At 51.2% G+C, this 57,671-nt stretch carries 57 protein-coding genes and 1 pseudogene (1 of these 58 running past the window's edge); 52 read left to right on the top strand and 6 right to left on the bottom strand.

Going from position 1 to position 57,671, the window contains the following annotated elements:
* From ilvA to C0623_12320, 7 genes are all read left to right on the top strand, one after another.
* Nucleotides 1–538, top strand: the end of a protein-coding gene (gene ilvA, locus C0623_12350) for a threonine ammonia-lyase, biosynthetic (GenBank protein PLX98458.1). Its footprint begins 971 nt before the window's first position; only the last 538 of its 1,509 coding nucleotides appear in the window; the start codon falls outside the window, past its left edge; the stop codon is at nt 536–538.
* 11 nt (nt 539–549) lie between these two features.
* Nucleotides 550–2,622, top strand: a complete 2,073-nt coding sequence (locus C0623_12345; protein PLX98457.1) for a hypothetical protein — start codon at nt 550–552, stop codon at nt 2,620–2,622.
* A gap of 196 nt (nt 2,623–2,818) precedes the next feature.
* Nucleotides 2,819–3,520: a serine O-acetyltransferase gene (cysE, locus tag C0623_12340; GenBank protein PLX98456.1), complete on the top strand. Its 702-nt coding sequence runs from the start codon at nt 2,819–2,821 to the stop codon at nt 3,518–3,520.
* Nucleotides 3,521–3,525: 5 nt separating this feature from the next.
* Nucleotides 3,526–3,975 carry a transcriptional regulator gene (locus tag C0623_12335; GenBank protein ID PLX98455.1) on the top strand — a complete coding sequence of 150 codons (450 nt, stop codon included), beginning with the start codon at nt 3,526–3,528 and terminating at the stop codon, nt 3,973–3,975.
* A 24-nt stretch (nt 3,976–3,999) separates the two neighbouring features.
* Nucleotides 4,000–5,211, top strand: a complete 1,212-nt coding sequence (nifS, locus tag C0623_12330; GenBank protein ID PLX98454.1) for a cysteine desulfurase NifS — start codon at nt 4,000–4,002, stop codon at nt 5,209–5,211.
* A 27-nt stretch (nt 5,212–5,238) separates the two neighbouring features.
* On the top strand, nt 5,239–5,607 hold the full coding sequence (gene nifU / locus C0623_12325; GenBank protein PLX98453.1) for a Fe-S cluster assembly scaffold protein NifU: 369 nt from the start codon (nt 5,239–5,241) through the stop codon (nt 5,605–5,607).
* Between the two features lie 74 nt (nt 5,608–5,681).
* Nucleotides 5,682–6,767: a tRNA 2-thiouridine(34) synthase MnmA gene (locus C0623_12320; GenBank protein ID PLX98452.1), complete on the top strand. Its 1,086-nt coding sequence runs from the start codon at nt 5,682–5,684 to the stop codon at nt 6,765–6,767.
* 75 nt (nt 6,768–6,842) lie between these two features.
* Here C0623_12320 and C0623_12315 read toward each other — a convergent pair whose 3' ends face one another.
* Nucleotides 6,843–9,104 (bottom strand): NADP-dependent malic enzyme, encoded by a 2,262-nt coding sequence (locus C0623_12315; protein ID PLX98451.1) that lies wholly within the window; start codon nt 9,102–9,104, stop codon nt 6,843–6,845.
* 414 nt (nt 9,105–9,518) lie between these two features.
* On the opposite strand from C0623_12315, the gene C0623_12310 reads away from it, so the two are divergent.
* From C0623_12310 to C0623_12280, 7 genes are all read left to right on the top strand, one after another.
* The gene (locus C0623_12310) at nt 9,519–10,049 is read left to right on the top strand and encodes a hypothetical protein (GenBank protein ID PLX98450.1); all 531 of its coding nucleotides are present in this window, start codon (nt 9,519–9,521) and stop codon (nt 10,047–10,049) included.
* Nucleotides 10,046–10,552, top strand: coding sequence for an HIT family hydrolase (locus tag C0623_12305; GenBank protein PLX98449.1), 507 nt, complete (start codon nt 10,046–10,048; stop codon nt 10,550–10,552). Before C0623_12310 ends, C0623_12305 begins: the two co-directional genes overlap by 4 nt.
* Complete coding sequence (locus C0623_12300) at nt 10,549–10,974, top strand: hypothetical protein (protein ID PLX98448.1); 426 nt, start codon at nt 10,549–10,551, stop codon at nt 10,972–10,974. Before C0623_12305 ends, C0623_12300 begins: the two co-directional genes overlap by 4 nt.
* Nucleotides 10,975–10,988: 14 nt before the next feature.
* Nucleotides 10,989–11,588: a MotA/TolQ/ExbB proton channel family protein gene (locus tag C0623_12295; GenBank protein PLX98447.1), complete on the top strand. Its 600-nt coding sequence runs from the start codon at nt 10,989–10,991 to the stop codon at nt 11,586–11,588.
* A gap of 2 nt (nt 11,589–11,590) precedes the next feature.
* Entirely contained in the window at nt 11,591–11,998 is a 408-nt protein-coding gene (locus C0623_12290; GenBank protein ID PLX98446.1) for a biopolymer transporter ExbD, read from the top strand.
* Nucleotides 11,999–12,057: 59 nt separating this feature from the next.
* Entirely contained in the window at nt 12,058–13,149 is a 1,092-nt protein-coding gene (locus C0623_12285) for a 6-phosphofructokinase (protein ID PLX98445.1), read from the top strand.
* A gap of 92 nt (nt 13,150–13,241) precedes the next feature.
* Entirely contained in the window at nt 13,242–15,242 is a 2,001-nt protein-coding gene (locus tag C0623_12280) for a chemotaxis protein (protein ID PLX98444.1), read from the top strand.
* 183 nt (nt 15,243–15,425) lie between these two features.
* On the opposite strand, the gene C0623_12275 is transcribed toward C0623_12280, so the two are convergent.
* From C0623_12275 to C0623_12265, 3 genes are all read right to left on the bottom strand, one after another.
* Nucleotides 15,426–15,764, bottom strand: a complete 339-nt coding sequence (locus C0623_12275) for an alkylphosphonate utilization protein (protein PLX98443.1) — start codon at nt 15,762–15,764, stop codon at nt 15,426–15,428.
* Between the two features lie 86 nt (nt 15,765–15,850).
* Nucleotides 15,851–16,777: a cation transporter gene (locus C0623_12270; GenBank protein ID PLX98442.1), complete on the bottom strand. Its 927-nt coding sequence runs from the start codon at nt 16,775–16,777 to the stop codon at nt 15,851–15,853.
* A 5-nt stretch (nt 16,778–16,782) separates the two neighbouring features.
* The gene (locus C0623_12265) at nt 16,783–17,271 is read right to left on the bottom strand and encodes a hypothetical protein (GenBank protein ID PLX98441.1); all 489 of its coding nucleotides are present in this window, start codon (nt 17,269–17,271) and stop codon (nt 16,783–16,785) included.
* Between the two features lie 225 nt (nt 17,272–17,496).
* Here C0623_12265 and C0623_12260 point away from each other — a divergent pair, with 225 nt between their 5' ends.
* The 25 genes and pseudogenes from C0623_12260 (at nt 17,497) to C0623_12140 (ending at nt 43,385) form a co-directional block, all read left to right on the top strand.
* A complete protein-coding gene (locus C0623_12260) occupies nt 17,497–20,106 on the top strand; it encodes a DNA mismatch repair protein MutS (GenBank protein ID PLX98440.1) in 2,610 nt (869 codons plus the stop codon).
* Nucleotides 20,107–20,109: 3 nt separating this feature from the next.
* Complete coding sequence (locus tag C0623_12255) at nt 20,110–21,834, top strand: N-acetylmuramoyl-L-alanine amidase (GenBank protein ID PLX98439.1); 1,725 nt, start codon at nt 20,110–20,112, stop codon at nt 21,832–21,834.
* 8 nt (nt 21,835–21,842) lie between these two features.
* Nucleotides 21,843–24,545, top strand: a pseudogene (gene glnD / locus C0623_12250) ([protein-PII] uridylyltransferase).
* A gap of 14 nt (nt 24,546–24,559) precedes the next feature.
* On the top strand, nt 24,560–25,447 hold the full coding sequence (xerD, locus tag C0623_12245; protein ID PLX98438.1) for a site-specific tyrosine recombinase XerD: 888 nt from the start codon (nt 24,560–24,562) through the stop codon (nt 25,445–25,447).
* Between the two features lie 17 nt (nt 25,448–25,464).
* Entirely contained in the window at nt 25,465–26,667 is a 1,203-nt protein-coding gene (locus tag C0623_12240) for a cofactor-independent phosphoglycerate mutase (protein PLX98437.1), read from the top strand.
* Between the two features lie 15 nt (nt 26,668–26,682).
* Nucleotides 26,683–27,102 carry a DNA polymerase III subunit chi gene (locus C0623_12235; GenBank protein ID PLX98436.1) on the top strand — a complete coding sequence of 140 codons (420 nt, stop codon included), beginning with the start codon at nt 26,683–26,685 and terminating at the stop codon, nt 27,100–27,102.
* Nucleotides 27,026–27,430, top strand: a complete 405-nt coding sequence (locus C0623_12230; GenBank protein ID PLX98435.1) for a hypothetical protein — start codon at nt 27,026–27,028, stop codon at nt 27,428–27,430. Before C0623_12235 ends, C0623_12230 begins: the two co-directional genes overlap by 77 nt.
* 8 nt (nt 27,431–27,438) lie before the next feature.
* Nucleotides 27,439–28,197, top strand: a complete 759-nt coding sequence (locus C0623_12225) for an RNA methyltransferase (protein ID PLX98434.1) — start codon at nt 27,439–27,441, stop codon at nt 28,195–28,197.
* Nucleotides 28,190–28,588: a hypothetical protein gene (locus tag C0623_12220; protein ID PLX98433.1), complete on the top strand. Its 399-nt coding sequence runs from the start codon at nt 28,190–28,192 to the stop codon at nt 28,586–28,588. The genes C0623_12225 and C0623_12220 overlap by 8 nt, the downstream gene beginning before the upstream one ends.
* Complete coding sequence (locus C0623_12215) at nt 28,581–29,870, top strand: RNA methyltransferase (GenBank protein ID PLX98432.1); 1,290 nt, start codon at nt 28,581–28,583, stop codon at nt 29,868–29,870. The genes C0623_12220 and C0623_12215 overlap by 8 nt, the downstream gene beginning before the upstream one ends.
* Nucleotides 29,871–30,047: 177 nt before the next feature.
* Nucleotides 30,048–30,533, top strand: a complete 486-nt coding sequence (locus C0623_12210) for a ribosome maturation factor (GenBank protein PLX98528.1) — start codon at nt 30,048–30,050, stop codon at nt 30,531–30,533.
* A 56-nt stretch (nt 30,534–30,589) separates the two neighbouring features.
* Complete coding sequence (locus C0623_12205; protein PLX98431.1) at nt 30,590–31,891, top strand: transcription termination/antitermination protein NusA; 1,302 nt, start codon at nt 30,590–30,592, stop codon at nt 31,889–31,891.
* Nucleotides 31,888–32,481, top strand: a complete 594-nt coding sequence (locus C0623_12200; GenBank protein ID PLX98430.1) for a hypothetical protein — start codon at nt 31,888–31,890, stop codon at nt 32,479–32,481. Before C0623_12205 ends, C0623_12200 begins: the two co-directional genes overlap by 4 nt.
* Nucleotides 32,481–35,066: a translation initiation factor IF-2 gene (locus C0623_12195; GenBank protein ID PLX98429.1), complete on the top strand. Its 2,586-nt coding sequence runs from the start codon at nt 32,481–32,483 to the stop codon at nt 35,064–35,066. Before C0623_12200 ends, C0623_12195 begins: the two co-directional genes overlap by 1 nt.
* Nucleotides 35,067–35,078: 12 nt before the next feature.
* Nucleotides 35,079–35,366: a DUF503 domain-containing protein gene (locus C0623_12190; GenBank protein PLX98428.1), complete on the top strand. Its 288-nt coding sequence runs from the start codon at nt 35,079–35,081 to the stop codon at nt 35,364–35,366.
* Between the two features lie 13 nt (nt 35,367–35,379).
* Nucleotides 35,380–35,748: a 30S ribosome-binding factor RbfA gene (locus C0623_12185; GenBank protein ID PLX98427.1), complete on the top strand. Its 369-nt coding sequence runs from the start codon at nt 35,380–35,382 to the stop codon at nt 35,746–35,748.
* Entirely contained in the window at nt 35,717–36,673 is a 957-nt protein-coding gene (locus tag C0623_12180; GenBank protein PLX98426.1) for a DHH family phosphoesterase, read from the top strand. The genes C0623_12185 and C0623_12180 overlap by 32 nt, the downstream gene beginning before the upstream one ends.
* An 8-nt stretch (nt 36,674–36,681) precedes the next feature.
* Nucleotides 36,682–37,590, top strand: coding sequence for a tRNA pseudouridine(55) synthase TruB (truB, locus tag C0623_12175; GenBank protein ID PLX98425.1), 909 nt, complete (start codon nt 36,682–36,684; stop codon nt 37,588–37,590).
* 98 nt (nt 37,591–37,688) lie between these two features.
* Nucleotides 37,689–37,955, top strand: coding sequence for a 30S ribosomal protein S15 (locus C0623_12170; protein ID PLX98424.1), 267 nt, complete (start codon nt 37,689–37,691; stop codon nt 37,953–37,955).
* 210 nt (nt 37,956–38,165) lie between these two features.
* Nucleotides 38,166–40,265 (top strand): polyribonucleotide nucleotidyltransferase, encoded by a 2,100-nt coding sequence (pnp, locus tag C0623_12165; GenBank protein ID PLX98423.1) that lies wholly within the window; start codon nt 38,166–38,168, stop codon nt 40,263–40,265.
* A gap of 15 nt (nt 40,266–40,280) precedes the next feature.
* Nucleotides 40,281–41,543 (top strand): peptidase M16, encoded by a 1,263-nt coding sequence (locus C0623_12160; GenBank protein ID PLX98422.1) that lies wholly within the window; start codon nt 40,281–40,283, stop codon nt 41,541–41,543.
* Between the two features lie 17 nt (nt 41,544–41,560).
* Nucleotides 41,561–42,022: a dUTP diphosphatase gene (locus tag C0623_12155; GenBank protein PLX98421.1), complete on the top strand. Its 462-nt coding sequence runs from the start codon at nt 41,561–41,563 to the stop codon at nt 42,020–42,022.
* Entirely contained in the window at nt 42,019–42,291 is a 273-nt protein-coding gene (locus tag C0623_12150) for a hypothetical protein (GenBank protein PLX98420.1), read from the top strand. The genes C0623_12155 and C0623_12150 overlap by 4 nt, the downstream gene beginning before the upstream one ends.
* 97 nt (nt 42,292–42,388) lie before the next feature.
* Nucleotides 42,389–43,003: a threonylcarbamoyl-AMP synthase gene (locus C0623_12145; GenBank protein PLX98419.1), complete on the top strand. Its 615-nt coding sequence runs from the start codon at nt 42,389–42,391 to the stop codon at nt 43,001–43,003.
* 1 nt (nt 43,004) lies between these two features.
* Nucleotides 43,005–43,385, top strand: coding sequence for a hypothetical protein (locus tag C0623_12140; GenBank protein PLX98418.1), 381 nt, complete (start codon nt 43,005–43,007; stop codon nt 43,383–43,385).
* Between the two features lie 16 nt (nt 43,386–43,401).
* On the opposite strand, the gene C0623_12135 is transcribed toward C0623_12140, so the two are convergent.
* The gene (locus C0623_12135; GenBank protein PLX98417.1) at nt 43,402–43,728 is read right to left on the bottom strand and encodes a cytochrome C; all 327 of its coding nucleotides are present in this window, start codon (nt 43,726–43,728) and stop codon (nt 43,402–43,404) included.
* 318 nt (nt 43,729–44,046) lie between these two features.
* Here C0623_12135 and C0623_12130 point away from each other — a divergent pair, with 318 nt between their 5' ends.
* From C0623_12130 to C0623_12110, 5 genes are all read left to right on the top strand, one after another.
* A complete protein-coding gene (locus tag C0623_12130) occupies nt 44,047–44,685 on the top strand; it encodes a hypothetical protein (GenBank protein PLX98416.1) in 639 nt (212 codons plus the stop codon).
* Nucleotides 44,686–44,691: 6 nt separating this feature from the next.
* Nucleotides 44,692–44,940, top strand: a complete 249-nt coding sequence (locus C0623_12125) for a hypothetical protein (GenBank protein PLX98415.1) — start codon at nt 44,692–44,694, stop codon at nt 44,938–44,940.
* A 167-nt stretch (nt 44,941–45,107) separates the two neighbouring features.
* On the top strand, nt 45,108–46,490 hold the full coding sequence (locus C0623_12120) for a Malonyl-CoA decarboxylase (protein PLX98414.1): 1,383 nt from the start codon (nt 45,108–45,110) through the stop codon (nt 46,488–46,490).
* A 55-nt stretch (nt 46,491–46,545) separates the two neighbouring features.
* Entirely contained in the window at nt 46,546–47,079 is a 534-nt protein-coding gene (locus tag C0623_12115) for a hypothetical protein (protein ID PLX98413.1), read from the top strand.
* Between the two features lie 28 nt (nt 47,080–47,107).
* Nucleotides 47,108–47,647 (top strand): hypothetical protein, encoded by a 540-nt coding sequence (locus C0623_12110; GenBank protein ID PLX98412.1) that lies wholly within the window; start codon nt 47,108–47,110, stop codon nt 47,645–47,647.
* A gap of 28 nt (nt 47,648–47,675) precedes the next feature.
* On the opposite strand, the gene C0623_12105 is transcribed toward C0623_12110, so the two are convergent.
* Nucleotides 47,676–48,623 (bottom strand): AEC family transporter, encoded by a 948-nt coding sequence (locus C0623_12105; protein PLX98411.1) that lies wholly within the window; start codon nt 48,621–48,623, stop codon nt 47,676–47,678.
* Nucleotides 48,624–48,856: 233 nt separating this feature from the next.
* Between C0623_12105 and C0623_12100 the strand changes: the two genes are divergently transcribed.
* From C0623_12100 to C0623_12065, 8 genes are all read left to right on the top strand, one after another.
* Nucleotides 48,857–49,882, top strand: coding sequence for a C4-dicarboxylate ABC transporter substrate-binding protein (locus C0623_12100; protein ID PLX98410.1), 1,026 nt, complete (start codon nt 48,857–48,859; stop codon nt 49,880–49,882).
* A 68-nt stretch (nt 49,883–49,950) separates the two neighbouring features.
* On the top strand, nt 49,951–52,053 hold the full coding sequence (locus tag C0623_12095) for a C4-dicarboxylate ABC transporter permease (protein ID PLX98409.1): 2,103 nt from the start codon (nt 49,951–49,953) through the stop codon (nt 52,051–52,053).
* 50 nt (nt 52,054–52,103) lie between these two features.
* Nucleotides 52,104–52,604: a CMP deaminase gene (locus tag C0623_12090; protein PLX98527.1), complete on the top strand. Its 501-nt coding sequence runs from the start codon at nt 52,104–52,106 to the stop codon at nt 52,602–52,604.
* A 541-nt stretch (nt 52,605–53,145) separates the two neighbouring features.
* Complete coding sequence (locus tag C0623_12085; GenBank protein PLX98408.1) at nt 53,146–54,819, top strand: hypothetical protein; 1,674 nt, start codon at nt 53,146–53,148, stop codon at nt 54,817–54,819.
* A 445-nt stretch (nt 54,820–55,264) separates the two neighbouring features.
* Nucleotides 55,265–55,732, top strand: a complete 468-nt coding sequence (locus C0623_12080; protein ID PLX98407.1) for a hypothetical protein — start codon at nt 55,265–55,267, stop codon at nt 55,730–55,732.
* 238 nt (nt 55,733–55,970) lie between these two features.
* Nucleotides 55,971–56,387 (top strand): hypothetical protein, encoded by a 417-nt coding sequence (locus C0623_12075; GenBank protein ID PLX98406.1) that lies wholly within the window; start codon nt 55,971–55,973, stop codon nt 56,385–56,387.
* Between the two features lie 513 nt (nt 56,388–56,900).
* Nucleotides 56,901–57,101, top strand: a complete 201-nt coding sequence (locus tag C0623_12070) for a hypothetical protein (protein ID PLX98405.1) — start codon at nt 56,901–56,903, stop codon at nt 57,099–57,101.
* A 2-nt stretch (nt 57,102–57,103) separates the two neighbouring features.
* Nucleotides 57,104–57,526: a hypothetical protein gene (locus C0623_12065; protein ID PLX98404.1), complete on the top strand. Its 423-nt coding sequence runs from the start codon at nt 57,104–57,106 to the stop codon at nt 57,524–57,526.
* Nucleotides 57,527–57,671 lie beyond the last annotated feature (145 nt).

Genomic DNA, 57,671 nt, shown 5'->3' with positions numbered 1-57,671 from the left:
ATGCCAGGAAGCTCTCTTTGCCGTGACCATCCCGGAGCAACCGGGTGCGCTGCGGCGTTTTTGTTCCGAGGTCGTCGGCGATCGCAATATTACCGAATTCAATTACCGGCTGGCCAAACGGTCACAGGCTCATATTTTTGTCGGAATCACGGTAAAGGATGAACTTGAACGCCCCCTGTTTGCCAAACAGATGACAGAAAACGGCTACATCAACCACGACCTGACTGACAACGAACTCGCCAAAACCCATGTCCGCTACATGGTTGGCGGCCGTTCAGAATCGGCCGGACGCGAATTCATCTATCGTTTCTGGTTTCCGGAACGGCCGGGCGCACTCGGTAAGTTCCTTTCGGCAATGGGCGCCAACTGGAATATCTCGTTGTTTCATTACCGGGCCCAGGGCGGTGACTTTGGTCGTGTTTTGATCGGCCTTGAAATTCCCGAAGGGGATGAGGCGGCGATGCAGAAATTCCTCGATGAACTCGGGTATCGTTATATTGAGGAAACAGGAAATCCCGTCTACCAAATGTTCCTCTGAAGCAGGCCGCTATGAATCATCAATTCAACCACACCAAAACAATCCTCACCATCACCGATGATAATTCTGTTCGACAACTTTTGCAGGAGCAGCTTGAAGGCGGTGGATATGCCGTATTGTCAGCCGGGAACGGAAATGAAGGTCTGGTCGCGGTTTCTGAAAATTCTGTGGCGCTGGTCATTGTCGATCTGCTGCCGGAAACGGGCGGTGTTGAATTTTGTCAGTCCGTCCGTTCCGGAGGTGTCGCCAACGATCTTCCGATTATTGTTTTAATCGACGATGAAAAATCGATGGATGCTGTTAATCCGTTTGCAATCGGGGCTGACGATTATCTCAAGAAACCGATAAATCCATCCGGGCTTGAGGGGCGGGTCGCTCAATGTCTCAGCAGGCGGGAACGCTTTTCGCACCTTGAAAGCAGAATCAGGGATGGTGAAATATTGCTTGAAATTGCAAAGTCGGTGAATTCCACGCTTGATACTGGAGAGATTCTCAAACAGATTGTGCATCGGGTTGCTTCGGTCCTTGATGATATTTTTCGCTGTTCAATACTGTTTGTCCGGAAAAACATGGAGATTGCCAATGTCGTCGCGTCGAGTGACGCGCATGATTTCAAACCAATTTCGATAGAACTTGAAAAGTATCCGGAAATTCAGGAGGCACTGACGACGTCCCGTCCGGTTGTCATTGACGATGTCGCGACTAATCCCCTGCTCGAACCGGTCAGAGGCAGTCTCGATACCGACGTTTTCAATACCAGCATCGTTCTGCCGGTCATCTATAAAAAAGAAATCATCGGGGCGATGATGGTTAAGGCATTGCGGCCGAAGGCCGGAGTTAGGGAAGATGAAGTCAGGTTCTGCGAACTGGTGGCCAATGTCGCAGCCGGGGCATTGCAACATGCCGAGTCTTTCCGGCAGTATCAGGATGAAACCGCGTCCCTGAAACTGAATCAGACCCAGATAGAGCAGGAACTCAGCGTCAAGGCGGTTTATGAATTGCTCTTTGAGAATGCTTCTGACGGTCTAATGGCGATTGACTCTGATCAGCAGATCCTCTTTGTTAACCGGCGTGCCATGGAGATTAGCGGTTACACCCGGGAAGAGCTGCAGAAGCGAACTTTTCTGTCGTTGCTAGAGCCTGACTCCCGGGACAGGTTTGCGGCCAGTCTTGCAGCGCAAAAAACATTAATTACACGAACCCAGCGTTTTGATGCGGTCATCAATAAAGGTGATGGCGGACAATCAGTACTCTCTGTTTCTCTGGGCGAAAAAGCGCACGCCTCTGACCTGCAGGTCCTTTCGTTTCGTGATGTGACCGGCAGGCGGCGGATTGAAAAGCAGTTGGCTGAAACCAGCACCGCGCTTGAAAAGGCGAATCAGCGTTTATTGAATATGGATAAAGCCCGTACCGAATTTTATAATACAGCGGCGCATGAATTGAGAACGCCGGTAGCAGTGGTTAATGGCTATTGCGAACTCCTGTTGCTTTCGGACCGGGACAATCTGAACGAAAAACAGAAAGACTATCTTGACCAGATCGGTCGCAGCGGCGACCGTTTAATTGATCTGATTCATAACCTGCTAGATCTTTCACGATTTGAGGCCGGCAAGATGCCGCTTGATCTGGAAGAGGGTGATCTATCTGATCTGATTCGCGATATCGGCAATGAAGTCCGTTCTCTGGTTGATACAAAAGGATTGACCATTGAAATTCACTCCGGCCCCTTGACCATGCTCCATTACGATCCAATCCTGATCCGACGTCTGTTGATGAATCTGGTCGGCAATGCCGTCAAGTTTACGGCGCAGGGCGGACGTGTCAGCATCGTACTGCAGGAGGATGCGAAGGAAGTCAAGGTTACGGTCAGTGATACCGGTAAGGGCATCTCCGAGAACGACCAGGAACACCTGTTCAAGGAGTTCAGCCAACTATCCAAATCAACCGGTCCGGATGGGACTGGCCTTGGTCTTTCGATCTGTAAGAAAATCGTTGAGGCACATAATGGTGAAATCTGGGTCAAGAGCAAGCCGGGTGAGGGGAGTCAATTTGTTTTTTCCATCCCCAAGTCTCTCGTTGCTTGATCTGATACCAGTCGCATTATCAGCTTCAGAATACTCATTTTCTACTCCTTAAACTCTTATCTAACTTCCTGTTTTTACATTTTTATTTTTTCAATCCAAAATAATTGACAGTTTTTGTCAGGTATGATATCAGTTAAATATATTGGCCGGCAGAAGTCGGCTCTTTTAATATCATCCAGATGGAAAGGAGTGTTCAGTGATTGCCAACTTGAGAGAGGATTTCAAAGCCGTATTTGAACGGGATCCGGCAGTGCGCAGTATATTTGAAATCATATTTTGTTATCCCGGTTTCCACGCACTGCTCTTCTACCGCCTGGCTCACGCCTGTTGGAATTACAAACTTTTTTTCCTCGGTCGTTTTATTTCGCACCTCGGCCGTTTTTTTACCGGAATTGAAATTCACCCCGGAGCCCGGATCGGAAAGGGTTTCTTTATCGATCACGGAATGGGGGTCGTTATCGGTGAAACTGCCGAGATCGGTGACAATGTGACGATTTACCATGGTGTCACCCTCGGCGGCACATCGTGGGCCAAGGAGAAACGTCATCCGACCCTGCGCGATAATGTGGTGATCGGTTCCGGAGCGAAGGTGCTCGGGCCCTTTGAAGTTGGTGAAAATGCCAAGATCGGTTCCAACTCGGTCGTTGTCAAGGAAGTCCCGGCCGACGCGACGGTAGTCGGGATCCCCGGCAAGGTTGTCGTCGCCGGCGACAAAAAAGAGAAACAGGTCAAAGCTGATCTCGAACATGGACGGCTTCCGGACCCACAAGCCAAAGCGATTGAGTGCCTTTTTGACCAGATCAAGTCGCTTGAGAACCAGGTGAAAGAATTGAATGCCGAGCAGCAGGAGTTGCGCGCCCGGCTCGCCGAGACAGAGGTTGTCGCAGAAAGCGCCTGAAAATCATGAGAGTGTCAACAAAAGCCCAGTATGCGGTCAGGGCGATGGTCAGTCTGAACCTGACGGCTGATGGCTCGCCGGTTACAATTCGTGAAATTTCGACCCGTGAGGAGATCTCCCTGCCTTACCTCGAACAACTTTTTGTCAAGTTGCGGCGGGGCAATATTGTTGACTCGGTTCGCGGCCCCGGCGGAGGTTATGTGCTGGCTCGCGACGCAACTTCAATCCGGGTGGATGAGATTATCGACAGCGTTGAGGAGACACTTGTTCCGGTCTCATGTATGGATCAGGACGGGCAGTGTGTTTGTGATACCCAGTGTGTCAGTCATACGGTCTGGCAGGGCCTGGGTGACCGGATTCGTCAATTTCTGTCATCGATAACCCTTGATGACCTGACCCAGGAAGCCCGGCAGTACAGTGGTACGTCGACGACCAAGGCCGGCCATGTTTCCTGATCTCGTTTTAACTGGAGGACTAAAGTGAAAAGGATTTACCTCGATAACAATGCAACAACCCCGGTTCATCCCGAGGTTCTTGAAGCGATGATGCCGTTTTACAAGGAACAATTCGGCAACCCGTCCAGTGTTCATTGGGCCGGCCGTGAGGTCAGCGGCATGGTTGAATCCGCACGCGAACAGGTTGCCGGGCTGCTTAATTGTTCGCCGGCTGAAATCGTTTTTGTCTCCTGTGGCAGCGAAGGGGATAATTTTGCAATCAAGGGGACAGTTGATGCTCTACAGGAGAAGGGGAACCATATTATAACGACTTCGGTCGAGCATCCGGCGGTTCTTGAGACCTGCCAGTATCTTGAAAAACAGGGATGTGATGTTACTTACCTCTCCGTTGATCAGGACGGTATGCTCGATCTCAAAGAGCTCGAAGATGCGATTAATGACAAGACCATCCTGATATCGATCATGTGGGGCAATAACGAAACCGGCAACCTTTTTCCGGTTGAAGAGATCGGCAGGATCGCCAAGAAATACAAAGTCAGGTTTCATACAGATGCCGTTCAGGCAATCGGCAAGGTGCCGGTCGACGTTCATGCCTGTGGCGCCGACCTGCTGGTCCTTTCCGGACATAAAATCGGCGCCCCTAAGGGTGTCGGAGCTATGTATATAAGACGTGGAACCCGTCTGACACCATTGCTGCATGGTGGTCATCAGGAGCGAAATCGTCGGGCCGGAACGCATAATGTTGCCGGCATTGTCGGTCTCGGCAAAGCCTGTGAACTGGCCGGCGAACATCTTGAAGAAAATGCTGCACACATGCGTAGGCTGCGCGACAAACTTGAAAAAGGGGTTCTGGAAAAGATCCCGAATATCAAGCTGAACGGACATCCGGATCCTGACTTCAGGCTACCGAATACCCTGAATGTCAGTTTTGCCTTTATCGAAGGCGAGTCTCTGTTGCTCAACCTTGACATGTATGGTATCGCCGCATCCTCCGGGTCGGCATGTACCTCCGGCTCACTTGAACCGTCGCACGTGATGGGCGCGATGTGTGTCGAGGTGACGTTGGCCCATTCGAGTACCCGGTTCAGTCTCGGTGCCGATACCACAGAAGAAGATATCGATTACGTTCTGGACGTTTTACCGAAAACGGTCCAGCGCTTGCGGGATATGAGCCCGCTTTACAACTGCAACAAAGAAGAAGAATGCGAAGTTTGTGAAACGATCAGACGGATATAGCTCTGGCGTTGAATAAGGAGATTATCGATGTATACCGACAAAGTCATGGATCATTTTACCAACCCCCGGAATGTCGGGGAGATTGAAGATGCCAACGGCGTAGGAGAGGTTGGCAATGCCTCCTGCGGCGATATTATGAAGATATTTCTTAAGGTCGAAGATAATGTTATTACCGACGTTAAATTCAAGACCTTCGGTTGCGGTGCAGCAATTGCCACCTCCTCGATGGTCACCGAAATGGCGATTGGCAAGACCATTGATGAGGCTCTCGAACTTTCAAACCAGGCGGTTGCCGAAGCGCTCGACGGGTTGCCGGCGCAGAAGATGCACTGTTCCAATCTGGCAGCAGACGCCCTGCATGAAGCGATTGAAAACTACAGAAAAGAGAACAGTTAACATCTGTTTCCTGGAAAACGGTTTAAACCTCGAAGGGCTACCGGATTCTGGGCGCCCTTCAGTTGTGTAACGAGATGGAAAAGACTGAAAAGAAAAGAGTCGTTGTCGCCATGAGCGGCGGAGTCGATTCATCGGTTGCGGCTGCTCTGTACAAGGAGCAGGGTCATGAAGTTATCGGCATGACCATGCAGATCTGGGACTATTCGAAATTTGACGCCCCCGATGGTGAGACATTCGGAACCTGTTGTTCGCTCGATGATGTCTACGATGCACGCCGTGTTGCCGAATCCCTTGATATTCCGTTTTATGTCGTCAATTTCGAGGCCCATTTCCAGGAGATGGTGATTGATCCGTTCTGTGACGACTATTTTAATGGCCGCACACCGAATCCTTGTATCCTCTGCAATCAGGTTCTTAAATTCGAAATTCTCCTGCGCCGCGCCCGGGAATTGCAGGCTGACTGGCTGGCCACCGGCCATTATGCGCAAATTATTGAGAATGGCGGATTCTACCAACTCCATAAAGGTATCGATGAGCAGAAGGACCAGAGTTATTTTCTCTTTACCCTGAACCAGGAACAGATGCGGATGATCCGTTTTCCTCTCGGTGGCTTGACCAAGGAGGAGGTTCGGGAACATGCAGTTCGTCTCGGCCTGCGGGTAGCCGAAAAACCGGAGAGTCAGGATATCTGTTTCGTTCCGGACGGCGATTATGTCCGCTTCCTTGAGGAAGAGCGAGGTGGAGGCTCACTCAATGGTGACATCGTTCACGTCTCCGGCCGGATTGTCGGGCAACATCAGGGTATTTACCGATACACCATCGGCCAGCGTAAGGGCCTGGGTATTTCATGGCCGGAACCATTGTTTGTTGTCGGTATTGATGTTGACGGCAAACAAGTGATCGTCGGTGAAAAAAAACATCTCGCTCGCTCCGATTTCACCGTTTATGCAACCAATTGGTCGCGCGGTAAACCGGATGGCGATATGAATTCACATTGTCGGATTCGATACCGGCATCGTGAAGTTCCGGCCCGTGTTGAGCCGCTGCCCGGTAATCGGGCACATGTTTCCCTTGAGCAGCCGCAGGACGGAGTGAGACCTGGACAGGCCGCCGTATTTTATTCGGGGGATGAAGTGGTTGGTGGTGGCTGGATTGAATAGGCCATGTTGATAATTGCAAATAAAAAGGGAGCGAATTGATTCGCTCCCTTTTTATTTGCTAAAGTATGCAGTGGTTTACTGATCAGATTCCTGAACATCAACAACGGCAACAGCGGCCATGTTGACGATGTCGGCAACAGCATCACCGCGCTGCAGTACATGAACCGGTTTGTTCATGCCCATCAGAATCGGACCGATTGCTTCCGCTTCACCCAGCTTGTGAAGCAGCTTGTAGGCGATGTTACCGGACTGCAGATCAGGGAAGATGAAGCAGTTGGCGTCACCCTTGAGCTTGGAAAACTGATATTGAGTCTCGATCAGATCAGGGTCAAGTGCGACATTGGCCTGAATCTCTCCGTCGACAATAAGTTCCGGAGCCCATTCCTTGACCAGGGCAGTTGCTTTTTTCACGTTGTAGGTCAGTGGATGCTCGGCCGAACCGAAGTTGGAGAAGGAGAGCATCGCGACTTTCGGCTCGAAGTCAAATTGATTGGCCTTCTGGGCGGTCAGGATTGCTGTTTCGGCCAGTTCTTCGGCGGTCGGTTCGATATTGACCGTGGTGTCGGCAAAGAAATAAGCATCCTTTTTGGTGACCATCATGTACATGCCGTGAACCTTCGAGAGATCATCTCGTTTGCCGATAATCTCCAGGGCCGGCCGAATGGTTTCAGGATAGTGGTGGTTGATGCCGGAAAGCAGTGAATCGGCATCCCCTTTAAGAACCATCATTGAACCGAAGTGATTACGGCTTTTGCGCATGGTACGGCGCGCTTCGGCCAGAGTGACTCCCTTGCGCTGACGCATCGAGAAAAATTCCTGGGTGTAACTTTCGACCTGTTCACTTTTGGCCGGATCAATAATAACAACGTCTTTCATGTCGACGTTGAGAGCTTTCGCATTACTCAGGATCTCCTCCTCGTCACCGAGCATGATCGGTTTGGCGATGCCTTCATCAACGAGGATCTGGGCGGCCCGCAGGATTTTCTCCTCGTCACCTTCCGGGAAGACAATCCGCTTCGGAGCGGCCTTGGCCTTGTTGATGAGAGTCCGCATAATCTCCTTGGAACGTCCCTGCATCGCTTCAAGACGTTCGAGATATTTATCCATATCGGCGATCGGTCGACGGGCAACGCCGGAATCCATGGCCGCCTGGGCGACGGCCGGGGCGACATGCAGCAGTACACGCGGATCGAACGGTTTCGGAATGAGGTACTCGCGACCGAACTTGATCTCTTCTCCGGCGTAGGCCTTGCGGACGGAATCAGGTACATCCTCCTTGGCCAGTGCGGCCAGTGCATGGACAGCGGCCAGTTTCATTTCGTCATTAATGGCGCTGGCATGGGTGTCGAGAGCGCCCCGGAACAGGAACGGAAAGCAGAGTACGTTGTTAACCTGGTTGTTGTAGTCAGAACGTCCGGTGCCGATAATAACGTCATCCCGAACGGCCTTTGCTTCAGGAGGAGTGATTTCCGGGTCCGGGTTGGCCATTGCGAAAACAATCGGGTCCTTGGCCATGCTTTTCAGCATTTTTCCGGTCAATGCGCCTTTGGCAGATACGCCGAAGAAGATATCGGCATCAACCATGGCGTCTTCAAGAGTACGGGCATCGGTTTTGGCGGCCAGTCGCTCTTTGTAGTCGTTCATTCCTTCGGTGCGGCCTTTGTAGATAACGCCCTTGGTGTCGCAGAGTATGACGTTGTCCTTGTCAATTCCCATGGTGACAGCGAGGTTGGCGCAGGCGATACCGGCTGCGCCGGCACCATTGACAACGATTTTAACTTTTTTGATATCCTTGCCGATTATTTCGAGGGCATTGACCATGCCGGCAGCAGAAATAATGGCAGTGCCGTGCTGGTCATCGTGAAAGACCGGAATGTTCATGATCTTCTGTAACTCTTCCTCGATATAGAAGCATTCCGGACCCTTGATGTCCTCGAGGTTGATGCCGCCGAAAGTCGGCTCGAGCAGTTTGACGGTTCGAATCAGTTCGTCGGAATCCTTGGTGTTGAGTTCAATGTCGAAAACGTCAACGTCAGCGAAACTTTTGAACAGAACCCCTTTACCCTCCATTACCGGCTTGCCGGCCAGGGCGCCGATGTCACCGAGACCAAGAACCGCGGTGCCGTTGGAGACGACAGCCACGAGATTACCCTTGGCCGTGTATTCGTAGGCGTTGTTCGGATCTTTTTCGATCTCGAGACACGGTTCGGCGACACCCGGGCTATACGCCAGAGAGAGGTCGCGACTGGTTGCGCATGGTTTAGTTGTGATGACTTCGATTTTACCTTTGCGCCCGGTGCTGTGATAGTCGAGGGCGTCTTGACGTTTGCTGGACATTGAATAAATCCTCCGTTGGATGTACCGTCCGTTTTAGATTCGAACAGGAATCGTGTGATTCTAACTAATTGAGCGGATTTTTTAAGTTACGTGAAAAAAATTTACTGAAATTAAATTGCGAAAATAGCGATTCCGACTGTTTCTGTCAAGTTAATTGTTTGCTCAATCAATTCTATCTAGCAATGGCAATGCCAATCTTTTACTAATTTACGTGTCACTATATAAATAGCCTTTATTTCGGATTTTTCAATCAATTCGTAAAGGAATATGCAGTTTATTACCCAAATCGATAATGCAATTAATGGCTGAAAATGGCCAGTATGACGACTGGCAGCCTGATCCGGCGACGGGTTGGTTTTGTGAAATGGTAAAATTATTAAAGCATCTTTGACAGATCATGTTTATAATAGTCAGATGAAAATTGGTGTGCTATCTGACACCCATATCGAGGATTTGGGATTTGGTATCAACTTTCTCTCCGAATTGGTTTGCGGGCCATTGGCTGGGGTGGATGTCGTACTGCATGCCGGAGATATTGTCCATCCCGATCTTCTTGATTGTTTTGAACAAAAACCGGTTCTTGCTGTCAGGGGTAACTGCGACCTCGATTCGCCGGGTCTGCCGACCAAACGCATATTCGAGGCCGCCGGGTTCCGGATCGGCCTGATTCACGGATGGGGCAATCCTGTCGCGGTTGCCAATCATGTGTTAACTGAGTTCTCAACTGAACAGCTTGATGCCCTGATCTTTGGCCACAGCCATTATCCTTTGTGTCGACGCCTCGATGACATGCTTCTGTTTAATCCTGGAAGTGCCCTCGATCGACGCGGGGCGCCGTTTCATTCGGTCGGCATACTTACTCTCGGAGACAGGGTGGACGGGCAGATTCTGAATCTTGATACAGGGTTCAATGCAAATCCGGACTTGCAGGGAGTTCTTCTGTGAAACAGCTCTGGGCGCCATGGCGCATGGAATATATTCTTGATGAAAGTCGGCACAATCAGGCAGTAGACTCTTGTGTTTTTTGTCTTGATGAATCGGCCGGGACGGATCACGAAAGACTGGTTTTACTCCGTGGCGAACGCGCCTTTGTTGTCATGAATCGCTTTCCCTATAATAATGGGCACCTCCTGGTCGTCCCGTATCGTCATGTCGCTGATTTATGTGAGTTGTCCGATCCGGAAAATTCTGAGATTTCTCAACTGATCTGTCGGTGCCGGAGTGTTCTTCAGCAAACCATGAACCCCCAGGGAATGAATATCGGGTTAAATCTCGGTGCCGCGGCCGGGGCGGGAATCGCCGATCACCTGCATTGGCACCTGGTGCCGCGCTGGCAGGGGGATACCAACTTTATGCCGGTACTCGGAGACACCAGGGTGATACCGCAGCACCTTGAGGAGTCTTATCAAGTTTTACTCGAAGCTTTTACAACCGGGAGGGAAGAATGATTCTGATCTTTCGTCTGATGATGCTGATTGTCATCGTCTTGCTGCTTTTGTTCTGCATGTCGAACCTTGACACCGTTACGGTAAAACTTCTCGGCTGGCAAAGCCCTGAAATTCCGCTGTTCTTGTTGTTACTGTTCGTTTTCTTTTTCGGTTTTTTCCTGGCCCTGGTCTGGCAGGCATGGCACGGCTTCGGGACCTCCCGACCGGCTCACACGGCACAACCGGCGGCAGCAACCGAAAAAGAGAAGAAGCCGAAGCGGCGCTGGGGCCGGAAAGAGAAGATCGGGAAGACTGCCGCAGAAGGAACAGAAGAAAAAATTGTTGCCGATGATTCTGCAAAAACAACTGCCGGGGCAGAAATGCCGGTCAGGCAAAATGATGCTCAACAAGAAAAGCCCGAATCTGCAGATAATGAAAAATAAAGTGAGGAATTCTGATGTTTGAGATTTTCCAGAAGGGCGGCCCCCTGATGTGGCCGATTGCACTCTGTTCTGTTCTGGCACTGGCCATTTTCCTCGAGCGACTCTGGAATTACCGGAAATTTCAACAGGGCAATGAGGCCCTCATTGATGAAATCGATCCACTATTGAACGAAGCAAAGTATGAAGAGGCTTCAGTCGCCTGCCAGCGTTATGGAAACCCACTTTCCCGTGTCTACCTGACCGCCATCCGGCTGGCCGGGCGTTCACGAGAACAGATCAAGGCAGTGGTGGAGGAAGCCGGTTCACGAGAACTTGCCGCCCTGGAGCGCCTGCTCGGTTTGCTCGGAACCATCGCAACGATTACGCCACTGCTCGGTTTACTCGGAACCGTTCTCGGGATGATCCGCGCATTTACCGTTCTGGCTGTTGAAGGTGTCGGTAGCCCGGCTACTCTCGGTGGCGGCATTTCCGAAGCACTGATAACAACCGCCGCCGGACTGACCGTAGCGATCCCGACAATCCTGCTGCACAAGTATCTCTCCGGGCGGGTCGACCGGATCTCTCTCGATCTTGAAGTCAGGGCGCTCCGGGTAGTTGACCGGCTTGGTAAATAAACATGTCATTCCATCGTAATAAAAGAGAAGATGTGCGGGTCGAACTGACGCCGATGATTGACGTTGTTTTTCTGCTGCTGATTTTTTTCATGATCTCGACAACCTTTATCGAAACACCGGGGATTTCGATCAAACTTCCTGAATCGTCAACCAGCATCGCCGATAAAGAGCCCGAAGAGATCAAGGTTTACCTCGCGGAAAACGGCAATATCTACCTTCGGGATGAACAGATATCTCTGGCGGCCCTGCAGGCGCATCTGAAGACTTACGGTGCCCGTTCTGCACAGATGACCTTCCTGCTGATGGCCGACAAAGAGGCAAAGCATGGTCAGGTTGTGCAGCTGATGGACAGCGCCAAGAGCAACGGTTTCGGAAAACTTGCTATAGCAACGGAGCAGAAAAGAAAGTAAACAGTTGATCGTAGGCAGTCGATAGTTTTGCCTTCTGATAACTTTTTTCGGAGAAAACAATGTCAAAAACCATTGCCATATTGACCGGAGGCGGTGATTGTCCCGGATTGAACGCGGTCATACGCGGTGTTGTGCGCGCTTCTTGTCAACGCGGATGGCGGGTTCTCGGCATTGAGGATGGTTTTGATGGTCTGGTTGGAGAACCACGCTGGCGCGAACTTGACCTATCGTCAGTGCGTGGCCTTTTGCAGCGGGGCGGTACCATTCTTGGAACGAGCAATCGGGGAAATCCTTTTTCCTATCCTGTAGAAAAAAACGGCCAACCGGTTCTTGAGGATGTTTCACAACAGGTTCTTGCCAATTTCAAGAGTATTGGTGCCGATGCCCTGATTGCTGTTGGCGGAGACGGTACCCTGAAAATTGCCCGCCAGCTCGGCGAACTTGGCATGCCGGTTGTTGGCGTACCGAAAACGATCGATAATGATCTGAAAGGGACTGATGTTACCTTCGGTTACAATACCGCCGTCGGTATTGTAACCGAAGCACTTGATCGGCTGCATACAACCGCCGAAAGTCATCATCGGGTTATGGTCGTTGAAGTTATGGGCCGGGACGCCGGCTGGATCGCTCTCGAGTCAGGAATTGCCGGCTCGGCCGACGTCATTCTGATTCCCGAAATTCCGTTTCATATTGACAGGGTCTGTGCTGCGATCAGGCGGCGAAGCGCTGAAGGGCATCGCTTCTCAATTGTCGTAGTTGCTGAAGGGGCCCGGCCGGCCGAGGGTGACAAGGTTGTTCAGAAGTCGGCCCAGGATAATCTCGGTGTTGAACGTCTCGGCGGGGTCGCGCACGAGGTTGCCCAGCAGATTGATCAGTGCCTCGGCGGAATTATGGAACAACGGGTCGTCGTCCTCGGCCACGTTCAGCGCGGCGGTACGCCGTCACCTTTCGACCGGATACTGAGTTCCCGTTTCGGGGTTAAAGCCGTTCAGTTGATTGAAGAAGGCGGATTTGGCAAAATGGTCGCTCTGCATGGCCGTAGAATCGAATTTGTCAACATCGATGATGCTGTTGGCAGCCTCAATCTGATTGATCCGGATGGTGATCTTGTTACGACAGCTGAAGAACTCGGTATCATGGTTGGCCGATAAACTATTGATTTTTTTAGTTTAAAAACCTAGTCTGTACATATAGTGAAATATTATGGGAGTTAGAGCCCGTTGTCCGACAAGCAGGGTCTGGTATGAAGAAAGTTAATCTCGATTCGTTAAACAAAAGCTGGATGTTTGCTTTAATCGGCTTTGCGTTGGGCTTTTTTGCGCCGATTGGCTGGATTCTCCTGCGCCTCTTCTTCTTTTCTGATCCTGATAAGTCCTTTCTGCAAGACGTCTTCGGCGATATGGTCCGTACTCCGCAGTCGAGCCTTCTTTACACCTACATGGGGTTCGGTACGGCGATTGTTTTCTCCTATTTCGGGTTGATTATCGGCCGCTTTATTCTCCAGATGAAGGATCGGACCGAAAAGCTCGATCGCCTGAATTTCGAGATCGCAGTGCAGAAGGAAAAGTTTGAACAACGCTTCCAGTCACTCAATCAGAATCTTAAAAATTTCCATTCAATCAATGCACATATCCAGAGGTCACTTGATATAAAGGAAATCCTGCATCTCTCAGCAGACGGCCTGCATGAAATCCTCGGTTATGACCGGGTCAATATATTGATGATTGATCGTCAGAAGGAGTGCCTTGAATTTGTTGCAAGCAAGGGTGTTGTTGGTGACTCTCCGGTCGGCTTAACCTTGCCGCTCAATGAAGAGTCAGGGGCGATATTCAAGTCTGTTGATGAAAACAGGATGATGAATATTGAGGATGTCCGTAAACTGCCAGAAGAATTTCATATCAAACCTCCGTATTCTGATATAGAAGCGTTACGCTCGCGTAATTTTGTGCTCTGTCCGATCGCTGTGAAAAATGAGGTTGTTGGCCTGCTCGGTGTTGACAACAAGCTGCGCCGGCAGTTATTGACCGATGCCGATGCCGATACGATACGTCTGTTTGCCGACCAGGTAGCGGCCGCCATGACCAAGATCAACCTGATGGATGGGGTCGAGTCGTTGACCGGTGAACTCGAAAATTCTTTTTCCGAACTGCTCGGTTTCCGCCAGGAGCATAAGCTCGTCGAGTCGAACTTGCACAGGGCGAACGAGTCGAATATTGAGTCGATAGGCGGCATTGCCAATGCGGCCGGCATTATCCAGAGTTCGGTCGACAGCACCCGTTCGTCAGCCACTGAGATCTCTGCGACGATTGAAGAGGTTAACAATAACCTCAGTAAATTGACTGATTTCATGAATTCGACGATCACCTCGATGACACAGATTGCGAGTACGATCAAATCGGTCGAAGAAAACAGTCAGCAGTCCCATGATATGGCTGAAACCGTTCAACGCCAATCCGGGGACGGGGTCGATGCGGTTATCGATAACCTGACCGGTCTGCAGGGGATTCTGACGTCAGTCGATGAAACGGCGTCGGTGATCAACGCCCTGGCCGGCAAGAGCGAAGAGATTGGTCACATTACCGTCGTCATCAGCGAAATCACTCAAAAGACCAACCTGCTGGCGCTCAACGCTGCGATCATCGCCGCCCAGGCGGGAGAACATGGCCAAGCGTTCGGCGTTGTTGCGGAAGAGGTGCGGAGTCTGTCGCAAGAGGCCGCCGATTCGACCAATGCGATTAATAATCTTATCGCCGAAATTCAGGAATTTACCCGTGAGTCGGTCTCCCATGTCACCCAGACACGTCAACTGGTCGCCTCGGGAATCTCGCTCGGCGAGGAAGTTGAAGAATCACTCAAGCAGATCAGTGGCAGTTCCGAAAAATCAATGTTCATGACCCAGGAAATCCGGAAATCGACCAAGGAAGTGGCCCGGGCGGTTGAATCAGTCAGTGAAGCGGTTGAGAGCCTTGGTGATCTTTCGGCTCAGGTAACAACAGCTTCTCAGGAGCAGAGTCAGGGAATTCAGAGTATTGTCAGGTCGATTGAAGAGATCAAGCTGATGGCCGATGATATGGCCGATGCGACCGACGGTCAGAAAAAGACCTCACGTGAGATTGATGAAGCTGTACGGAGCGTCAGCGAGATGGCTCAGAGGATTTTTGATGAAATGGAGAATCGCCAGAAGGAGAGTCGCGATGTTATTGAGCGACTTGAAGAGCTGAAACGAGATAGCAGTGATTACTGAAATCAGTAATCATGCGGTTTGACTCAAATTTGCTTGGCATATTGTCGGTCGCATCGATCTTGCAATCGGCCTGCATATCCAATATTGTGCGTAAAAATGGCAGACAGTAGCGGCATCACTGGTTGATGCAATTTATATCTTTCCGAAAGCAATTGATGTCTCAAAAGGGGCCGGATGACCTCTTCAGACTTTCTTTACAAACTCCGATTTCAGTTTCATTGCCCCGAATCCATCAATTTTACAATCTATGTCATGATCACCGTCGACCAGACGGATGTTCTTGACCTTGGTGCCGACCTTGACCGACGCTGATGCGCCCTTGACCTTGAGATCCTTGATCACGGTCACCGTGTCGCCATCGGCAAGGATGTTTCCATTGGCATCGCGAACGATTTTTTCATCGGTTGATGTTTCTTCTGATTTTTCTGACCATTCATGAGCACACTCCGGGCAGACCAGAAGGCCGCGATCTTCATAGGTATATTCGGATTGACATTCAGGGCAGGGGGGTAAAGTCATAATAGAATCCTCTGGATAGGGTGAAAGTCGGCAATGAGCGTTCTACGCTGAAAGTTCGGATTTTCGAGGTTCCTCGAGATTCCAGTCGGTTATTTCCCAGGAACCCGCATTTTGTCCGACGTGCAATTTTCCATGCCGGGACAACTTTCGTTGAGGCAGGGCTCAAGGTGTATCGTGATATCGGCGCCCGGGATGTCGCTCTTGATCTGTGCCTCCAGTTTGTCGGCAATATCATGGGCTTCTTCAATCGACATGTGGCGGCAAACCACCAGATCAAAATCCATGAACTTCTGGGAACCGGCCCGCCGGGTTCGGAGATTGCGGTAATCGACCAGGTCCTCTTTGAAATCATCAAGAAGCCTGGTGACGTCAGCCATTACTGCAGGCGGCAGTTCGGCGTCAAGAACATCACGCATGCCGTGTCTGACAAGTTTGAAGGCTTCGACAATGATATAGGCACCAACCAGGATCGACAGGATCGGATCGATACCGGTATAGCCGGTCAGTTGCAGGATGAAAAGGCCGCCGGCCAGGGCGAGGTTGGTGTAAACATCCATTGAAAAGTGGAGAGAATCTGCTTCGAGAGCCGAAGAATCGGTCTCCTTGGCAACTTTTCGCAGGTAACGGCTGATAGCCAATGAAATCAGGGTACTGAAGATCAATACGGCGATGCCTCCCTGGATCATTTTCAATTCGCTACCCTGAATCAGTCTTCTCGTCGCCTCGAAAATGATCCAGCTGCCGGAGATTGCGATGACAAATGCCTGGACCACGGTGGCTACGGTTTCGTATTTGCCATGGCCGAAGGGGTGGCATTCGTCAGCCGGTTCTTCGGCTTTTTTGATAGCGTAGAAATTAATACTCGACATCAGGATGTCGAGTATGGAGTCGACCGCCGAGGCAAGGACAGCCATGGAGCCGGTGACGATGCCAATTGACAGTTTGATGATGGTCAGAGCCCCGGCGGTGACGACAGAGAGCCGGGCCGCTCCTATTTTTTTGGCAGAATGAACCATGCTGCTCAACTCACCGGACAGGCGTCATTCCATTTGATGAAGCCGTCGTCAGCGATTGCATCAAATTCGTCGATGCGTTGTTGATAGAACTCGAGCGCCAGGCAATGTGCCGCTATTTCATCGGCGGTGTCGTGTGCAATCAGCTCGAGAGCACTGCAGTATTCGTAAAACGCAGCGACGCCGGCCAGCATCTCGCCAAGTTCTTCGAGGTTGGGCTCCATGTTTGAAATGATGTACCAGTTGCCGCCAAACTGCCGAATTCTTTGCGGATCGATGCGGAAGAGGTTGTCGCGACGGTCGGCAATGATAAAATCACGCAGGAAATAATCAGCGCCCCGGGCCCGGCTGCCGGCAGTCAAAGGATCTTCGTTCCTGTTGTCGATCAGGTACTTGTGGAAGGCGGTCAGGAGCTCGACGCAGAGTTTATCGACCTCGATTTCATCATTCAGGCAGCCGATGTTGAAATCGTCAATATTTGCATTCTCTTTAGTCATCTATCTGTTTAATTCCTTTCGGTTTTTTATGGTAGCGAGCTTTATGTAACACCACAGAAATTGCAGGTCAAGAACGAACCGGTAAAAACATGCGAAATAGGGTTTGAAATTGTTTACTTTGCAAAGTCGCTTTGTTAACATAATCACCGCCTGGCGATCTGTAATTCAACAGAAATATCCTGCCGGTACGACTCGCCTTAAAGGTGTTCAAGAGGTTCGGTTTTCATGTCCAAGACAACCCCGATGATGCGTCAGTACCTGGAAATTAAATCCCGGTACCCTGATGCCATCCTGTTCTTCCGCCTCGGTGATTTCTATGAAATGTTCATGGAAGATGCTGTCACCGCTTCGCGAATTCTCGATATCACCCTGACCGCGCGCAACAAGGGAGCCGATGAGGAAATCCCTCTCTGTGGTATTCCTTTCCATAGCTGTCAGCCCTACATTGCGAAGCTGGTTGAGCATGGCCACAAAGTAGCGATTTGCGAACAGGTTGAGGATCCGAAAACGGTCAAGGGACTGGTCAAGCGTGATGTGGTCCAGGTCGTTACTCCCGGTCTTGTGGTCGACAGTGAAAATCTGAAACCTGACCGGAACAATTTCCTGATGGCGCTGGTTGCTGATTCGAACAGTTATGGGATTGCCTTACTTGATGTGTCGACTGGTGAGTTTAGGGTTACCCAGGTTTCTGAAATAGAGACCGTCCGTAGTGAGTTGGCGTCGATCGACCCGACCGAAATTATTGTCATCGATGACTCTTCCGACGGCGAATGGCTTGTGCCATTAAGTGATCTGACCGGGCAGAAGGTCGTCAATACAGTTCCGGCCTGGTCAGCCGATATCGATTATGCGACCGAGCAGTTGCTCGATACCTATAACTGCTCAGGGCTTGAAGTTTTCGGCTGCCAGGGGATGAAAACAGCAACTCAGGCTGCCGGAGCTGCACTCCACTATCTCAAGGAAGCACGCAAAGGCTCGGTGCCGCACCTGCAAACCCTTGTAACCTATCATGTCAGCGATTACATGGTTCTGGATGATGCAACCCGGCGCAACCTTGAGTTGACCGGAACAATGTACGACCGTTCACGGAAAGGTTCATTGCTCGGCGTACTCGATCGGACGGTAACGGCCATGGGAGGCCGACTGCTGCGGCAGTGGATCAATCACCCGCTGGTTGATGCCACACGCATCAGGCAGCGTCAGGAGACGGTGGCTGAACTCGCCGGATCGGCCCTGCTGCGCCAGGACCTTCGATCTTTGCTCGATGGGGTCTATGACCTCGAACGCCTGAACGGCAAGATTGCAATGGCAAGTGCCAATGGCAAGGATCTGGTGGCGCTGCGGGATTCATTGGAGCGCCTGCCCGAGTTGCTGAACCTGATGAGCGCACTGCTGGGTGCGCTCGCGGTTGATTTGAGTGCGCGCATAGATCCGATACCGGAGATCACCGAACTTGTCGCCGCAGCTCTGGTTGATGATCCGCCTTTTGTTCTGCGTGAGGGTGGCATCATCCGTGACGGCTACAGTGAAGAACTCGACGAATTGCGAACAATCAGTCGCGAAGGGAAGGGCTGGATTGCCCGTCTTGAGGCTGAGCAGCGCAAGCAGACCGGAATTTCGTCGCTCAAGGTCCGGTACAACAAGGTATTCGGTTACTATATCGAAGTAACCAAAACCCATCTGGATCGGGTGCCGGAAGAGTACGTTCGTAAACAAACCCTGGCTAATGCCGAGCGTTACATCACTCCGGAACTCAAGGAGTACGAAGACAAGATCCTCGGCGCCGAAGATCGTCTGGTTGAGCTCGAATACGAGCTGTTTCAACAGGTCCGCAAAACGGTAGCGCAACAGGGGGAACGGCTGCAGCAGACGGCGATCGCCCTGGCCACCCTCGATGTCCTTGCGGAGTTGGCTGATATCGCTCATGAGCAGAACTATATCGCTCCTGAAATCGACGATGGTCACGATCTGGTGATTCGGGATGGACGGCATCCGGTCGTTGAAACCATGACCCTCGACGAGCGGTTCGTTCCGAATGATGTTGAGATGGATCTCGAGCAGAACCAGATCCTGATTATTACCGGACCAAACATGGCCGGTAAATCAACATATATGAGGCAGGTTGCGTTGATTGTCCTGATGGCGCAAATCGGTTCGATGGTGCCGGCCGCCGAAGCCCGCATCGGGGTGGTCGACCGGATTTTTACCCGGGTTGGCGCCAGTGACAACCTGGCGCGCGGACAATCGACATTCATGGTTGAGATGACCGAGACAGCCAACATCCTGAATCATGCAACACCCCGCAGCCTGATTGTTCTCGATGAAATAGGTCGCGGCACCTCAACTTTTGACGGGGTCAGTATCGCCTGGTCTGTGGCCGAATATTTGCATGACAATAAAAAGGTTGCAGCCAAAACGTTGTTCGCGACACACTACCATGAGTTGACAGATCTTTCTTTGACTCGGGAACGTGTACAGAACTACAATATAGCTGTCAAGGAGTGGAATGATCAGATCATTTTCCTGCGTCGTATTGTCAAGGGCGGCGCTTCTCACTCCTACGGAATACAGGTTGCCCGGCTCGCCGGCCTGCCACAGGATGTAATAGACCGTGCCAAGGAGATATTGCGGAACCTTGAATCGGGAGAGTACGGGGCGGAAGGTCAGCCGCGACTGGCGCGCCGACAAGGGGAGCCGCCGCCGCAGAAAGCACAGATGGGTCTGTTCAGTACCGATACCGATGCTGTACGGGAAAAACTCGATCAAACTGATATTTCTGTGTTGACGCCGCTGGAAGCATTGAATCTGATTGATGAACTCAAGAGATTGTTGTAGCCAATGATATTGAAACGTTGCCTTATTTTTATGCTGATCCTGATCGTTCCTGCACTCAGCAGTGCAGATTCGTCTGATCGCGTTTATGAAAAAGCCCGCAAAAGTTATTACCGATTGCAGGATTCACAGAAAGATCGCCTCTACCGGCATAACTGGTTGAAGGTGGTCCGGCAGTTTGAAGATGTTTATCGCAATCATGGAGATGGCAATCGCGCCGATGATGCTCTTTTCATGGCCGCCAAGACGACTTTTGAACTTTACGGTATCTCCGGGTTGCTCGATGACGCCCGGGATTCGGCAAGGCTTTTTGATCGCCTGCCCGACAGTTATCCCGAAAGCCGCCTCGCCGATGATTCGTTGAACTTTTCGGCAAAAATTCACGAGACCATCCTTGAAGAGCCGGCACCGGCCTATTCGCGGTATAAACGGATCCTGACCATCTACCCCGATGGTGATATGAGCAAGCGGGCAAGCCGCAAGGTCAAGTCATTGGCCCGATATGCACCGAAAATGAGTCAACCGGCCAAATCGGCGCAGTCTTCACTTACGCCTTCAATCGATGGAAACAGTCTCAAATCGATCCGGTTCTGGTCGAATCCGGGCTATACCCGGGTCGTTCTTGAAATGCAGAACAAGGTCAATTTTACATCTAATTTCCTTAAGGGCGACAGCTCTGGCGAGTCACCGCCAAGAATCTATGTCGATCTTAGCGAAACCATGCCTGTCGGAACTCTTGTCCGGAACCAGGATGTTAATGACGGATTATTGACAAAAATCCGGGCCGGACAACCCGACAGTAAAACGACGCGGGTCGTTCTTGATCTTGAAAGTTTCAGTGACTATAACGTCTTCCCCTTAGCTGAACCGTTCCGTATCGTGATTGATGTCCAGGGGGAAGAACAGGCCGGAACTGTTCAGGTGGCCCGGGCAGACGATTCGATTACGATACCTGGAGGTGCCGACGATGACATCGCCGGATTGCTCAAGTCGGAACCGAAGGAACGACCGCTCAGAGTTCACATTCCTGAGTCACGAAGCGGCCAGGGACTGCGCCGGATCGTGGTCGATGCCGGGCATGGCGGCAAGGACCCGGGCGCTGTCGGCCCGAGCGGTATCCTTGAGAAGGACGTTACCCTGGCAATGGCCAAGGCACTGGCCCGGAAGCTTGAGCAAGAACTGAAATGCGAGGTTATCCTGACCCGCTCCGGTGATACCTTTCTCGAGCTCGAAGAACGGACGGCGATTGCCAATAAGGTCGGCGCTGATCTTTTCATTTCCGTTCATGCCAATGCCAACCGCAATCGAAGGGCCCGCGGCATTGAGACCTACTATCTCAATTTCTCCAAAAACGACAAGGCGGTCGAGGTAGTTGCCCGCGAGAACGGCACATCCCTGAAGCAGGTCGGTGATCTCGAACTGATTCTCATGGATCTTCTGGCTAATTCGAAAATCAATGAATCAAGTCGTTTGGCAGCCGAAATCCAAAAAGCAATGGTCAAAAACCTGAAACGTCACTACAAAGTGAAAAACCTCGGTGTCAGGCAGGGCCCGTTTTATGTTCTGCTCGGGGCAACCATGCCATCGGTTCTTGTCGAAACTGCTTTTATCAGTAACCACTACGAAGAAAAACTTCTGGTCAGCCGGACTTATCAGGATCGTGCGGCTGCGGCCATCGTCAGAGGTGTACACAGCTACGCCTCGGCGCTGAAGCTACTGGCGGCGCGATGACCGGAGAAATGACCCAGACATTCGACACCTACCTGCCGAACGAACTTATCGATTCGTCTGATATCCCGTTTGATGAACGTCGCGACAAGTTGTGTGATGGTGCCCGCCAGCTTCTCGAGAAAACCCGTAAGGATCTATTTGCCCGTCATCGGGCCGGAGCCTCCGGGACCGAAATCGTCCAGTTGTATACAACCCTCGTTGACGCACTGATCAATGCCCTGTTCAAGGCATCGACGGTTGATGCCGATGGTGCGCTACTCAATGAATGTGCCCTGATTGCTATCGGTGGTTATGGTCGTGGCGAACTCAACCCACGATCCGATATCGATATCATGTTCTATTGCGGCAGTAATGATGTCGCAGCACTGAAAAAGACGACTGAGCGGATACTTTACATGCTTTGGGATCTCGGTCTGGATGTCGGTTACTCGGTTCGTTCCGGCCGCGACTGTCTCGACATGGCAAATCAGGACATTACCGCCCGCACAGCGCTCCTCGATTCACGCTACCTCTGTGGTAATCGTGACCTCTACAAGGATTACCAGGAGGATGTTCTAAAGGAAGTCCTAAACCGGAACACCCAGGTTTTTATTACGAACAAGCTCGAGGAAATCGAGAGCCGGCGGAGTAAATACGGCTCGACGGTCTATTTGCTTGAACCGAATATCAAGGAGGGCGAGGGCGGGTTGCGCGATCTTCATTCTGCTCTCTGGATCATGCGGGTTAAATTCAAGGCAATGAGTTTGCTCGATCTGGTTAAAAAGGGTGTAGTCAGCGAACAGGAAGCGGCCGCTTTCACCGCGGCCCTTGATCATATCTGGAAAGTGCGCAACGAACTTCATTTTATTTAACCGCGCAAAAACGAACAGATCAATTTTGATCAGCAGGAAAAGATTGCCCGTTTTCTCGGTTATGTCGACACCAAAAAAGCGTTGGCAGTTGAACTGTTCATGCAGGATTACTACTTTCAGGCAACCCAGATAGAGCACCTGTCATCATCCCTGATCAGTCGGGCGACCGTACAGGATGAAAAGCAGCCGAAGTTTCTCGGCATGTTCGGTAAGAGGCAGATCGATGACTACTTTTATACGTTAAAAGGTGAGCTTCGACTGAGCAAACCCGAGATTATCGAGAAAGAGCCGGCGATGATGATGCGGGCTTTTCTCCTGGCGCACCAACATCAGGTCGAGCTCAGTTACCGATTGAAAAGTTTGATCCGGGATAACCTGTATCTGATCAATAACCAGGTTCGTCGTTCCAAGATGATGGCCGATGGCTTTCTTGAAATTCTTCGTACAATGCGTCCGGACTCCCGGATCTTGCGCGATATGCATCACCTTCAGTTCCTCAATGCCTTCATGCCCGAGTTCCGCCGTATTTACTGCAAGGTGCAGCATGACGCCTATCATATTTACACGGTCGATATGCATTCGATTTTTGCGGTTGAGGAAATAGCTAAACTCTGGTCCGGAGTTTATGAAGAACGTAAACCCCTCTTGACCCGATTGGCTAATGATATCGAAAAACGGGAGCTTCTTCAGCTTTCTGTGCTGTTGCACGATATCGGAAAGGGAGAGGGGAAGGATCACGCAAATAAAGGTGCGGACCTGATACCGAGGATCAGTCGACGTCTGGGCCTCAAGCGCGAGGACAGGGAACGGCTCGAGTTTCTGGTCAGAAACCACCTTGATATGGCCCATATCTCACAGCGCCGTGATCTCAATGACGATAAGCTGATTGATCAATTTGCTACCAAGATGGGTATGACCGAGACACTGAAGATGTTATATCTGCTGACCTTCGCCGATATCAAGGCCGTCGGTCCGGATGTCTGGAGTGAATGGAAAGGGTTCCTTCTCAAGGAGCTCTACCTGAAAGCTTACGATGTCCTTGAACGCGGCAACTTCCGCCTGGATGCCCGTTCTGACCGACTGAAGAACCGGAAGCGTAAGGTTGTTGCTAACCTGGCTGATGAATTTGGCGAAAAACGTGTCAAAAAAGTTCTGCAGACGATGAGTTATCGTTATCTTCTGTCGCACCGCTCACCCGAAATTACCGAACATGTACGGCTTGCCTTCAGTCGGGGGGACAAAAGCCTGGTGCTGTATGTCGAACATGATCCGGCCAGTGATTATTCACAGGTCTTTATTTCAACGGTCGACGTTCCGGGCCTCTTTTCGATGATCACCGGAGTCATGGCTGCCAACGGCATCAATATTCTCGGCGCTCAGGCTTATACCCGCAGTAATGGCGAGGCGATGGACATCCTTCAGGTCCGTAGTTCAACCGAATCGATTGTCGATAATCCGAAAAAATGGCAAAAGGTCGAAAATGAGCTGAACGCGGTACTTGAAGGGCGCAAAAGGGTTGACGAAATGGTGGCCAAGCGGGATTCCGGTATGGGGTTGTTGCCCGAGAAGCCGAAGCCCCGTTTTGCCAATCGGGTCGAGATTGACAATGAGGTCTCGGACCAGTATTCGGTTCTTGATATCTATGCGACCGACCGGGTTGGCCTGCTATACGATATTGCCCGAACCCTGATCGATCTCGGCCTCTATATCGGTGTTTCCAAGATTTCGACCAAAGTCGATCAAGCCACTGATACCTTCTATGTACAGGATATTTTCGGGCAAAAAATTACTGACGAAGAGAAGATCAAGGAAGTCCGAAACGCTCTTCTTGAAGTACTCGATCAACTTGATAAAGATTAGTTTTTCAGCTTCTTATGGATCAATACCTCGACCTTTTCCTGAACTATCTTGTTGTCGAACGGGGCCTGTCAGCCAACACGCTCGACGCCTACGGCCGGGATTTGACCCGCTACCTTGATTACTTGCAAGCTGAAGGGTTTTCCAGCCCGGATGCCGTGACCCCGACGGTTGTTCTCCGTTTTCTTGCCGACTTGAAAAATAATAAGCTTTCGGCCCGAAGTCGTGCCCGGGTGCTGGTCTCTTTAAGGATGTTTCATAAATTCCTTCTTGTTGAGGAGATCGCCGCGACCAACCCGGCAGATCGTGTTGAAGCCCCAAAGAGTATCAAGTCATTGCCGCATACGCTCTCACCGAATGAAGTTGAACGCCTTCTGGCCGCGCCCTCGGGGGAGGAAAACCTCGACTACCGGGACCGGGCAATGTTTGAAGTCCTCTATGCCACCGGTTTGCGTGTTTCGGAATTGATCAGCCTTAAGCTTTCCGATCTGCAACTTGATGTCGGTTACCTCGTCGCTTTCGGCAAACGAAGCAAACAGAGGATCGTTCCGGTCGGTGAGGTGGCGATTGAAGCCCTGCAGCTCTATATCGAGTCAGCTCGACCATTTCTTGAAAAAGAAAAGGCGTGTCCGCATGTTTTCCTGAACCGGGCCGGACAAGGCTTGACACGTCAGGGCTTCTGGAAGATTATTAAACGCCGCACCGCCCAGGCCGGCATCGCCAAAAACATTACACCGCACACCCTGCGGCATTCGTTCGCGACGCACCTGCTCGATAACGGCGCCGATTTGCGGTCGGTGCAGACCATGCTCGGGCACGCCGATATCTCGACGACGCAGATCTATACTCATGTGACCCGGGAACGGCTGAAAAAGATTCACGGGATTCATCATCCCCGAAGTTGAAGGGAATAGTTAACCTTATGAAGTATGTCGTTTTACTTGGTGACGGTATGTCCGATGAACCGATCGAGGAATTGGGCGGCAAGACGCCGCTTGAGCATGCCGAAACACCTAATATGGATCGCCTGGCCCGCGAGGGTGAATGCGGACTCGCACATACGGTTGCAGAAGGCTTCCATCCCGGCAGTGATGTCGCCAATCTTTCGGTGTTCGGTTACGATCCGGCCCTTTGCTACAGTGGTCGCTCACCATTGGAAGCTGCCAGTATGGGGATTGAGTTGGCGCCGGAAGATGTCGCCTTTCGCCTCAACCTGGTCACCCTGACGCCCAATTACGGCAAGTTATATATGGATGATTTTTCGGCCGGACATATTACGACCGAAGAAGCGAACGAGCTGGTCAATTGCCTCCAGAACGAGCTGGGTGGCGATGAGTTCAACTTTTATCCTGGGGTCTCCTATCGCCACCTCATGGTCTGGAAAAATGGCCGTGACAAGCTCGAGTTCGTGCCGCCGCACGACATCAGTGACCAACCGATCGATGGTCACCTGCCGAAAGGTGACGGCGCCGACGAACTGATCAGCCTGATGACTTCAGCCCAGATGCTGTTCAGTCAACACCCGGTTAACACGAGTCGCGAAAGTGAGCGCAAGCTGCCGGCCAATTCGATCTGGCTCTGGGGCCACGGCCGGGCACCGCGGATGGAACCGATGACAGAACGGTTCGGTATCTCCGGTGGTGCGGTGATCTCAGCGGTCGACCTGATTAAGGGAATCGGCATTTACGCCGGCCTCGAGGTCATCAACGTGCCGGGTGCGACCGGCTATATCGATACCAACTACAAGGGCAAGGCAGATGCAGCCCTTGAAGCTTTGAAACAGGGCGATTTCGTCTATCTTCATGTCGAGGCTCCGGATGAGGCAGCGCACAGCGGCTCGCTCGAGGATAAACTGCAGGCGATCGAATCATTTGATCGGGACGTGGTCGGACGTGTTCTTGATGGCCTGCCGGCACTCGGCGACTTCAGGGTTGTGGTCCTCCCTGATCATCCGACACCGGTTGAACGGAAAACGCACACCGCCGATCCGGTCCCCTTTGCAATGTTCTCTTCCGATGGTTCGATCAGCGGCTCATCCCGGTCTTATAGTGAATCCGAGGCCGCTGCCAGCGGTCTTGTCGTAAATCCCGGTCATCTGCTGATGAGTCGGCTGATCGGCCGTTAAACTGACAGGTAAGAGATGCCGCACGTTGAATTTATCAAGCTCGACAAACCGGAGAAGGCCAGATTCCTCTGCGAGCTGGCGGAAGAGTTCTTTTCGACCGGAAGCCGGGTGCTGATCGTCGTGGCCGATGACAATCAGGGGGTAACGCTTGATCGCTTCATCTGGACATGGAAAAAAGGCTCGTTTATTCCGCATGCCTATGATAATGGTGCCGTCGAATGTATCGATGAGCCGGTTGTGATATCAATCCATGAAGAGAACCCTAACGGCTCTGATGTCCTGATCATGGGGAAACCTTGCAGTCTGGCATTCATGCGTCGCTTCAGGTCGGTTATCGATTTTGCCGAGCTCTTTGCCGATGATCTGGCCGATGCTTCACGGGCCCGTTTTGCCGAATACCGGGGGGCGGGCCTTGAACCTCGACTGCGTCAATGAACGCGGCCCTGATTCGAAGGTCAGGTGCGCATCTCTGCTCGAATTTGAACAGGCATGCGAACTGTCAGATGCCGTGGCGTCGGTTCTGCAGTCCTTGCGTTACTGCCCCGGAGATATCCTGACCGTCATCGATCAGCAGTCAGCCAGTTGGCGGGCGCATCTCGATCTGGCCGGTGACCGCTACCAGATTGTCCCTTTTGAAAAGTTTTGCCGGCCGCCGCAAGGTTCTGTGCCGGTTGCACTCGAGCCACGCATCCTGCGTACTGAAACCGCGGCGATTGCGGCGCTGACGATAGTGCAGTACGCCGTCGGTGATTTCTCCCTTTGAATCATATTATGAACAGAAAATTTGACCAGGTCAAAATTGTGCTTGTTGCCCCGCAGGGTGCACTGAATATCGGATCGGTTGCCAGGGCCATGGCTAATTTCGGCTTTTTAAACCTTCACCTGGTCTCACCGCAAGCTGACCACCTCGGGAACGAGGCCCGGCGGATGGCGGTCAAGGCTGCACCGATTCTTGAGAATGCCGTTGTTCACGGAAGTCTTGATGCCGCGCTGGCCGATTGTCGAATCGCTCTTGGCACAACCCGCCGATTTGGAAAATACCGGGAAGATTTTCTTCATCCTGATGAAATCGGTCAATTCGTTCCCTCCGGCATGCCGGGGCAGGGTGCCTGCGCTCTGGTTTTCGGCCGCGAGGACAAGGGGCTGCTGACCGAAGAGCTCGATCTCTGCCAGCGTTTCATAACGATTCCGACCAGCCGTGATCTCCCGTCAATGAATCTGGCGCAGTCGGTTGCAATCTGCCTTTATGAACTCTCACGGTCAGGTTTTGAAAATGCCGAAAAACATGGGCGCAAGGCATTGGCCGATGGCAAAACCCTCGAGCAGTTGTATGATCACATGCGCCGGACGTTACTCGATATCGAATACCTTGATCCCGGGAACCCGGATCATATTCTGCATACCTACCGGCGCATATTCGGCCGGGCGCTGCTCAATGATCGCGAAGTGCGGATTCTGCGCGGTCTGTTAAGCCGGATCGACTGGGTCGAATCGGAGCGGCGGAAAAAGGGAAGTGGCGAAGATGAATGAACGAATCATCTGCTCCAAAAATCTCAAGAACGGACTGAAAGTCGATTTTTGCGAACATGGCAACCGCTATTTCGGTGATTATCACCAGGTCAAGGTCACTGTTCGCTGCCGCATCGATCTGACCACGGAGCTGGTCTCTCCCCGGGTCAGTGTCGACGATCTGGAAAAAGCCCGCAAGTTTTTCGGGGCATCGATAGAATACAGGAAGCTGCTCAGGCAGATGGGAGTTGCCGGCGCCGATGTTGAAAAGGTCCAGTCTGAACTGATTGAAAATTTTGCAAAGAATGCGTTGCAGTATATGGAGAGCAACGATTTTGCCGCCCGTTTTGTTGCCCGGCAGCTTGCCAACCGCAAGGAACGCAGCCGGGTACTCGTGAATCTTCATGATTGAATTGACGATCGATAACCTGTCGTTCGGCGGTCGTGGCATCGGTCGGCATGCCGGTAAAGCGGTTTTTGTTCCGGACGTCATCCCGGGTGAAAAGGTTCGGTGCCGGATCGTTAAAGACCACAAACGTTATAGTGATGCCGAGCTGCTCGAGGTTCTGACACCGTCCCCGGACCGGATCGATCCTGAGTGCCCCGTCGCCGCTGAATGCGGCGGCTGTCAGTGGCAGCATTTGCCGTATGCCCGGCAGCTGCAATGGAAAGAATCTCTTTTTCTCGAGTCCGCCGTGCGTTCCCTGGCGGTTGAATCTGGCAGTGTCAGGCCGATTGTTGCATCTCCCTCGCCCTGGAACTATCGCTGCCGGGCCCAGGTCAAGTGCCGTACAACAGGGGAGGGGCTGATTGCCGGCTTCTACCGGCCGGCCAGTCATTATATCGTTGATATTGAAGAGTGCCCGCTGCTCGCCCCCGAACTGAACCGTTTTTTTCGTGCGCTCAAAAAACAACTCAGCGTCGGTCCCCCGATTCACCACCTCCGGCAGTTCGATCTCTCGGTTGATGTTTATGGTCAACTCTCAGTGATTATTCATTCTCCCGGAAGCGATCCGGATCGGCTGCTGGAAGTCCTGAAGCCGATCGTCGAGACTGACGGTTGCTCCATATTCGCCCGGCTTGGTCATAAGGGGGCTCTCGTCGAACTTTTTCCGGGCAAACAGCAGATTATCCGTCCGCTTCCGGGGTCGCCGATGGAGTTGATGTTCCCTGCTGGTGGTTTCGTCCAGGTAAACCTCGAGCAGAACAAGAGCCTGGTCAGTGCTGTAGTAGCCGCGGTAGCAGCCGATACGCGAGTCCTCGACCTGTATTGCGGGGTTGGGAACTTTTCTCTGCCATTGGCTGAAAAGGCTGCTTTTGTCTGCGGAGTCGAAGATTACTTGCCGGCGATCCTAGCGGCCCGAAGCAATGCGCAATTGCTGCAATCCGATAATCTGGAATTCCGGGCCGATACGGCGGAACTTGCGATCGACAAGCTCTGGCCGCAGATGCAGTTCGATACGGTTGTCCTCGATCCGCCACGGTCGGGTGCTTATGATGTCATGCGTAAACTGTGCAGATATAAGCCTGGTCGGGTTGTTTATGTCTCCTGTGACCCGATGACCCTGTACCGTGATCTTAAACTCCTGCTCGGTAATGGCTATCGAATCGTTTCGATGCGACCTTATGACATGTTTCCTCAGACCTGGCATATCGAATCGATTTCCGTACTTGAGCGAACCGGGACAACTTAGCCTGACTGCCGGTTGCCGTACCGCCGGCAGTCGGGGAATAGAGCTGAAAAAAGCTTAAATAACGGCTTGCAATATTCAGCTGAATTGTGTTAAACATTCATTACTTTTCGAATTGAATCATAAGAAAAGTGAGCTCCGGCTCACTTTTTTTGTTTTTCGGAGACCGTAATGAGCTTGATGAAACGATCACTGGTTGATGAGTTGCTCGATCTGATTGAACCGGTTCTGGAAGATATGGCGTACGAACTGGTTGATCTCGAGTTCAAGCAGGAAGGCCCCGAGTGGTTTCTGCGCATCTTTATCGACAAGGATGGCGGGGTCGGGCTTGATGATTGTGCTTCGGTCAGTCGCGAGATTGGTGCCCTGCTTGAAGTTGAGGATATTATCGAGCCTGCCTATCGGCTCGAAGTTTCATCGCCGGGGCTCGATCGACCACTCAAGAAGCCTCAGGATTTTGAGCGCTTTGCCGAACACCGGGTCAAGGTTAAGACCATTAATCTGGTCGATCCGGACGGTCGCGGCTACGAAAGGAAGACTTTTACCGGAATTCTTCAGGGAGTTCACGATGGGAGAATCCGGATTGAACAAACCGACAAAAAAGGTGGCGAGGTTGAAATCGCCTTGACCGAGATTGGTGAGGCCAACCTCGATCCGGAATTTTAAATCTGGCGGTTTCGATTGCCTGAACAATTAAAGAATATATATCAAGGGGAACACTGATGGTCCTTAATCTGAATCATGTCATCGATCAGGTCGTCAAAGACAAAGGGATAAACCGTGAAGTGCTGGTTGAGGCACTCGAGTCGGCTGTCCTTTCGGCGGCAAACAAGAAATATCGTAACACGCGTGATCTCGAGGCGCATTTCAATAACGAGATCGGCGAAGTTGAACTTTTCGAATTTGTTACGGTTGTCGAGGAAGTTGAAGACTCGTATCAGGAGATAACTCTTAGCGAAGCACGAGAGATTGAACCCGATGCTGAACCTGGTGACTCACTCGGGATGAAACTTGATGCAACCGGCTTCAGCCGGATTGCCGCCCAGACCGCCAAACAGGTTATTATCCAGAAGGTTCGCGAAGCCGAGCGTGAAGGGATTTACAATGAATTCAAGGATCGCATTGGCGAACTGCTAAATGGCATCGTTCGTCGCTATGAGCGCGGTGACCTGATTATTGATCTCGGCCGGACCGAGGCTTTGCTGCCGCATCGCGAACAGGTCCCGCGCGAGAATTATCGTCAGGGTGACCGCGTTCGCGCGTACCTTTCTGAAGTCAAGCTTTCACCAAAGGGTCCGCAGATTATTCTTTCGCGAACTCACCCGGGGGTCGTGGCGTCGCTTTTCAGTTCCGAGGTTCCGGAGATTTCTGAAGGAATCGTTGAAATCATGGGAGTTGCTCGCGAACCTGGCAGTAGAACCAAGATCGCTGTTGTTTCTCATGATTCCGATGTCGATCCGGTTGGTGCCTGTGTCGGCATGCGCGGCTCGCGTGTGCAGAATGTTGTTTCCGAACTACGCGGGGAGAAAATCGATATTATTCCCTGGACGCCCGATATTGCGCGTTTTGCCTGCTCGGCACTTTCTCCGGCAGAGGTGACGCGGGTTTATGTCGATAATGAGGAACAGGCCCTCGAAATCATCGTTCCGGACGATCAGCTGTCGCTGGCGATCGGCAAAAAAGGTCAAAACGTTCGTCTGGCGGCCAAACTGAGTAATTGGCGGATCGATATCAAGAGCGAGTCGAGAGCTGCCGAGGCCGAACTTGAAGAAGCCGCGGCCGAAGAAGAGGCGTCAGATGAAATCACAACGGAATCGCTTCTTGAAAAATACACCAAGGACGAACTGTATCAAATGGCGAAGCAACATGCTATTCCGGGACGTAGCAGCCTCGGCAAGGAAGAGCTCGCGGAAAAACTTGCGGAGATCCTGCCGAATCTGACTCCGGAAGTTGATGAGGATGATGAAACGATACATGCATCGGCTGACCCGAAGGCCGAGGAGGATGTAGAGCAAGATATATGACCCGTGGAAGCCGGACGGTTGAAAGGACCTGCGTTACCTGTCGTAAAAAAGGAGAACAGGATCAGTTCATCCGCTATGTGGCCGGTCCGGAGCAGAAGGTTTATGTCGATTATCGGGATCGACTCCCCGGACGGGGCGCTTATACCTGTGCCGACCGGCGATGTGTTGAAAATGCGGTTCGTAGTAATGCTTTCGACCGCGCTTTTCGACATAAAACAGCAGAGGTTGACCCGGATGGAATTTTAACGACGATCCGCGAAGCAATAAATCAGAGAATCCTGGGGTTGCTCGGGATTGCCCGCAAGGCCGGAGCGGTAGCAAGCGGCCGGAGCGCGTTGCAATCTTTTCTTGAACGTAACGAGATTCGTTGTCTGGTTATTGCCAATGATGCCTCGGATCGCTCACTGAATGAGTTGAAAGCAAGCGCCGAAGTCACCGATTGTGCGATGGCGCGTTTCTCGAGCCAGGAAGAGCTCGGAAAAATTCTCGGTCGGGATAACCGGAATTGTGTTGGCATAAAAGATAAGCATTTTGCTGAATTAATAGCACTGGAAATTTCCAGATTTCAGAAAATAGCAGGGGAGAATTGATGGGCAAGACACATGTTCACGAATTGGCCAAGAAGTTCGGTATCGATGATGCTGAAATTCTTCAGAAGCTGTCCGACCTCGGTATTGATGCGAGCGATACGGAGAGTATTCTGAGTGATGATGATGTTCTGAAATTCGAAGCGGCTCAAACCGGTCAGGAAATGAAGATCGAGGAACAACGGATTAATCCCGGAATCATCCGCCGTCGTAAAAAGGCTGTCGAGAAAAAACCTGAAGCCGAAGAGCCGGTGGCCGAACCGGAAGTTGAAGAAGCCCAGGCTGCTTCGGAAGAATCCCCGACAGATATCGAGCTGGATCAGGTCGTCGCTGATGAACCGAAGGCAGAGCAGCCATCGGCTGAAGAAAAGGCAGAGAAGACCGATGAATCGGAGGCTGAGGAGAGTCAGGAGCAGAAAGAAACCGAGGCTCCGACCAAACCGGAAAAGGTGACTAAGGCAAGCCCGAATCAGGCCAAGATTCTCGGGCGCGTCGAACTGCCGACCCCGGCCGAGAAAAAGCCGCGTAGACCTGCAAGTCCAGACCGCAAGAAGCCATCAGGTCGTCCGGCGGCAGCTGCCGCTGCTGCACCCGGAACCGGTCCCGGTCCCGGTGAAGTTCCACCACCGGAGAAAGAAGGGCGTGGCAAAAAACGGAAAAAAGGTAAGGAGCGGGTCGATTTTGGGCCCGGTGAGAAGCCGCGGCGGCGCGGTCGGCGTGAAGTTTTTGAGCCGGATCGTGACTTCGGTCGCAACAAGAAGAATCGGCGACAGGCGAAGCCGGCGAAAAAGACCGAAATTACCGTCAGCAAGGCGATCAAGCGGATTATCAAGATCAGTGATGTCATCACAGTTGGTGAACTGGCAAAAAGAATGGGAGTCAAGGCCAATGACCTGATTCGGGAGCTGATGAATCAGGGTCAGATGGTCACGATCAATCATCCTCTCGATTTCGAAACAGCCGCGTTGCTTGCTTCCGAGTTTAGTTATGAAGTAGAAAATATTGCCTTTGATGAAGAGACTATCCTCGAGAAATCGGATATTGCCACTAATAAAGAAGAGGACAGCGTTGAAGACCTGGAAGAGCGCTCACCGGTTGTAACCATTATGGGCCATGTCGACCACGGCAAGACCTCACTGCTCGACGCGGTTCGGGCGACGAGCGTAACCGAAGGCGAAGCCGGTGGCATCACCCAGCATATCGGTGCTTATGAAGTTGAAATTAACGGTCGCAAGATTGCCTTTCTCGATACACCCGGTCACGAAGCGTTCACCGCGATGCGTTCACGTGGCGCCCAGGTAACAGATATCGTAGTCCTCGTTGTCGCCGCCGATGATGGCGTGATGCCGCAGACCAAGGAGGCGATCAATCATGCCCGGGCCGCCGGTGTACCGCTTATCGTTGCTGTTAACAAGATCGACAAGCCGGATGCCAACCCCGACCGGGTCAAGCAGGAGCTTGCCGATTACGAGCTGGTGCCGGAAGATTGGGGCGGCGATACGATCTTTGTTGAAGTCTCAGCTAAGCAACAGACCAATCTCGATCAGCTGCTTGAAATGATTCTTCTGCAGGCCGAGGTTTTAGAACTCAAGGCGAATCCGAACAAAAAAGCCAAAGGAACAGTAGTCGAAGCACGTCTCGACAAGGGGCGCGGTCCGGTAGCTACTATTCTGGTTCAGGAGGGGACTCTCAAAATCGGCGATCCGGTCGTAACCGGCGTGCATTATGGCAGGGTCCGGACCATGGTCGACGATCTCGGCAAAACAGTCGAGAAGGCCGGTCCCTCCTGTCCGGTTGAGGTAACCGGTCTTTCCGGAGTTCCGGATGCAGGTGACAATCTGCACGCTGTTGAAGATGAGAAAACCGCCAAGGACGTCGCTCAACATCGGCAACAGAAACTCCGTGAAGCTGAAATGGCGCAGAGCAGCAAAGTTTCTCTCGAACAACTCTATGCGCAAATTCAACAGGGTGATGTCAAGGAACTCAAGACAATCATCAAGGCTGACGTACAGGGCTCGGTCGAGGCGGTCAAGGATTCTCTCAATAAACTTTCGACCGATAACTGCCGACTCATTGTCATTCATACCGCTGTCGGTGGTATTACCGAAAGCGATATTACTCTCGCTTCGGCATCGAATGCGATCGTCCTCGGTTTCAATGTAAGACCCGAGGGGAAGGCAACAGTACTTGCCGAAAAAGAGGGTGTTGATATTCGCCTTTACAACATCATTTATGATGCGGTTGATGACATCCGGAACGCCATGGAGGGTCTGCTTGCCCCGACCTTCCAGGAAAAGGCAATGGGTCGAATCGAGGTCCGCGAGACCTTCCACGTTTCCAAGGTCGGAACGATCGCCGGCTGTTATGTCCTCGACGGCAAGGTCATGCGCAATGCCAAGGCACGCCTGGTTCGTGATAGTATTGTCATCTGGGAAGGAAGCCTCAACTCACTGAAGCGCTTCAAGGATGATGTCAAGGAGGTTCAGGCCGGATACGAGTGCGGTCTCGGTCTCGAAAATTATAACGACATCAAGGTTGGCGATATTATCGAGGCCTATGAGATGGAAGAGATTAAGTCAACCCTCTAGCGGGGTTAATCGATGATCGTCGGTGTTCTGCGTATTGAATTACAGCTTTACTCGCCGCAGAGTTTAAAAGAGAAGCGCTCGGTTGTCCGCAAGATTCTCGGCCGCTGCCGGGAACGTTTCCCGGTCTCCTGTGCCGAAACCGGCCTGCATGACCCGTGGCAGCGATCCGAGATCGGTTTTGTCATAACCGGCAGCGATGATGAATCATTCGATGCATTGTTTGAAAAAATTGAATCTGAAATCATACGGACCGGGTTAGCGGAAATATGCACCCGGTCTACTGATATTTTTCACTACTGAACAAGAGGTTGTTTTGGAATTTAAACGTTCACACCGCGTCGGTGAGGCTATCCTCAAAGAGCTTTCAGTGATCTTCATTAATGGGTTGAAAGATCCGCGAATCGGTTATGTTACCCTGACTGCCGTTGATGTGACTGCCGATCTCGGGATTGCGAAGGTCTATTATACTGTCATCGGCGATGAAGAAACCCGGGCCAGAACGGCACAGGGGATTGAAAAGGCAAAAACTTTTATTCGCCGCCAGCTCGCTCAAAAGCTGAGCTTGCGCCAGGTCCCGGAACTGATTTTCAAATATGACAAGTCGATCGATTACGGAAACCATATCGACACACTGTTGAAGGATATTGCTGATGAGCAAAACGACGATCAAAGCGATTCTTGACGTTATTGACGCCAATGGCCGCTTTCTTGTCGCATCGCATGAAAGCCCTGACGGTGATGCCTATGCATCAACCCTCGCCCTGACTCTCGCCCTGCGTGGTATCGGTAAGGATGTTGTCGCTTTTAATCGCGACGGTGTCGTCGCTCCGTTCGGATTCCTGCCCGGTTCGGATTCGATTGTTGCAGATCTGGAGAAAGAGAAGCCGTTTGACGTCGGATTTGTCGTTGATGCCGGCGAGTTGCACCGGGCCGGCGAAGGGCTGCGCGAAAAGTGTCGGATACTGGTCAATATTGACCATCACCCGTATTCCGAGGATTTCGGAGAATATTATTTTGTCGACGAACAGGCCTGTTCGACCGGTGTCCTGATTTATCGATTGCTGAAAGCGAAGGAACTGCCGATAACAACCGAGATCGCAATCAATATCTATACGACAATTCTCTCGGATACCGGATCTTTCCGCTACTCCAATGCCGATAGTGAAGCCTTCGCGGTCGCTTCCGAAATGATCGGTCTGGGACTCGATGCCTGGGAAATTGCTTCCCACCTGTATGAGACCCAGCCGAGAGAGCGCCTGCTACTGCTCGGCGATGCCCTGCGTACCCTGACGATTTCCCGTTGCGGCAAGTTTGCGTCGGTCTGTGTTTCCTGTGAAATGCTCAGCAAGTACAATGCCGGGCCGGAACATACGGACGGTTTCGTAAATTATCCCCGTTCGATTGAAGGGGTCGAGGTTGCCATCTTCTTCCGCGAGATTTCGCCCAATCTCTACAAGGTCGGATTCCGCTCAAAGGGAGCTGTTGATGTAGGCGCTCTGGCCCGCGAACTCGGCGGCGGTGGTCATCACAACGCCGCCGGTGCCAAGGTCGAAGGCTCCATCGACACTGTCCGCAATGAAGTCTTCAAAAGGCTCGGTATCCTCTGATCTGCTGCATGCACGGACTCCTGATAATTGATAAACCGGCCGGAATCACATCGCATGATGTTGTTCGACGGATCAGACGCAAAACCGGTATTCGTCGCGTTGGCCACGGCGGGACCCTTGACCCGATGGCGACCGGCGTCATTCCGGTTGCGATCGGTGAAGCGACCCGGCTTCTCGAATACTTTTCCGAAAGCGACAAGGGGTATGCGGCGACGATGCGGCTCGGCTCCATCACCGACAGCCAGGACGCGGAAGGGGAGATTGTCGCGACCGGTGAGTGGCAGGGGTTGTCATGTTCCGAGGTCAATCAGGCGATCATCCGGATGAACGGCCCGATTGAACAGATTCCGCCGATGTATTCGGCCCTCAAGCGCAACGGTACACCTTTGTACAAACTAGCCCGGCAGGGGCTTGCGGTTGAAAGAGAGCCGCGGCCGGTTGTGATCCGTTCGATCAATATGACCGCCTGCGAACTGCCGGAGGTCTCATTCGATGTCGTCTGTTCGAAAGGGACCTATGTCCGGACCCTGGCTCATGATATCGGACAGGATCTCGGCTGTGGTGCTCACCTGTCCGGCTTGCGACGTTTCCGGCATGGCGCATTTGAGATCGCTGCGGCGGTCAATCTTGAACGGTTTGAGGCGAGCGAAGACGTTGAACAGTATATAGTTCCGTTGATCGATATGCTGCCTGATCGTCCGCTGGTGCCGGTCGGTGAGGAGGCTGCCGGGCGTCTGTGCAACGGCATTCCTCCGGCGGCAGTGGAAGCTGATTTGCCACCGGGAATCGTCGACGGGACCATGGTGCGAATAACTGCCGGGAAGAAACTGCTGGCGGTGGCACACTATGCGCCCGGTCGTGAGCGCGAAAAAAGAGGGGATTTCGAGTTGGCCAAAGTTTTTGTTCGTACTGACTGATAGAGTCTAATCAAGACTTTACATCAGCTTGATGTTATGATAAATAGACGTGTTTCAAGAATGTGAAATGATTATTGCCGGAAAGGATTAAAAGAAAGATGCTGGCTACGGAACGTAAACAGGAAATTATTGAAAAGTTCAAAACTCACGACAGTGACACCGGTTCACCGGAAGTGCAGATTGCCCTTCTGTCGGAGCGGATTACTTACCTGACTGAGCATTTCAGAACTCACAAGAAAGATCATCACTCCCGCCGCGGTCTGCTGAAACTTGTTGGTAAGCGCCGAAGGCTTCTCGATTATCTCAAGTCAAAGAATGTCGAGAGCTACCGGACGATTATCAAGGAACTCGGGATCCGTCGGTAAAAAAGGGGCAGCTGTTCTTCTGCCGACACGGAGAACAAGCTGCCTTCTGCTTCAAGAGGCTGGCGCAGGAGGTTGTCCGGAGAGAGCGTCTGTATCGTCAACGATACAGAGACTGTCTCAGGCCATCCTCCTTTGCCTTTCTTTCACCGTGTTGGTAGATTGGGTGAAGGATATCGTTGTAAAACAGAATATTTGTAAAAGGAGGCTTTTATGGCCCACCAGAAGGTTACGACCGATTTCAACGGTCAGCCCCTGACAATCGAAACTGGTCAGGTGGCAAGACAGGCTGATGGCGCGGTTATTGTTACTTATGGAGAAACCAAGGTTCTCTGTACCGTCGTCTCAGCTACCAAAATGCGCGAAGGTCAGGATTTCTTTCCTCTGACCGTCAACTACCAGGAAAAATTCTACGCTGCCGGTAAAATTCCCGGTTCTTTCTTCCGTCGTGAACGCGGCGCCACCGAACGTGAGACTTTGATCTGTCGTCTCATCGACCGGCCAATGCGTCCGCTCTTTCCGAAGGGCTACCTGTTCGAAACCCAGATCATGCCGACAGTTATTTCGGCTGATCTGATTAACGATCCGGATACCCTGGCTATGGTCGCCGCTTCTGCCGCTGTCGCCGTATCGGATATTCCGTTTGAAGGACCGATTGCTGCGGTCCGGGTCGGCCGGGTTGATGGCGCGTTTGTTGCCAATCCGACCCTCGAGCAGATGGAAAAGAGCGATATTGATATCGTCGTCTCCGGTTCGAAAGAAGCGGTGATGATGGTTGAAGGTGAAGCCGACCTGATTTCCGAAGATGAAATGCTCGATGCCATCTTCTTTGGTCACGAGTCGCTGCAGCCGTTGATCAAATTACAGGAAGAGCTTGCTGCCAAGGTTGGTGGCGAAAAGCGCGAATTTATCGTTGCCGAACCCGACAGTGCTCTGGAAGAACGGATTACTGCCCTGGCCGAAGGGCCGATGGACAAAGCGGTCCGTATCCAGACCAAACAGGAACGGTATGCTGCGGTTGATCAGGTCAAGGCCGATGTCCAGGAAGCCCTGGCCGAGGAATTTGAAGGCCGTGAAGACGAGATCTCCAGTATTATCGGTTCGTTACATAAACGGATAGTCCGCCAGATGGTCGTCAAGGACCGGGTCCGGATCGATGGTCGTGATATGGCAACCATCCGGCCGATTACCTGTGAAACAGGCTTCCTGCCGCGTGCTCATGGTAGCGCCCTCTTTACGCGTGGAGAAACCCAGGCCCTGGTCGCCGCGACCCTCGGCACCGCCGTCGACGAACAACGCATGGACAATGTCCAGTCGATGGATTTCAAGAAGTTTCTGCTGCACTATAACTTCCCGCCGTTCTGTGTCGGCGAGACCAGCATGCGTCTCTTCCCGGGCCGTCGTGAAATCGGTCATGGCTACCTGGCCGAGCGTTCAGTTGCCCAGATTCTTCCGAAGCATGATGACTTTCCGTACACGATTCGTATCGTCTCCGATATCCTCGAGTCGAACGGTTCGTCGTCGATGGCTTCGGTCTGTGGTTCGTCACTCGCCCTTATGGACGCCGGTGTTCCGGTTTCCGATGCCGTTGACGGTATTGCCATGGGCTTGATCAAGGAAGGTGATGATTTTGCAGTTCTCTCCGATATTCTCGGTGACGAGGACCACCTCGGTGATATGGACTTCAAGGTGACCGGAACTGCAAGCGGTGTTGCCGCTCTGCAGATGGATATCAAGATCACCGGCGTCAACAAGGAGATCATGAAGCAGGCGCTGCAACAGGCTCGTGAAGGGCGTCTCCATATCCTCGGCAAGATGGCCGAAGCGATTCCTGAGGCCCGGCCGGAGCTCTCCAAGTATGCACCGCGGATCACGACTGTTTATGTCACCAAAGACCAGGTACGTACCGTTATCGGTCCTGGCGGCAAGAATATTCGTGGTATTATCGAAGCTACCGGATGCGCCATCGATATTGAAGATGATGGTCGCGTCAATATCGCATCTTCCGATGGCGAAGCCGCCAAGGCAGCGATCAAGATGATCCGCAACCTGACCCAGGAGGCCGAAGTCGGCCGTCTTTACGAAGGTGAAGTCAAAAAGATCATGGAGTTTGGTGCCTTTGTCGAAATCTTCCCCGGGACCGATGGCCTGGTTCATATTTCCGAACTGGCCAAGGAACGGGTCAGGGCAGTCACTGATGTTCTCAACGAAGGTGACAAAGTTCTGGTAAAATGTATTGGTATCGACAAACAGGGCAAGATCAAGCTGTCGCGCAAAGAGGCGCTTGACCAGAAAATGCCTGAAGAGGGTTAATCAGCAGGTTACTCAATGATCAAGCAAACGGTCCTTGATAACGGAATCAGGATCATTACTGAACAAATACCGGTCGCTCACTCCGTCTCCCTGGGAGCATGGGTGGCGACCGGTTCCCGTCATGAAGATGCCGCTTTAAGCGGCATCTCTCATTTTGCCGAGCATATGTTTTTCAAAGGGACCGGGCACCGAACAGCCCGGATGATCGCCCGCGAGATTGATGCTGTCGGCGGAATGCTCAATGCTTTTACCAGCCATGAATTCTGTTGTTACTACGCCAAGATGCTTTCGCACAATCTCCCCCTTGCGACAGACCTGATCTCGGATATCCTTCTCGATTCGGTCTTTGATCTTGAAGAAATTGAGAAGGAAAGGCGGATCATCCTCAATGAGATCGCCATGGTCGAAGATACTCCGGATGATCAGATCCATGAACTTTTCGGCCGCCTTTTCTGGAAAAACAATCCGTTGGCAAGACCGATCCTCGGGACGGCTGAGACGGTTGCTCATTTTGACCGGGATACTCTGCTCAGGTTCGTTGCCGACTGTTATTGTGGCGAGAACCTGCTGATAACTGCTGCCGGCAAGCTTGAACACGATAAAGTTGTCGATCAGGTTGCAAGTGAGTTTTCGTCCGTACCGGCAGCCGGTCACGGCTCCCCGATTGAATCACCGGTCTGTCATGGCGGCATTGATGTTCGCGAGAAATCGCTTGAACAGATACATATCTGCCTTGGTACCAAAGCCTTGCCGCAAAATGATCCGGATCGATACGCCCTCTATTTCCTGAATACAATCCTCGGTGGAAGCATGAGCTCCCGCCTGTTCCAATCGATTCGTGAAGATAGGGGCCTTGCCTATTCGATATACAGCTACCTGAATTGCCATTCTGATACAGGGGCTCAAATCGTCTATGCCGCAACCGCACCGGACCAGGCTCTCTATGTTATTGATCTGATTCTCGCCGAATTGAAAAATCTGATCCGCGAACCGGTGCCGGCTTACGAGTTCAATGCCGCCCGTGAACAGTTGCGGGGAAATCTCCTGTTGTCTCTCGAAAATACTGAAAACAGAATGACCCGGCTTGCCAAGAACGAACTTTATCTCGGCACCCAGCTTTCGATTGAACAGGCGATGACGCAGCTTGAATCAGTAACGGCCGACCAGGTCTGCCGCCTGGCAAATGAGTTGTTCAGGGATGAATACCTGACCCTGCAGCTGCTTGGTGATGCCGGTCGCATCGATAAGACATCAATTGATCTAACCGTGAAAAACTGAGTGGACAAGGGCTTGTTATGATCGAAATTCCGATTGTTAAATTACGCACAGACGCGGTACTGCCCCGGTACATGTCGCAACATGCTGCCGGAATGGACCTCTGTGCCGCCCTCGAACAACCTGTAGAACTTCAGCCCGGAGAGCGGACGCTGATCCCGACCGGCATCGCCCTGTCGATTCCGGTCGGATACGAAGGTCAGGTTCGACCCCGGTCGGGACTGGCCTTGCGTGAGGGGATCACCATGCTCAATTCTCCCGGAACCATCGATGCCGACTATCGTGGTGAAATTGGGGTTATCGCCATCAATCATGGTTCACAGCCGGTTCTCTTCAACCATGGAGATCGGATTGCCCAACTGGTGATCGCTCCGGTCGCCCAGGCCGAACTCATGCTTGTCGATTCCCTGGACAGTTCCTCGCGTGGCAGCGGCGGCTTTGGCCATACCGGGGTTAACCGGACTGACGGACCCGGAAAATGACTGATTCAGCCGTCCCCGAGATAGAATTTCCCTGTGATTATACCTTCAAGGCTTTCGGCCCGGGCAATGCAGGCGATGCTTTTCGCCTGGCGGTCAAAGAGGCGGTCAACCGGAGCGCTAACTGCCCCGATGATGCCATTCGCGTTCGTTTGAGTTCAGGTGGTAAATATTCATGCGTCTCAGCGCTGACACACCTCACATCGAAAGAACAACTGTATACGATCTATCGAAACCTCAAGTCGATCGATGGATTGGTGTACTTGCTGTAGCCGGCCGTAGCGGATAACCACAAGTCATCTTCCTTTTTATCAACTAATTTGCTATTCTGCCGCTGCAACTGTTAAATCTGACCGATGGGGCAAGCCGATGCTGTTACATCTCAATCCTGACAACCCGCAACCGCGTCTCGTGACCCGCATTGTTGATACCTTGCGCCAGGGCGGGGTGATCGTCTATCCGACCGACACCATCTATGGCCTCGGATGTGATATTTATAACAGCAAGGGGGTCAAACGGATCTATCAGGTCAAGAAGCGGGATGCCCGCAAGCCCTTTTCGTTTATCTGCGCCGACATTTCTGATATCTCCGGCTATTGTCAGGTCAGCAACTTTGCCTACAAGATCCTCAAACGCCACCTGCCCGGGCCGTATACCTTTGTCCTCGAGGCGACCCGTCAGGTTCCGAAACTGCTGACAACCAATCAAAAGACGGTCGGAGTCCGCATCCCTGACAATGAAATCGCCCTGGCGATCGTTCGTGAACTCGGGCATCCGCTCGTGACGACCAGCGCCAATACTTCCGGTGACGATCCGGTCAATGACCCGGATGAAATCGAAGCCCGTTTCGGTAAGTCAATTGACCTCGTGGTCGATGGCGGCGTGATGATGGGTGACTCTTCAACTGTTATCTCTCTGGTTAATGACACTATTGAAGTCCTCAGGCAGGGGAGCGGCGATACATCCTGGATCGAACAGGCCTGACATGTCTAAAGTTATTACCATAGCTCTTTATCATCGTGATTTTGTCAGCGACTGGACCTACAACGTCGAGGCCGCGACGATTGCGGACCTGGCCGAAGAGATCAGTGCCGAACTGGCTGACGCGGGGGTCGCTGTCAGGTTTTCCAGGGAAGAGGACATCTCGGTCGAAATAAAGGGCTATGGCGACATCCTCAACAGCATCCGCCTCCGTTCATCGGAGGGCGGCAATCCCTGCCTCGGTCATGTGATTGGCGAGTCGCCGGAATGTGATTTGCCGGAAGATATCAGGCGCGGAGTCAAGCGCCTGGCATTTGCCCCGGAAACCATTGTCCCGGATGCCGAGCATCGAAAAACCTGCCATAATTGCGGTTGTGGATGTTAATGATGCCCGATCAACACTATTGCTTCGGTTGCATCGATCGGTGCAGCTTGCGCAGGTAGAGCAGAAACGATTCTATTTCGGTCGACTCGAGATCCATCATTTCACCTTTGAGCGCATCCCGGATACAGAAATTAGTCATCTCCTTGAGCATGCCGTCATCGTAGGCGTCAATCTCTTCGAGGCCTTTACCGTCGGGATGACAACCCGAGCAGCTATTGCCGTTGCTGCCGATCAGGGTCGATTCAAACAGTTTCTGCCCGAGTTCAACGGTCGGAACTTCTGTCGCCATAAGGGGTGTGGCTGCATACAAGATTAGCAAAGTCGCCAAGATCGATTGTCGCATGATATTCTCCCGATTGTTGGCGTCACCGTACAGGAGTCTCCGGAAACCGAAGCTGTCTGCCGGGGACGGATTTGTTGTTAATAATCTACAATGCAAGCCAATACGTTGCAAAAAAACTTTTTTGTTGTAACTCATTCTGGCAGCTTTATGGCAGTATGTCGCTGTTATAATTTATCCAGACGTTGTTATCTCTACCTCATACCCGGTTCCGCTGACAATTGAGATTGTTGCCTTATGATATTCTAATCTATGGCATGATCTGTGCAAAATTCTGACACTGAGGTATGACTTTCACCATTCTTGCCCGGGGAGGCTTATATGAACATCACTAACCTGATCCGCTTCAGCCTGATCGTCCTGTTGCTGTCACTGCTCGCGACCCCCGTTTTTGCCGGCGGCATCGGGATGTATTTCCAGGATGGCAAGGTAACTGATGGCGACTGGGATGGCGATTATGATTTTGATATCGACAGCACACACCACGATTTTGGCTTTGTCGTCGACTCCAATCTCGCTACGAACAGGATGTTCAATTACCGTCTTGAACTTGGCCGAACAATGCTCGAGATTGAAGACTACAATAATCGGGCCGGCGTCGATGCCGACCTTGACGGCCTGGTCATGAATCACAATTTTGGTTTCGGTGGTCTGGTCGCTCCTAATATCAGGCTCTGGTTCGGCCCGGAAATCCGCATGGAGTTGATTGAGGGAGACCTCGAAGGAGCAACCGCCCGTGATTTTGATCTGTACGGATTCGGGGTCGGGGCGACCGCCGGGGTCAACTTCAATTTCCCGGGCCGACTGAGCATGTCGGCCAAAGGTGGTTATATCATGATGGGGTATCATGGCCGGGGTCCGAACTGGAATGGGACTGCCTGGGAAAGCAGCCACTTCAGTGCCGATACCGAGCTTGCTTATGTCAATTTCGCCTTCTTTTTCCGAACGCAGCCGAGGTAAAGTGATATGAATTTTGAAACAATGTGGATGTATGCCGTCGAGTTTTATCATGAGTATTCCATTGTCGTGGTCGTGATTGCGGTAATCTTTGTGGTTATTGCTTACCAAAAACCGAAAGCGAGCTTCAAGTTTGTCATATTTCTGGTGATCATGGCCTGCATCATCTATGCGATCGGCCTGTTCGGCGAATCGATTGAAACCGGAACGAGCAACAAGGATAAAATGATCAACAAAACAAGAAGCCTCGATGATTGAACATGGATAAGTACCGAAAGAGGGGAGCTTCGGCTCCCTTTTTTTGTTGAATAATGGTGAGTCTGAATCATCTGCTCCCCATCCGGAAACCTTTCTGAAAATCTTCTGGAAGTTTCTTTCTAGTCACGATACCTTTAGGCAACCGAAAATTCGGGCCGGGGAGAACCATGTTTAAATACAGTCTGAAAAATCTGGGGCGAAGTTGGTCGAATCTGACCGGTAGCCTGCTCGGTGATCGCCACAGTCGCGTTGACCTCGACCTTGCAAACGGCGACGAAGAGATCCTCAGGCGACATCTCGATAACTGGATCGGAGCCAGGGGCGGAGAAGTTTCGGCGCGCAGTCATGCCATGCAGATTGGTGAACTTTACCAGCATCTTTCGCAAACCGGCCGCCGCCGTTTCCTCGAAATTCTGGCCAACGAATACGGGCTTGATCGCGCCGCAATGCGCAAACAGTGCCATGCCTACCTCGCCAGTGATGCCGATTATAGCTCGGTCGAGGCGGCCATGCGTGATCTTTTGGAACCGCCCCGACTGAAATTGTTGAGTCAGTTCAGTGCTCTGCCGAATGGCATCAAATTTCTGGTCGATTTACGGCGTGATCTTCTTGGATTCTGTCGTGAGAACAGTGATCTGAAACCTTTTGACCGGGAATTGAGACACCTGCTGGCGAACTGGTTCGATGTCGGTTTGCTGAAAATGCGTCAGGTCGACTGGCAGTCACCGGCGGCTCTTCTGGAAAAATTGGTTGAGTACGAAGCGGTGCATGAAATCAATTCATGGCAGGATTTACGGCATCGCCTGCACCTGGATCGCCGTTGCTATGCTTTCTTCCATCCGAACATGCCGGGTGAGCCGCTGATTTTTGTTGAAGTAGCCCTGACTAACGGGATTGCCGAGAGTGTCCAGACCTTACTTGATGAAAGTACGCCGGATGTTGATCCAGAGAAGGCGGATACTGCTATCTTTTATTCGATCTCCAATGCCCAGCAAGGGCTCAAGGGGATCAGTTTCGGTAATTTCCTGATCAAGCGGGTTGTTGCATCGCTTAAGGCCGAGCTTCCCAATATCAAGACCTTTGCGACCCTGTCGCCGATTCCGGGATTCAGGCGCTGGCTCAACAGCCTTGATGAGGAGGAGAGGGTCCGTCTGATTGATGCCGACGGCATGCTTGAACTGGCCCAGTTGTCGATCAACCGTTCGGCAGAGCCTGATTTACTTAATTTCCTTGAGCAGAATGAATGGGCGCACGACGACAACGTGTCGACAGTATTAAAACCGATTCTCGAAAAGCTACTCTATCACTATTTCCACACCACCCGCGACGATGGTCAGCCGATCGATCCGGTCGAGCGTTTCCATCTCGGCAACGGCGCCCGGATTGAGCGGGTGAACTGGCTTGGAGATGTTTCCGGAAAAGGGATGGAACAATCATTCGGTCTGATGGTCAATTACCTTTACCCGATCAAGGATATCGAGAAAAACCATGAATTTTACGCCACCCAGGGAAAGATCATCCTGTCGTCGGCAATCAAATCACTTAAGTAGAGTTATTTAACCAGAACCCCTGTTTACTGCTTTTTAATTTTAAGGATGGGAAACAATGAAACTGATTTATTCTCTCAAGCTCGAAGATGCGGTTAAATTTAACCAGGACCATATTGATTCGATTCCGGAAATGAAGCGCAAACTGTCAATCATGCGCCTGGTCTGGGCTTTTACGCCGCTGGTCGCAGTATCGGCGATCATGTTTGTCGAACGGGCGACGCCGTCCAAGACAGCCATCGTTATCAGCTTTGTCGCGTTTTGCGTTTCGACTCCGATATACTTTCTTCAGCCGGCATTCTTTCGCTGGAGTACGGCCCGGCAGCTCCGGAAGGTTTATGCGGAACCGCAGAATGAAGCGTTGCTCGGCCAGCAAGAGCTGGAAATTGTTGGCAACGAGCTGATGCTTAAGTCGGAGGCCACGGAGAACAGGATAGCGCTCAAGTCGGTCGAGAAAATTATTTCCTCAGACGATCATACCTATGTCTATACCTCGGCATCGAATGCCCACATCATCCCGAAAAATTCGGTTATTGAAGGAGATTATGACGGCTTTATCAAGACACTTCGAAGGAAGACCAAAAAGAAATAGTCCGGTTTATGGGATTAGGTTGATATCTATGCGAATTATTCTCTGCTTGTTTTTTATGGTTTTCTTTACCGGCTCCTTCTCCTATTCAGAGGGTGAGCAATTTAAGGATTGGATGGTCGACTTCTCCGATGCAGGATTTATTTATGCAGCCACAATAAGTGACACTGGAAATGTTTTTGGGCAGTACTGTTTCATTGAAACAGAACATTGTGTTTATCTCATTGGCATGAAGACAGCCTGCAAGAAAGATTCTGAATACCCTGTTCTGATAAATTCAGACAAAGGTGCATACAATACCTCATTTATCTGTGGCGGATATCTTTCGAAAATCGACAAATATCAATATTACTTCAGTGATTTTGACCTGATCGACAAAGCTGCGAAAAAGGGCAATTTAATCGGTTTTGCTCTGCCGTTGCAATCGGACAGGTTCAAGGTTGTCAGGTTCAGTTTGCGGGGAAGCGCCGATTCCATTAATTTTATGAGGGATGCGGTTTCGCAATTGTTTAAATCAAGGAAACAAGACAAAAGTAAACGGCCGCCCAGACCGAGTGAAGAGACCCTTTAACACCCTTATGTTCAAGATGTTAAGAATGTCAAATCAGGTCAAAAACCCGCAGCAAAAAGATTCCGAGAGTAGATGAACAGATAGAAGCCAGAGAGGTTGCTGCGATAATGGCGGCAGCAAGATGGTAGTTTGCCCCCAACGCCTGCGCCATCGGGTAGCTTGCTGCAGCTGTCGGCGAGGCGCTCATCAGGAAAAGGACACCAAGGCTTTCGCCACGCAGACCGATGGCTATCCCGCCTCCCGTGACAATCAGCGGTACAAAGAAGAGCTTGCCGCAGGTCGCCCAGTACAGAAGCGGTGATGACTGAAATTCTTTCAGGCGGATCGAGGCGCCGGCACAGAGCAGGGCAAGCGGCAGGGTCATTCCGGCAAAATATTCTCCAGTACTAAGCAGGATCTCCGGCACTGGCATTTTTATCAGGGCGACACTGACCCCGGCCGCGATTGCAATAATCAGCGGGTTCTTTGCCACACTCTTGATGACGTAGGCTCCCATGTTCGGGGTATTCTCCTGCTGTTGATGGCGCGACAGGGTGATTATTGAGAGAACATTGTAGAGTGTGGTCATGATCGCCAGGTAGATCGAGGCGATGGTGATCACACTCTCACCGAAGGCACTCAGGCAATAGGCCAGACCGATGATGCCCATATTGCCCCGGAACGTTCCCTGGACGAAAGCGCCCCGGTCTGCGCCTGAAGCAATCGACTTGCAGATAACGTTGTCGAGCAGAAGAAAAACAATGGTCGTGGCGATCAGGGCGTAAGTGATCAGAAGCACCGGGATGCCATTCTCGAAATCGGTGTCGACCAACTTGACGAAGAGCAGGCAAGGCAGGGTGACCTTGAAGACGAGATCAGAGCCGATCCTGGCGAATTCGTCAGTGATCCAGCCCAGGCGCTTGAAAAATATGCCGAATCCGATGATGAAGAAGATCGGCGCGGTGATATGTACCGCGAAAAGAAAATCGTTGATCATGTCATGCTCTCTCCTGCTCGATAATGTATCATTAATTTATTATGAGTAGCCATTAAAGTTCCAATGCAATCAGGGGTCAGATCTTCACATTTGACATTTCTTATTTTCTGGCTCTGTCAAATGTGAAGGTCTGACCCCACTCATTAAAGATATTTCCTGCCTGGTATGCCACTTTCATTAAATTTATGGTAAATTCATAAGACTGTTAACCATAACTGTACAAGGAGGAACAAATGCTCAATTTAAAGAGAACACTGTTAGCCATTGTTGCCCTCAGTATAATGCTCACCCCCTTTGCAGCATCGGACGTTCGCGCGGCGGAAGAGCGCAACTACCTGCTGGCGACCGCATCGACCGGCGGTACCTACTATCCGGTGGGTGTAGCCCTCTCAACGCTGGTGAAGGTCAAACTTCAGCCGAAACAGAAGATTGCCATGTCGGCCATCAACTCGGCAGGTTCCGGTGAGAACGTCAAGTTGCTGCGTGACAATGAAGTTCAATTTGCCATTCTCCAGGGCCTTTACGGTTCTTATGCATGGAACGGCACCGGTCCGATCAAGAATGACGGGCCGCAGAGAAACCTGCGTGCCGTCACCATGCTCTGGCAGAATGTCGAACACTACGCGGTGCTGAAGAAGTTTGCTAAAACCGGCACCGTTAGTGATCTGGTCGGCATGAAGGGTGAGGCGATGTCGATGGGCAAGAAGAATTCCGGCACTCTCGGCTCGAACACGGTCATCCTTGGCAACCTGGGTGTCGATATTGAAAAAGACTATGACTTGATCCATGTCGGTTACGGCCCCTCGGCCGATGCCCTGCAAAACGGCCAGATCTCCGGTTTTGGTATCCCCGCCGGCGTTCCGGCCAGCGCCGTTACCAAGGCCGTTGCCAATATGGTCAGCGATATCGCCGTTCTCGATTTTACCGATAAGCAGTTGAAGCAGGCCGACGGCGGCCTCGACCTCTGGACACGCTACGTTATTCCGGCGGGAACTTATCCCGGTCAGGCCAAGGATATCAACACCATCGCTCAGCCGAATTTCTTGTCGGTCCGGGCTGATGTTGACGAAGATGCTGTCTACCAGATCACCAAAACTATTTATGAAAACCTGCCTTTTCTCAATGCGATTCACGGGGCCACCAAGGCGATGGCCATCGAAAAGGCAATTTCAGGTCTGCCGATGCCTTTACATCCGGGCGCAGCCAGATACTATCAGGAAGTTGGCATCAAAATTCCAGAGCGTTTGCTGGCAAAATAGAATATTAAGTTACACCCTGCGGTCGTCCCTTAACACGGACGACCGCAGTTTATCCCGGAGATTTCTGGATGAACCCAACAGAACAAGAAGCTGAAGATCAAGAGACTGAAAGTCATTTGCGTCCGAGTCGTTTGCTATTGGTAATGGGGGTCGCCGTCTCGGTCCTGCATATCTGGTTCAATGTTGTAACCATCCTTCCCAGTCTTTGGCAGAACTCTTTGCACTTTGCCGGCTTTGCCCTGGTTGCGTCGCTGGTTTATCCGCTGCGAAAAGATCCGAACATGCTGTGGAAATCCCTCGATGTAATGCTCGGACTGCTTGCGGCCGGCTCGGCCATCTTCCTGATCGCCCGTGAAGATGCGATCTATGCGCGGGGCGTAACCATGAGTCCGCTTGAATGGGTTGCCGGAATTATCCTCATTCTCTGTGCCTTGGAGTTTACCCGCAGAGCGGCCGGGTGGTTTATCCCATTCCTGATTATTGTTTCCTTGTCTTACATCGCCTGGTGGGGCAGCCTGATCGATGGCGTTTTTAAATTTAGCGGCCTCAGTCTGGAGACCATTCTTTTTCGCAGTATATATGGCGATGATGCAATTTTCGGCACTATTGCCAGTATCTCTGCGACTTACGTTTTCATGTTTCTGCTTTTCGGCGCTTTTCTGCTCCGTTCCGGGGCCGGTGAGTTTGTTATCGACCTGGCCAGAGCCGTGGCCGGCCGAATGGTTGGTGGCCCGGGATTGGTTGCGGTCTTCGCTTCCGGGCTGATGGGGACGATCTCAGGCTCGGCTGTTGCCAACACGGCATCAACCGGTGTCATCACTATCCCGTTGATGAAACGGGCCGGTTTCCCGGCCAGGTTCGCGGCCGGAGTTGAAGCTGCCGCCTCGACAGGGGGGCAGCTGATGCCGCCGATTATGGGCGCCGGTGCCTTCGTTATGGCAACCTATACGCAAATCTCCTACAACACCATCATTCTGGTCAGTATCCTCCCGGCAATCCTTTACTTTGCTACGGTTGCCTTTTTCGTACGTATCGAGGCCAAGAAGAATCATGTGAATGCGCTTGATGGCGAGGAGGTTTCGGCGATTGAGGTCCTCAAGAAGGGCGGCATCGTCTTCCTGCTGCCGATCGGTATTTTGATCGGGCTTCTGATCTATGGCTTTACTCCAACCTACGCTGCGGGCATCAGTATTATTGCCGTTGTTGTTACTTCGTGGCTTACCGCCAACAAGATGGGACCCAGGGCGATCGTTGAGGCGATGGCTATTGGTGTCAAAAACATGGTGATGACGGCAATCCTGCTCTGCTCTGTCGGCCTGATTGTAAATGTTATCGCCACGGCCGGCGTTGGCAATACTTTCTCACTGATGATTACCGAGTGGGCTGGCAACAGCATGATTATAGCGATTCTGCTCATCGCTCTCGCTTCCCTGGTGCTTGGTATGGGGTTGCCGGTTACGGCCGCCTATATCGTTCTCGGAACCCTCTCGGCGCCGGCGCTACATGCTCTGATCGCGGATAATATGTTGGTCGAAGCGTTGGTGAGCGGTCACATTCCGGAAACAGCAAAGGCGCTCTTTATGGTCGCCGTGCCGGAGAGATTCGCCGAGATAGGTAGTCCGATGACAACCGCTGCCGCACAGGCGATTGTCGATACGATTCCGATCGATATGGCCGGCATGGTTCGCGATGCGGTCATCAGTGCTGACGCTATGACCTTTGCCTTGCTGGCGGCTCACTTGATTGTCTTCTGGCTCAGCCAGGATTCCAATGTCACACCGCCGGTAGCTCTCGCTGCGTTCACTGGCGCTGCGATCGCAGGTACCAAGCCGATGGAAACCGGCTTTCAGTCATGGAAAGTTGCCAAAGGTCTTTACATCGTCCCCTTATTGTTCGCTTACACCCCCTTTATCGGTGGTTCCTGGGACGAAGTTTTCATGATTTTCTTCTTCGCCATGTTCGGGTTGTATGCTTTTACCGCGGCGATCCAGGGTTTCATGGAAGCGCCGCTGAAGTTGCCTGTGCGTTTGATAACTTTTGGCTGCGCGGTTGCGTTGCTGTATCCCTCTGATTTGTTGATCCATCTGGCGGGACTGGTCGTTCTTTGTGGGATCTTCACATTCAACTTCAGGGCATCTCGTATGACAGGTGAGGCGGCCTCTGCTGTTTAGTATTGGATGAAGACATGACAAATGAGTTGCCGGATCGTGATACCTACTACATGGGGATTGCCTTTGCTGTTCGGGAAAAGGCCAATTGTACCGGTAATCGCGTTGGCGCGGTGATTGTTAAGGAGAACCGGGTGATCTCGACCGGTTACAATGGTGTACCGGAGGGGATGGAGAATTGTCTCGATGGCGGTTGTCTGCGTTGCAGTAATCCCGGTGGCCAGTTCGCCAGCGGGCAGGGATATGATCTCTGTATCTGCGTTCACGCCGAGCAGAATGCATTGCTGTCAGCGGCCCGCTTCGGCATCGCGGTAGAGGGCGCAACGCTGTATACGACAATGCAGCCTTGCTTCGGGTGTGCCAAGGAGTTGGCCCAGGCCCATGTGAAAAGTGTTGTTTACCTGCATCCGTGGGTGCCCTCTGATGCCGATCCTGTGATGGATCAACATAAAAAGAGAGAATACGACAAGATTCTATCGAATATCAGTGTCACCAGGATTGATTTGGAGGATCCAAGGGCCGAATGGGCGGTTACAACTCTGCGCGGGGTGTAATTATCATGCCTGGAAGTGCTCAACAGAGTGGTTTGGCAAACGAGTAAAAATGGGGTCAGATCTTCACATTTGACAGATGTTATATCCAAAAGGTCAAATGTGAAGATCTGACCCCAAACCACCCGATGGGAATCGCTCCCGAGTTCCGGATCATCCCTTTTCATGGTGAATTTTGTCAGCTTGGCTCTGACGTTTTCTCAGAAAAACCATGGCCCTGCCGATTGGTGAGCACCGGGAAAAAGAGCCTGCGTAAATGTTCCGGTTCTGAATGGTATAATGGCTTGTTTGTTGGTACAATGCCGCGAAACTGCAGCCTGGGGTTGCGGGCAATGCGTCTAATATTTTACTCTTCAATACAAAAATCATGTCTTGTCAGGAGTTTACAAGGGTTCAACCGAGTTGGTATTGATTTTGTAATTATGTGTATCCTCAATATGCAAGATCTACTCATCTCGACCATAAGATAAGGCTGCATCAGGTTAGGGGACTGATTATGACGATTCAGAAAACCCTGGATAAAATAAGTGAATTCGAATAAAGTTTGAAAGAACTTGCCGGATATACAGAGCGTTTTTTTCTCCATGTCGGGCAGCAGGTATATGGCTGTCGACAACGTATCAAACCATTCAAATCAGGCAACATCAATGCCGCCGAGCCGGATCTTGATCATAATTACTCGCAGATCGACACGGAACTTGAAAACCTCTCCGGTGGTCTGAATGCACGTAATCGATCAGTGGGGTTGATCCTCCACCAGGCCCTTGAGAAGTTTGAATCGTTGTATCTTGAACAGCAGGAGCTCTCACAGTGGCTCGCGACCATGGAAGAACAAGGGCAGCCTGAAGAACTCGCCCCGGGTGCGTCAGATTCGCAAACAGTCAACAGCGAAAAAACGACAACAGTACATCTCGACGCTATTGTCCAGCTGCATAATAATCTGCGCGAACAAACCAAGAAATCTGAAGAGTCATTTCAATACCTGAAACATAAAACAGGTGTTCAGCAAAAGATTCTCGAGGAAAAGGTTGACCTTTCACGGGGATTGAAGCCACTCAATGTTCTGGATAATTCGGAAGCCAATGATTTAGCCAGAATAGGGACGGCCATTGACGGGCATATTGACAATATCGTTTCGTGGCTCCAGTTCGATGATATTACCCGCCAGAAAATTTTCCATGTCAATGAAGCCTTTGCCGACCTGCGTGAGGAATTGAATCGGTCTCTACAACATGAGGAACTTGAAAATAATGATGTCTTGAATCGGCTATTGGTCGATGTCTGTGAATTACAGATCCGGCATCTCGATTTTGTCATGGACGAATTATCCCATGCCGTTGAGCAGGTTCTGCAGCGGTATCATGCTATCGACTCATGTCTGCTGGAGTCGAGGCAACTTGTCCTGAACGTTAACCAGGCGTTGACGGGGCATCGGAACTCGGGTCTTCTCAGCCTCGACTACAATCTGCAGCAGTTGTATGACGGTCTTGCTTTTTACGGGACATCTTATGACAAAGTTGATTCGTGTATTGAACTGGTCAAGGCTTCTTTTACTGATAATACGAAAACCTGCAAGATCATTTACGATGAAATCAAGGCATTGCAAACCAGTATATCGCGTGTTGATGATTCGCTGGGTCAGGGCGCAACCGGTTCGCTGGAGGGGAGTGATGATAACGAACTGATGATTCGTCTCAATGCTCGGGTTTCCATGCTTTCCGAGTTGAAGCGGACCTTCGATTCGATCATTGACGAACTGGAACAATTCGTCAATTTTCTCGTGCAACTGAAAAATGGCGCCCAGGGTTCAATGTTGGAATTGCAGAATGCCACCGAACAGGTCCGCGAAAAACTCAGCCATTTGGTGGCGGACGTCTGTGGTCAAGGGGGTAGTCTTCTCTCCGGTATCGTTGATTTGCAGACCGAAACCCGTAAGATCTGTTCTGAGCTCGAGTACTTCAGCTCAAAATTAACGACGATACATACGATCAAGTCTGAATTGAAAACAATGACGTCAGAGTTGACCTATAGTGGTGAAACAGAACTTGATGACAGAAGCCGTAAACTGATTGATCGGTTGTACGAGCGTTATACGATGGACAATGAACGAATGACTCATGATGGCAGTGCGGCCAGGAAGGGCGAGGGGAAAGACTCCGATAAAACCAACGAAGAGGGGAATGAGTCAACCTTAGGGAACAATATCGAGCTTTTCTGATTAGGCGAACAGACTCCTTGCCTCAAAGTGTCCGTTTTTATACCTGGGAAAATAAAGCCCTGAAATCTGTGCGATTTCAGGGCTTTTCTTCTTGCTGGTGCCGAAGGCGAGATACTCTGCCAACTCCTGATATCAATAACTTACGGCATTATTAGCTGACAGCGTGTAGCAAAATGCGTGACGAATATGATTTCAATCCTGCCATGAATCCCGCACAAAATCAAGCGATCTATGATGCTCCCGCAATAATCCTTTAAACCGATATCCACTTCAAGTATGTCTTATTCAATATCAGTTGTATTCCTATATGCGGAATCTAACTGATTCTCAACATCCATGAATAGCGTCTACCTAAACATGAAAATACATTTTTTTTAAATTAATGTATTGACAGTACGTATAGTACGTATTATAAGTTAAGTATACTATTAAAAGGAGGACAACAATGGGAAAGAAAACTCTGTATATACCGGACGCAGATGAAGCAACTTATGTTCGTGCAAAAGAAATGGCTGAGTCAGATGGCAGTAAAGTTTCAACTGTATTTGTTGAGGCATTAAAACAATATGTGGTTGAACTAGAAGGTGCGTTGGAAGGCTTGGAGGAAATCACATTGTGGCTTGGATCAACAGATGCTGTTTCTGGTTCTAATGGTAAGCACGTTCGATTTTACGGAAAAGAAATCGGTTCAGATGAAATGCCGATAGGTGAGGTGGAGACATTGACCCAGAGGCTCTATCGTACCAAGAAAGGTAAATACTATTTGTATTCTGTGACCCATGACAATGACACAGAAATATGTACTGGTAAAATTCTGGAATCTGTCAAAGAGCTTGAGGGCGAGTCACTGACCAATGGTGTGGCTGCTGCTCTCAGGAACGAAAAGCCAATGGCTGAATTTTTAGATATCTAACGAAAGGAGGTTGCTGATATGGCGATGAGTCGTGGAAGTCCGGTTGCCAGTCTTATGTACAAAGAAGTTGCCCCCTGAAGCTGCTCCAACAGCGACAAGGGGCTAAGTGAACCTTTAACTCTAACCGCAAGTTACCACAGTTCGGTACTTGCATCAACCCTGTAGGGTTGGGAAAGGTAGACAAATGTCTACAATCAATATTTTTAACGAAGATCAGTTCTCTCATCTTAAGGATGTAATGTCGCCGAAGGACTACGCGGATTTCATCAATTTCAAGAAGCGTGAACGCGAACTGAATGACTACCAGGCTGAACAGCGTATCAAGGGGCGTAAGGACGATGCAGGCCCTGACTTCTTTGCTCGTCGCCAGACTCTGGTTATGCGTCGTGCTGATGTTGAAGAACTCGCACCTGACGATGATGTCCTGGCTTATGTTGATATCCATGCGCTGAAGAAGGCGAAGATGATCGCTGACGATACTTACGAGGATAAGAAAACCAAGATCATTGTGAGTGACGAGGAAATCAAGGCGTTCCGTGATCTTGAGAACGAAGACCACTACTTCAAGGATATCACGCTGGAGATGGTCAATGCTCGTGTTGAACAGAACAAGGCTCAGCCTGAGACTGAACCGGCTGAGAGTGCTGCTGCTTAACCTGTAGCCACAGCACAGTGATCAAGGAAGCCTCGGATAACCTCCGGGGCTTTTCCTTTTTACGAACGTTGCACTACAATTTACCCGCCAATCCCTACAAACACAGTAGACAGGGGAGCTCGGGGACAGTATTTACTGGATTTAAAGTAGCTGGAAAGTCTAGTTCCTTATAGTGTTTTATTCTTCCTTGCAGCCCACGTGGGGAATACTTTCAGACACATTCACGTCATACCAAGGCCGACCTGATACAACGTATATTTTATAATATTGATGTTTAATAAATCCGTTAGCAAACCTACCTGAAAAACGACCCACTTTACTGCTAACTTGACCTATTGGTTTATGGTGCAAGCCCCAGTTATTACCACTTATATGCCCTGATTTGTCTAATAGCGGAATAGTCAGTTCGATCAATATTTGAATTGTTCCTGAGTTTTCAAAACAAGTCCCGTTATTAACAAGTAGAAGCTGCGGCATAGACCGTGAGCAAAATAACTATAGGAGGAATTTCACATGAATAATGAAATTCAAAACAAGACCCAGAGACTTCTGGACCAGAACGATGTAGCGGAGATATTGCATATCTCTCCCAAAACACTGGAGTACTACAGATATAAAGGCATGGGACCCAGATTCGTTAAGCTGGGCAAGCTGATCCGCTACAAAGAAAACGATGTGTTCGAGTATATCGAGCAGTTAGGTATGGAGGCATAAACATGGAGAAAAGAAAAAACCTGCTGTCGGAAAGCAGGTCAGAAAAAATCACATGGATCAAAGAACAAGTTCCAATGAAAGCATTGCTTACAGACATACTCGGTGTGAGCTATTCAAAGCTGAGTCGAGTAAGAGTTGATGGAAAGATCTGGTACAAAGCCAAGAGTGTTTGCGAGGTACTGGGCCTGAGAAATACTAGTGTTGCTGTCAGAGGCAATACTACTTGTATCGGTTACTTTGGCATCGATCAGCAAGACATCTGTAAGCTTGGAAGATATAAGAACTCGCCGCTCTATATATCTGAATACGGTGTCTGGAAGCTAATCCTCAAGAGCAGAAAACCGGCAGCTGCAGTTATTAAAAGAATGCTCAGTGAAAAGGTACTGCCTGAGATCATAAGAACAGGCTCATATCACGGAGCTTAACGGTTGGCTAAGGAGAGCCTCAACAATAAAATTGAGGCTTCTCCATGCTACCTGACAAGGAGAATTAAAACATGAATAAAAGAAGAATGCCCGCTCTGCCAAGCGGGACACTAATACAAGATAAAAGGATGAAACAAAATGGAAG

Origin of the sequence: Desulfuromonas sp. (assembly GCA_002869615.1) — a bacterium.
Classification (GTDB): domain Bacteria; phylum Desulfobacterota; class Desulfuromonadia; order Desulfuromonadales; family UBA2294; genus BM707.
This window is presented reverse-complemented; position numbering and strand designations above follow the sequence as displayed.

Coding starts and splice junctions, on each gene's coding strand:
- C0623_12345 (PLX98457.1), top strand. CDS start 550: ATGAATCATCAATTCAACCACACCAAAACAATCCTCACCATCACCGAT.
- C0623_12335 (PLX98455.1), top strand. CDS start 3,526: ATGAGAGTGTCAACAAAAGCCCAGTATGCGGTCAGGGCGATGGTCAGT.
- nifU (PLX98453.1), top strand. CDS start 5,239: ATGTATACCGACAAAGTCATGGATCATTTTACCAACCCCCGGAATGTC.
- C0623_12320 (PLX98452.1), top strand. CDS start 5,682: ATGGAAAAGACTGAAAAGAAAAGAGTCGTTGTCGCCATGAGCGGCGGA.
- C0623_12315 (PLX98451.1), bottom strand. CDS start 9,104: ATGTCCAGCAAACGTCAAGACGCCCTCGACTATCACAGCACCGGGCGC.
- C0623_12310 (PLX98450.1), top strand. CDS start 9,519: ATGAAAATTGGTGTGCTATCTGACACCCATATCGAGGATTTGGGATTT.
- C0623_12300 (PLX98448.1), top strand. CDS start 10,549: ATGATTCTGATCTTTCGTCTGATGATGCTGATTGTCATCGTCTTGCTG.
- C0623_12295 (PLX98447.1), top strand. CDS start 10,989: ATGTTTGAGATTTTCCAGAAGGGCGGCCCCCTGATGTGGCCGATTGCA.
- C0623_12290 (PLX98446.1), top strand. CDS start 11,591: ATGTCATTCCATCGTAATAAAAGAGAAGATGTGCGGGTCGAACTGACG.
- C0623_12285 (PLX98445.1), top strand. CDS start 12,058: ATGTCAAAAACCATTGCCATATTGACCGGAGGCGGTGATTGTCCCGGA.
- C0623_12280 (PLX98444.1), top strand. CDS start 13,242: ATGAAGAAAGTTAATCTCGATTCGTTAAACAAAAGCTGGATGTTTGCT.
- C0623_12270 (PLX98442.1), bottom strand. CDS start 16,777: ATGGTTCATTCTGCCAAAAAAATAGGAGCGGCCCGGCTCTCTGTCGTC.
- C0623_12265 (PLX98441.1), bottom strand. CDS start 17,271: ATGACTAAAGAGAATGCAAATATTGACGATTTCAACATCGGCTGCCTG.
- C0623_12260 (PLX98440.1), top strand. CDS start 17,497: ATGTCCAAGACAACCCCGATGATGCGTCAGTACCTGGAAATTAAATCC.
- C0623_12255 (PLX98439.1), top strand. CDS start 20,110: ATGATATTGAAACGTTGCCTTATTTTTATGCTGATCCTGATCGTTCCT.
- xerD (PLX98438.1), top strand. CDS start 24,560: ATGGATCAATACCTCGACCTTTTCCTGAACTATCTTGTTGTCGAACGG.
- C0623_12240 (PLX98437.1), top strand. CDS start 25,465: ATGAAGTATGTCGTTTTACTTGGTGACGGTATGTCCGATGAACCGATC.
- C0623_12235 (PLX98436.1), top strand. CDS start 26,683: ATGCCGCACGTTGAATTTATCAAGCTCGACAAACCGGAGAAGGCCAGA.
- C0623_12230 (PLX98435.1), top strand. CDS start 27,026: ATGATCTGGCCGATGCTTCACGGGCCCGTTTTGCCGAATACCGGGGGG.
- C0623_12225 (PLX98434.1), top strand. CDS start 27,439: ATGAACAGAAAATTTGACCAGGTCAAAATTGTGCTTGTTGCCCCGCAG.
- C0623_12220 (PLX98433.1), top strand. CDS start 28,190: ATGAATGAACGAATCATCTGCTCCAAAAATCTCAAGAACGGACTGAAA.
- C0623_12215 (PLX98432.1), top strand. CDS start 28,581: ATGATTGAATTGACGATCGATAACCTGTCGTTCGGCGGTCGTGGCATC.
- C0623_12210 (PLX98528.1), top strand. CDS start 30,048: ATGAAACGATCACTGGTTGATGAGTTGCTCGATCTGATTGAACCGGTT.
- C0623_12205 (PLX98431.1), top strand. CDS start 30,590: ATGGTCCTTAATCTGAATCATGTCATCGATCAGGTCGTCAAAGACAAA.
- C0623_12200 (PLX98430.1), top strand. CDS start 31,888: ATGACCCGTGGAAGCCGGACGGTTGAAAGGACCTGCGTTACCTGTCGT.
- C0623_12195 (PLX98429.1), top strand. CDS start 32,481: ATGGGCAAGACACATGTTCACGAATTGGCCAAGAAGTTCGGTATCGAT.
- C0623_12190 (PLX98428.1), top strand. CDS start 35,079: ATGATCGTCGGTGTTCTGCGTATTGAATTACAGCTTTACTCGCCGCAG.
- C0623_12180 (PLX98426.1), top strand. CDS start 35,717: ATGAGCAAAACGACGATCAAAGCGATTCTTGACGTTATTGACGCCAAT.
- truB (PLX98425.1), top strand. CDS start 36,682: ATGCACGGACTCCTGATAATTGATAAACCGGCCGGAATCACATCGCAT.
- C0623_12170 (PLX98424.1), top strand. CDS start 37,689: ATGCTGGCTACGGAACGTAAACAGGAAATTATTGAAAAGTTCAAAACT.
- pnp (PLX98423.1), top strand. CDS start 38,166: ATGGCCCACCAGAAGGTTACGACCGATTTCAACGGTCAGCCCCTGACA.
- C0623_12160 (PLX98422.1), top strand. CDS start 40,281: ATGATCAAGCAAACGGTCCTTGATAACGGAATCAGGATCATTACTGAA.
- C0623_12155 (PLX98421.1), top strand. CDS start 41,561: ATGATCGAAATTCCGATTGTTAAATTACGCACAGACGCGGTACTGCCC.
- C0623_12150 (PLX98420.1), top strand. CDS start 42,019: ATGACTGATTCAGCCGTCCCCGAGATAGAATTTCCCTGTGATTATACC.
- C0623_12145 (PLX98419.1), top strand. CDS start 42,389: ATGCTGTTACATCTCAATCCTGACAACCCGCAACCGCGTCTCGTGACC.
- C0623_12140 (PLX98418.1), top strand. CDS start 43,005: ATGTCTAAAGTTATTACCATAGCTCTTTATCATCGTGATTTTGTCAGC.
- C0623_12135 (PLX98417.1), bottom strand. CDS start 43,728: ATGCGACAATCGATCTTGGCGACTTTGCTAATCTTGTATGCAGCCACA.
- C0623_12130 (PLX98416.1), top strand. CDS start 44,047: ATGAACATCACTAACCTGATCCGCTTCAGCCTGATCGTCCTGTTGCTG.
- C0623_12125 (PLX98415.1), top strand. CDS start 44,692: ATGAATTTTGAAACAATGTGGATGTATGCCGTCGAGTTTTATCATGAG.
- C0623_12120 (PLX98414.1), top strand. CDS start 45,108: ATGTTTAAATACAGTCTGAAAAATCTGGGGCGAAGTTGGTCGAATCTG.
- C0623_12115 (PLX98413.1), top strand. CDS start 46,546: ATGAAACTGATTTATTCTCTCAAGCTCGAAGATGCGGTTAAATTTAAC.
- C0623_12110 (PLX98412.1), top strand. CDS start 47,108: ATGCGAATTATTCTCTGCTTGTTTTTTATGGTTTTCTTTACCGGCTCC.
- C0623_12105 (PLX98411.1), bottom strand. CDS start 48,623: ATGATCAACGATTTTCTTTTCGCGGTACATATCACCGCGCCGATCTTC.
- C0623_12100 (PLX98410.1), top strand. CDS start 48,857: ATGCTCAATTTAAAGAGAACACTGTTAGCCATTGTTGCCCTCAGTATA.
- C0623_12095 (PLX98409.1), top strand. CDS start 49,951: ATGAACCCAACAGAACAAGAAGCTGAAGATCAAGAGACTGAAAGTCAT.
- C0623_12090 (PLX98527.1), top strand. CDS start 52,104: ATGGGGATTGCCTTTGCTGTTCGGGAAAAGGCCAATTGTACCGGTAAT.
- C0623_12080 (PLX98407.1), top strand. CDS start 55,265: ATGGGAAAGAAAACTCTGTATATACCGGACGCAGATGAAGCAACTTAT.
- C0623_12075 (PLX98406.1), top strand. CDS start 55,971: ATGTCGCCGAAGGACTACGCGGATTTCATCAATTTCAAGAAGCGTGAA.
- C0623_12070 (PLX98405.1), top strand. CDS start 56,901: ATGAATAATGAAATTCAAAACAAGACCCAGAGACTTCTGGACCAGAAC.
- C0623_12065 (PLX98404.1), top strand. CDS start 57,104: ATGGAGAAAAGAAAAAACCTGCTGTCGGAAAGCAGGTCAGAAAAAATC.